Genomic DNA, 56,960 nt, shown 5'->3' on the forward strand with positions numbered 1-56,960 from the left:
TTTCGCGTGCATACAAATCATAACATTTGACTCTATTCAAAGCAAAAGAGGGACTTCGTATTAACGATGGATTCCTTGCGGCCGTTTGATGTAGGGCCGTCTGAAAAGGGCAGTATTCAAAGGTTTATGGTTCGGCATGTGTGCAAACTTATAGTGATTTGCTATTTACACGATAAAAATATATAAAGCACTGTTTCAAAACGAAATAACAGTTAATATCATCTGTCCCGTCCGTTTCGGGTAACCGAGTGGAAACAGGCCGTCTGACAAAGCGAATATCAAAAGCTATCCTTGAAAGCACGGCTGATTCAGGCGATAATCGGTACACCTTTTTTCATATTTCCAATCTTGTCCAAGGAAGGTCAAACCATGTCTCAACTGGCAAACGCAATCCGTTTCCTCTCAGTCGATGCCGTACAAAAAGCCAACTCAGGCCACCCGGGTGCGCCTATGGGTATGGCGGAAATGGCAGAAGTGTTGTGGACGAAGTTCCTCAATCATAATCCGGCCAACCCGAAATTCTACAACCGCGACCGTTTTGTCCTCTCCAATGGTCATGCTTCCATGATTCTTTACAGCCTGTTGCACCTGACCGGCTACAACGTTTCTATTGATGATCTGAAAAATTTCCGCCAACTGCACAGTAAAACCCCCGGCCATCCTGAATATGGCTACACCGACGGCGTGGAAACCACGACCGGTCCATTGGGACAAGGTATTGCCAACGCAGTGGGCATGGCTTTAGCCGAAAAAATCTTGGCTGCCGAATTTAATAAAGACGGTTTGAACATCGTTGACCACCACACCTACGTCTTCATGGGCGACGGTTGTATGATGGAAGGCGTATCGCACGAAGCCTGCTCGCTTGCCGGCACTTTAGGTTTGGGCAAACTGATTGTTTTATATGATGACAACAATATTTCCATTGACGGTAAAGTGGACGGTTGGTTTACCGAAAACATCCCGCAACGTTTTGAAAGCTACGGCTGGCAGGTGATTCCAAATGTAAACGGTCATGATACCGATGCCATTCAGACGGCCATTGAAGCCGCCCGCGCCGAAACCGGCAAACCTTCCCTGATTTGCTGCAAAACCTTAATCGGTAAAGGCAGTGCTAACAAAGAAGGCAGCCACAAAACCCACGGTGCGCCTTTGGGTGCGGACGAGATCGAAGCCACGCGCAAACATTTGGGTTGGGCTTATCCTGCGTTTGAAATCCCTCAAGAGATCTATGCTGCATGGGATGCAAAAGAAAAAGGCGCGAAACTTGAGGCCGAATGGAACGAACTCTTCGCTCAATATCAAGCCAAATATCCTGCCGAAGCCGCAGAATTTGTGCGTCGCATGGATAAAAAACTGCCTGAAAACTTCGATGCTTACGTTCAAGCCGCATTGAAAGAAGTGTGCGCCAAAGCAGAAACCATCGCCACCCGTAAAGCCAGCCAAAACAGCATCGAAATCTTGGCAAAAGAGCTGCCTGAATTGGTGGGCGGTTCTGCAGACTTGACCCCGTCCAACCTGACTGACTGGTCAAACAGCGTTTCCGTTACCCGCGAACACGGCGGCAACTATATTCACTACGGCGTTCGCGAGTTCGGCATGGGCGCAATCATGAACGGCCTTACCCTGCATGGCGGTGTTAAACCATTCGGCGCGACTTTCCTGATGTTCAGCGAATACGAGCGTAATGCTTTGCGTATGGCGTCGCTGATGAAAATCAACCCTGTATTTGTGTTCACTCACGATTCCATTGGTTTGGGCGAAGATGGTCCTACCCACCAACCTATCGAGCAAACTGCCACTCTGCGCCTAATTCCAAATATGGATGTATGGCGTCCATGCGATACCGTTGAATCTTTGGTGGCGTGGGCTGAAGCCGTTAAAGCTGCCGATCATCCGTCCAGCTTGATTTTCAGCCGTCAAAACCTGAAATTCCAAGCGCGTGATGAACAACAGCTGAACGACATCAAACGCGGTGGCTACGTCATCAGTGAAGCTCAAGGCAATGCACAAGCTGTTGTAATTGCTACCGGTTCTGAAGTTGAATTGGCTCTGGAAGCGCAAAAAGTATTGGCAGAACAAGGTATTGCCGTACGCGTTGTTTCCATGCCTTCTACCAATGTATTCGACCGTCAAGATGCCGCCTATAAAGCCGCTGTTCTGCCGGAAGGTTTGCCACGCGTAGCCATAGAAGCCGGACATGCCGACGGTTGGTATAAATACGTCGGTTTGAACGGCGCCGTGGTCGGTATCAACCGCTTCGGCGAGTCTGCACCTGCTGATTTGCTGTTCAAAGAATTCGGCTTTACCGTAGACAATGTGGTTGCCACTGTTAAATCTGTTTTGTAAATCAGATTTTTGATTGGGATAAAAAGGCCGTCTGAAATTTCAGACGGCCTTTTATTTTTCAGTCGGTTAAACAGTTTCTGTTTCAGGTTTGACCTTGCTTTTCTTAAACTTCAACACGGCTTTTTCTTTTGCTGCATCCCAGTCTATCAGCACAAAGCCACCTTCGGTGAGTTTGCCGAACAGAAGTTCGTCGGCGAGCGGTTTGCGGATTTTTTCCTGGATCAGGCGGTTCATCGGGCGTGCGCCCATTTGCGGGTCGAAACCTTTTTCCGCCAGATATTTGCGCAATGCCGGTGTGAATTCGGCTTCGACTTTTTTGTCGAGGAGCTGGTGTTCGAGCTGGAGCAGGAATTTGTCCACGACTTTGACGATAATGGGTTCGGACAAGGGCGCAAATGGGATAATCGCGTCCAAGCGGTTGCGGAACTCGGGCGTGAAGAGTTTGTTGATTGCCTGCATTTCGTCGCCGCGCTCGCGTTTGGCGGTAAAGCCGAGGTTGGGTCGGCTGAGGCTTTCCGCGCCTGCGTTGGTGGTCATAATCAGGATGACGTTGCGGAAGTCGGCACTCTTGCCGTTGTTGTCGGTCAGTTTGCCTGCGTCCATGACTTGCAGGAGGACGTTGAAAATGTCGGGGTGGGCTTTTTCGATTTCGTCCAAGAGCAACACGCAATGCGGCTGCTTGTTGACGGCTTCGGTCAAAAGGCCGCCTTGTTCAAAGCCGACGTAGCCTGGTGGTGCGCCGATGAGGCGCGATACGGCGTGGCGTTCCATGTATTCGGACATATCAAAGCGTTGCAGCGGTACGCCCATCGAGTAGGCAAGCTGTTTGGCGACTTCGGTTTTGCCGACGCCGGTTGGGCCGGAGAAGAGGAAACTGCCTATCGGTTTGTCGGGCAGGGCGAGGCCAGAGCGCGACATTTTGACGGCGGCAACCAGCGCGTCAATGGCGTTTTCCTGACCGTAAACCATGTTTTTCAAATCACGGCCGAGGAATTGCAACACTTGTTTGTCGTCGTGCGACACGGTTTTTTCGGGAATCCGCGCAACTTTGGCGATGACGGTTTCGATTTGCGCTTTGCCGATGACTTTTTTCTGTTTGGATTTGGGCAAAATCCGTTGCGCCGCGCCTGCTTCATCCATTACGTCGATGGCTTTGTCGGGCAGGAAACGTTCGTTGATGTAGCGGGCGGAAAGTTCGGCTGCGGCTTCAAGTGCGCCTTGCGTATAGCGGACTTGGTGGAAATCTTCAAACATCGGTTTCAAGCCGCGCAGGATTTGTACGGTTTCGGAAATGGTAGGCTCGACCACGTCAATTTTTTGGAAACGGCGGCTTAAGGCGTGGTCTTTGTCGAAAATGGTACGGTATTCGTCATAAGTGGTCGCACCGATGCAGCGCAGCGAGCCTTTTGCCAGCGCAGGTTTGAGCAGGTTAGACGCATCCATTGTGCCACCGCTGGTGCTGCCCGCGCCGATGATGGTGTGGATTTCGTCGATGAATAAAATGGCGTGCGGGATTTTTTCGAGCTGTTTCAAGACGGATTTGACCCGTGCTTCAAAGTCGCCGCGGTATTTCGTGCCCGCCAAAAGCGAACCCATATCCAGTGCGTATACTTCGGCTTCTTTCAGCACGTCGGGAATATCGCCGTTGACGATTTGGTGTGCTAAGCCTTCCGCCAGCGCGGTTTTGCCCACACCAGCCTCGCCGACCAAAAGCGGATTGTTTTTGCGGCGGCGGCACAGGATTTGTACCAGCCTTTCCATTTCGTGTTTGCGACCAATCAAAGGGTCGATACGGCCGGCTTTGACTTCGGCGTTGAGGTTGACGGTGTAGTCGGAAAGAGAGCCGGTTTTCTGTTCCGCTTCTTCGCCCTCGCGTCCCAGGCCGTCTGAATCATTGCAGTCTTCGTCATCAGGCGAGCCATGGGCAATGCAACGCAAGACTTCAAAGCGTGTAATGGATTGCAATTTGAGGAAATAAACGGCATGGCTTTCAGATTCGCTCATCATGGCAACCAAAATATCCAAAGGCTCTACTGCGGCTTTGCCGGCAGACTGGGTATGCACCATTGCCCGTTGGATGACGCGTTGGAAGCCCAATGTCGGCTGGGTTTCGACCGTATCCAGAAGATGATCGGGAATTTGCGGTGTATTTTCTGCAACGCTGGCCGCAAGCTGCTCGGACAGGACTTTCAAATCCGCACCACACAGTTTCAAGACGTTCGGCACAGCCGCATCTTCTTCTATCAACACCAAAAGCAGGTGTTCCAAGCTGATAAACTCATAACGGGCGTTGCGTGCTTCACGGTAGAGCAGTTGCAGGATGTGTTCCAATTCGGGTGAAAGCATGATTTAAACCTCTTCGACTATACATTTGAGCGGATGCCCTTCAGCTTTGGCACGTTCCATGACCTGATGTTGCTTGGTCTGCGCAATATCGCGCGTGTAGGTGCCGCACAGGCCTTTGCCTTCGTGGTGCACCAGCAACATGACGGCCACTGCCTGTTCCTGTGTAAGCATAAAGACTTCGGTCAGGATTTCGACGACAAATTCCATGGTGGTGTAATCGTCGTTCAATAAAAATACGCCGTAACGTTTCGGCGGCTGTGTGTTGATATCGCTGAGCAGGGTATCGGATTGGTGGTCGGTATTCGGATGGTTCATAAGCTTAGGTTTCAGTTTTCAGACGGCCTGTTTTAGAGTGTAAACAGTTTTCTGTTGTATTTCGGCAATTTTTTTCTATTTTCCCACTTTTTTGAAAACATAGCTTGACGTTTTGTCTTAACAAATGTAAAAAGACGGTTAAGCAGAAGTTGGCACTCGACCGCGTATGTGATACGTGGGAGAAACGCTGAACGTTTTAGTTTGCTGTATGCCTTGTTTTGCTGATTTTGTTAATTTTTAAGTATAGGAAGTTTCTAATGGCAACCGGTATCGTAAAATGGTTTAACGACGCTAAAGGTTTTGGTTTCATCACTCCTGATGAAGGTGGCGAAGATTTGTTCGCTCACTTCTCAGCGATCAACATGGATGGTTTCAAAACCCTGAAAGAAGGTCAACGCGTATCTTTCGACGTAACCACCGGCCCTAAAGGCAAACAAGCTGCTAACATTCAAGCTGCTTAATCAAATGCGCGGCGTAAGCCGTAAAATCATGGCGGGGTTTCCCGCCATTTTTTATGGGCGTTCGAGTTAAAAATTATGAATCAAAATTCATCTTATCAAAATGCTTTAAACCAGTTAGACGAGCTTATCCGTCATTTTCGTAGCGAAGGCGAGGTCAGCTGCGCCGTTGCCGAGCGTGAAGACCAAATCTTGATCCGCCTTGCCGATTTGAAACTGGATTTGCGCCCTGAAGATGAAAAAGCGATTGCTGATATCGACCGTTTTTACCGCCGCCATGTTTTAAGCGAATAAACGTTTCAAAACCGTTTGCCGTTTTATTTTTTAAGCATGCCTGATAAAATAGGCCGTCTGAAAAGTTTGTAAAGAATCAGCACAATGAGTATTGCCAATAATAAAAAAGCCTTTCACGATTTCTTTATCGAAGACCAAATCGAAGCCGGTATAGTATTGGAGGGATGGGAAGTCAAAGCCATCCGCGCTGCACGCGTGCAATTAAAAGAAAGCTATATCTACTGGAAAAAAGACGCATTCTATTTGGTGGGCTGCCACATTACCGCATTGCCCACTGCCTCGACACACGTCAAACCCGACCCTGTCCGTCCGCGTAAGTTGTTGTTGAAACAATCGGAAATCAACAAGTTAATCGGTAAAACCGAACGTGCCGGTTATACGATTGTGCCCTTAAACCTGCATTACACACGTGGTAGAATCAAAGTGGAAATCGGTTTGGCCAAGGGTAAGAAACAGCATGACAAACGCCAAAGCCTGAAAGAAGCGGATTGGAAGCGTGAGAAACAACGTTTGATGAAAAACGTACGTTGATTTTTTCAGACGGCCTTTTTGTAAAGGCCGTCTGAATATTTATTGTTTGAAAATTTTAAAAAGGAAAACAGATGAAAACCATGATTTTAGCAGCGGCTTCAGCCGTATTGTTGCTGGGCGCGTGTTCTACTACGGAACAAAGAGTATTGAAACCTGAAGAGCTGACCAGCATCAAACATGTCTGCATCATTCAGAATGCAAAAGTGCGTCCGCATGATTTGGACAAGGCTTTGTCCAAAGCTTTGGCAAAACGCGGCATTGGCAGCACGATTGTAACCGCAGACAACCGTGGCAAACTGTATGATTCTTCTTGCCCGTATAATCTGCGTTACAAAACCAAAGGCAATGACGAAATCTTGCGTAAAGGCGTATTTGTGTTGCGAAGCACGAAGTATGCGGTTTCTACTGTCAGCTACTCTTTAAATGATGAAAACCACTTCCGAACCAACCCTGATTTGGTGAAACAGGCTGAAGGCGTTGTGGCCAAATTGTTGGAAAAAAACAGCAAATAAAAGCCAGAATAAAAAACCGGCTTGCCGTGATATGGAGAATATCGGGCAAGCCGGTTTTATTTTCAGACGGCCTTAAATGGATTTGATTTTTTCCCAAAGGGTTTTGACTGTACCTTGATAGTAGGTTTCGGAAGTGCAATAGACTGTTTCTAAAGCACATTGTCCTTGTGAGCCGTATTTTTTGATACATTGGTTCAAGGCAATTTGATGCACAGTTTTGAAACGTGGGGAGGTAATGGCTACCACGTTTTGAGCAGTCAATTTGCCCATGGCTTTAGGATAGGCAACAGCGATACAGGTGTTGTGCAGAGGGACAACCGTTTTGCAGCCTGTTGCTTGGCCTGCACCGATGCCGGCTAAGGCATCTTGGCCTTTGCAGAATGTTTCGAGTTCGGCTGTCGCATCCAGTTGGGTGGCATTTTCTTTGGTGGTTTTGATTTGCAGCGCTTCATCGCTGTTGGCTGGGTTTTGCCACATGGCCAGGTAGCCGTAAGTATCGGCAGCCAGGGCGGCAGGAGTCAGTGCGCAAAGGATAAGTGTCATTAGTGTTTTTTTCATGTTCGTTCCCTGTTTGTTGGGTATTTGTCGTTATTATAAAGCAAAAGTACTTATTTGATATAAATTTGCTTTTAAAATGAATATTTAGTGTGGCAGATAGATTATAGGCCGTCTGAAATTTCAGACGGCCTTTTGATTATGTTTTAAAGAATAGGGCGTAGCTTAGAGGTTTATACACCGTGGCGGTCGAGCCAACGTTCGGCATCAAGCGCGGCTTGGCAGCCGGAAGCGGCGCTGGTGATGGCTTGACGGTAGGTATGGTCTTTGACGTCGCCTGCTGCCCATACGCCTTCGATATTGGTGGCGCCGACATTGTCGCCGGTACCGCCTTTGGTTTTCAAATAGCCGGTTTCGTCCATATCAAGTTGGCCTTTGAAGATGTCGGTGTTGGGTTTGTGGCCGATGGCGATGAAGACGCCTTTTACAGCGATTTCTTCAGTACTGCCGTCATTGTGTTTCAGGCGTGCACCGGTAACGCCGCTTTCGTCGCCCAAGATTTCATCAACCGAGCTGTTGAGCTTGAGGATGATTTTACCTTCTTCAACCCGTTGCATCAGTTTGTCCACCATGATTTTTTCGGCGCGGAAGCTGTCGCGGCGGTGAATCAGGGTAACGGTGTTGGCGATATTGGCAAGGTAGAGGGCTTCTTCTACAGCGGTATTGCCACCGCCGACTACGGCAACATCTTGTTTTTTATAGAAGAAGCCGTCGCAAGTTGCGCAGGCGGAAACGCCTTTGCCGGCAAAGGTTTCTTCGCTTGGCAAACCTAAATATTTGGCGGATGCGCCGGTGGCAACGATGAGTGCATCGCAGGTGTATTCGCCCATATCGCCTTTGAGGGTAAACGGACGGTTTTGCAAATCAACGGTGTGGATTTGGTCAAAAATCATTTCAGTGCCGAAGCGTTCGGCATGAGCTTGGAAACGGGCCATCAGTTCCGGACCTTGTACGCCTTCTGCGTCGGCAGGCCAGTTGTCCACTTCGGTGGTGGTCATCAGTTGTCCGCCTTGCTCAACGCCGGTAATGATCACAGGGTTGAGGTTGGCACGGGCGGCATAGACGGCGGCAGTATAGCCGGCAGGGCCGGAGCCGAGGATGATGAGTTTGTGATGGTTGCTCATGATGGTTTCCTTGCTGATAAATGTTTGAATTTTGTCGTGTCTACGCTTTCAGACGGCCTAAATTCTACTTGAATCTGCCGCCGTCTGAAATATGTTTGTCGTTTGGGTTTAGTGGCTGTCTTTCCACTGGTAGTATTTGGAACCGAGGTAGGAGCCGAGTTTGCGCAGGAACGGCTGGGTGATGATATTGCTGTGGCGCAGCTGCTCGAAAGGTTTCAGACGGCCGTCATCACCCATGATGGCTTCGGCAATCGCCAAACCGGCAATGCCGGTAATTGCCATGCCGTGTCCGGAATAGCCTTGAGCATAGAAAACGGTAGGGGCGAGGCGGCCGAAATGTGGAGCGAGGTTGCGCGTGATGTCGCATTCGCCGCCCCAGGAATGCTCGATTCTGACATCGGCAAGTTGCGGGAAAACTTTCAGCATGTCTTGGCGGACGAGTTCGGTCATGCGGTCTGGATCGTCGATAAATTCGTTGTCTTTGCCGCCGAAGAGCAGGCGGCCGTCGGCGCTGAGACGGTAGTAGTCGAGGACGTGGCGGTTGTCGCAGATGGCCATATTGTTGCGGATCAGGTCTTTGGCACGCTCGCCCAGAGGCTCGGTGGCGATGATAAAGGTGCTGACGGCAATGGCTTTTTGTTCCAATACTTTGAATTTCGGGTGCAAACCGGCATAAGTATTGACGGCATAAACGAGGTTTTTGCACTCAACGCTGCCATTAGGCGTGTGTACCAGCCAACCGTTATCGCATGGCTCGATACGCGTCATCGGGGATTGCTCAAAAAGTTGTGCGCCTGCATCGGCTGCCGCTTTGGCAATGCCTAGGGTGTAATTGAGCGGGTGCAAGTGGCCGGATAAAGGATCAAATTGCGCGCCTTGATACATATCGCTGGCAAGTTGTTGCTTCAGCGTGGCTTTATCCCAAAGCTGGTAATGGCTTGCGCCATAATGTTTTTGGGCGTGTTCGTGCCATTGTTGCAATTCTTCCCAATGCTGAGGACGGACGGCGACGGTCGCGTAGCCGCGTTGCCAATCGCATTGGATATTGTGTTTTTGAATGCGCGAGTCAACCAGTTCAACGGCTTGCAGGGATTGCTGCCAGAACCATTGGGCCTGTTCTAAGCCGACTTGTTTTTCGATCTCTTCCATGCCGCAGGCAAAATCGCTGATGACTTGTCCGCCGCTGCGGCCTGATGCGCCGAAACCGATACGTGCGGCTTCGAGCACGATGACTTCATGGCCGTTTTCGGTAAGCGGTAGGGCGGTGCATAAACCGGTCAAGCCGCCACCGATAACGCAGGTTTCAGTTTTCAGACGGCCTTCGAGCGTCGGATAAGACGGATGGGGATTGGCTGTGCTGACATAGTAGGAAGGAAGGTATTCTTTGAAGCTGGGATTGATCATGATTTGGGCTTTAGGTTGGTTTTAACTTCATTGAAAACAGGTTTTCAGACGGCCTGGAATATGGGCTTAAGTTTAGGCCGTCTGAAAGGATAAAATGCGGTTAATAAAACAGGCTGTTCCGACGCTTTATCGGACAGCCTGTCTGCATATTAGGCGGCTTTCTCGGCTGCCAGTTTTTCTTGGCGGTAGGCTTCGGCAGCCTCACGTTCCCGTTTGGTTGCCTGACGCATCATCCAGTAGTTGACGACAATCACCAGCGTACCGATGATACCGATCAGGATGGTTGCCAAAACGTTCATCTGAGGGTCAAGGCCGAGTTTGATTTTGGAGAAAATCACTTGCGGCAATGTCGATGAACCCGGGCCTGACAGGAAGGAGGTAATCACCAAATCGTCCAAAGACAGGGTAATGCCCAAGAGGAAGCCAGAAGCAATCGCAGGGGCAATCAACGGCAGGGTAATCACGAAGAAAATTTTCAGCGGACGGGCGCCCAAGTCCATAGCGGCTTCTTCCAAGGATTGATCCAATTCCACCAAGCGCGAGCGGATGACGACGGTAATGTACGCCATGCAAAGCGTGGTGTGGCCGAGGAAGATGGTGAAGAAACCGCGATCGAAGTAGAGCGATTGCAGCAATTCACTGCCTTGCAGGAACATTTGCACCTGAATAATCAGCAACAGCATGGACAAACCGGTAATCACATCAGGCATCACCATAGGCGCGGAAATCATACCGGCAAACAGGGTGCTGCCACGGAAGCGTTTAATCCGCGCCATGGCGTAGCCTGCCAATGTGCCGAGTGCCACGGCGGCAAGCGAGGAAATGATAGCGATACGCAATGATAGCCAGGCCGCTTCCAAGATTGTGTCGTTTTCCATTAATGCGCCGTACCATTTGATTGAGAAACCGCCCCAAACGGTAACCAGCTTGGATTCATTGAAAGAATAGATGACCAAAACCACCAGCGGAATATAGAGGAATGCCAGCGAGAGCAGGAGCATCAGTTTCAAGAACCAGGATAATTTGGTTTTTTGCATTATTTGCCTCCTTCTTCCAATTCGCGGTTTTCATAGTGTTGGAACAGGGCAATCGGTACAACCAACAGGGCAACCATGACGACGGCGACGGCAGAAGCCAGCGGCCAGTTGTTTTGGTCGAAGAATGCCTGCCACAATACTTTACCGATCATCAGGTTTTCAGAACCACCCACCAATTCAGGAATCACAAATTCACCGACGGCCGGAACGAAGACCAGCATAGAGCCTGCGATGATGCCGGTTTTGGATAAAGGCAGGGTAATGGTAAAGAAGGATTTGATCGGACCTGCGCCCAAGTCAGAAGCGGCTTCGAGCAGACGGTTGTCCAGTTTTACCAGTTGTGTGTACAGCGGCAAAATCATAAACGGCAGATAGGCGTAAACCATCACCAAATTCAGCGAAAAAGCATTGTAGAACAAGTCTAAAGGCTCGCTGATGATTCCGTATTTGATTAAGAAATTGTTGATGATGCCGTTGTGACCCAATAAGCCCATCCATGCGTAAACACGCAGCAGGAAAGAGGTCCAGAAAGGCAGCATGATTGCCAACAGCAGGCCGTTGCGCGCAGCCGGATTCGCGCGTGAAATGGCATAAGCGGTGGGATAACCGATCAACAGGCAGATGATGGTCGTCGTCAGCGCAGTCTTAATCGAAGACCAGTAGGTCATCAGATAGATATTGCTGTTTTCACTGTCGCCAAACGGATTGAGCGTATTCCAAAAGTTTTGGAAAATGTCGGCGTAGTTCTGATAGCTGATGGCAATGTTCAGACGGCCTAAGTCTTCATCAATCGTTGTCAGCGGCGTAAATGGCGGAATGGCAATTTCTTGTTCGGCAAAGCTGATTTTCAATACGATGGCGAACGGAATCAGAAACAGAATCAAAAGCCAAATATACGGCACGGCAATCACTGCACGCTGGCCGGGGCGGCGGAACAGTTTGTTTTTCAGTTTTTTAAGGTTCATTGCATTTCCCTCAAATTAACTGAACAGAGGTGTTGGTTGGTTTTCAGGCCAGCTGATGTAGACAGTCTCGTCCCAAGTCGGCGGTGTAATGTTGCGCACATACCAATAAGGTGCGGGAACTTGGCTTTTGACGACACGGCCGTTGGCAAGTTTGATGTGGTAAATCGCGAAGCTGCCCAAGTAGGCAATTTCTTTGACTGTACCTTGGGCCCAGTTGTGCGCGCCCAAGTGTTCCGGTTTTTCTTTATGCAAATCAATATCTTCAGGACGGATGCTGATCCAGATTTCATGGTCGTTTGGAACGCCCAAGCCGTGGTCGATGCGGACGTGGTTTTCCAAGCCGTCACATTTGACGATGGAGAAATCGGCGCGGTCGTCAATAACGACGCCGTCAAAAATATTGGTTTCGCCGATAAATTCAGCGGTAAAGCGGCTGTTAGGATAGTCGTACACGTCGCTAGGCGTGCCGACTTGGCGCAATTGGCCGTCGGACATAATGGCGATACGGGTCGCCATCGTCATCGCTTCTTCTTGGTCGTGGGTAACCATGATGCAGGTTACGCCGACTTGTTCCAGCGTGTTGACCAATTCCAGTTGGGTTTGTTGGCGCAGTTTTTTATCGAGTGCGCCCAAAGGTTCGTCAAGCAGCAGGATTTTAGGACGTTTCGCCAGGCTGCGTGCCAAAGCGATACGTTGTTGTTGGCCGCCGGAAAGTTGGTGCGGCTTGCGTTTGGCGTATTTGGTCATTTGCACCAGGCGCAGCATTTCTTCCACGCGGGCATCGATTTCGCCTTTAGGCATTTTGTCTTGTTTCAGACCGAAAGCGATATTTTGCTCAACGCTCATGTGCGGGAACAGGGCATAGCTTTGGAACATCATGTTGATTGGGCGCTCGTACGGAGCAAGCTTGGTAATGTCTTGGCCGTCGAGAATGATTTTGCCCTGATTTGGGCTTTCCATGCCTGCCAACATGCGCAGCAGCGTAGATTTGCCACTGCCTGAGCTGCCCAAAAGGGCAAAGATTTCATGTTGGTAAATGTCCAAGTCGATGTTATCGACAGCGTAATTGTCACCAAACTTTTTCACCAAGCCTTGGATTTGCAGATAAGGTTTGGCTGAAGACGCAGTGGTTGCGGTCATAATGGCAATACTCCAAAAAGAAAGACGAGTACCGGCAAAACGGATTTTCGAATGGGTGATAAAAAGCTGTTTGATTGCTGGCGGGAGCCGGACGGAGGCCGTCTGAAACTCTTGTAAAGCGCACGGGCAGCGTGGATAGAAAGCAGTTTAAGCCTAAGCTTTTGCTCTCGGCAAACTCGATATTATATTAGCCTAAGCCTCATAGGGGCAATATGAAATTGCTTGTATCGGCTGATTTGAAACAAATATGAAAGGAAAGGCAGGCAGGGGAACAGGATAGCGAAAATGGGTAACGTTGTTTTTCTGCACAAAGTGGCTTAATTGTTATTTATATGTCTTAAATAATTATTCAAAATAGAATAAAATACGCAAATTGCATTTATTTGCTAAAACCATAATGGATCACGTTTTATATCGGGAGAGGCGGGTTTGCTCAAAATTGAAACTAAATCCGCTATATAAATAAAAGGGAAAACATGAGTATCAAAGAATGGCCTGAAGGGGAACGGCCGCGCGAGAAGCTCTTGGCGCATGGTGCGGCGGCGTTGAGTGATGCGGAGTTGCTGGCGATTTTGTTGCGTGTCGGAACGCGCGGTATGAGCGCGGTCGATTTGGCTCGTTATTTGTTGAGCGAGTTTGGCAGTTTGGGGAAGCTGATGAGTGCGGATGCCAAAACACTCGCTGCTTATAAGGGCATGGGCTTGGCGAGCTATACTCAATTTGCAGTGGTCAAAGAAATCGGGCGGCGGATTTTGGGTGAGGATTTGCAGGAGCAGATGGTTCTGTCAAACCCGAAATCGGTTGCGGATTATCTGCGCCTGCATCTTGGGCATGAAAAAATCGAGGTCAGCGTTGCTTTGCTTCTCAACCGTCAAAATCAATTGATTGCGGTACGGGAATTGTCGCGTGGTACGGTGGCGGAAAACACGGTTTATATCCGTGAAATCGTCAAATTGGCATTGGATGAATACGCCGACAGTTTGATTTTGGCACACAATCATCCGGGTGGTTCGGGAAGGCCGTCTGAATCTGATGTGCAGTTTACAGAGCGTTTGAAACAGGCTTTAAGTTTGGTCGATATTACGCTGTTGGACCATTTTATCGTGACGGCAAAAGAAACCTGCTCTTTGCGCGAACAGGGCTATATGTAAGGATGAATGTTCAGACGGCCTCAGTAGGATTGGTTACCTTACTGAGGCCGTCTAAAGGATTATTGCGCTACTTCGTCGGATGAATCTTCCTTATAGACGATTTCTTCCGATTTTGGCTTTTCTTTGCTCTTTTCCTTCTCTTTTTCTTTATCCTTGTCTTTTTTACTGTCGGGAATGGCGGCATCAATCACTGCCCCCGTTCCTTTGACGACCAATTTTCCGGCAGTCAGGACGGTTGTGGCAGCCAAATCGACAGCCGCGCCTATAACGCAGCCGTTAAGCGTCAGACAAAGGGCAAGTGCCGGAAGCAGGCGTTTTGTGCATCTCAATGACTGCATCCGCAGTGTCCTTCATGATGATGGCCGCATCCGAGTGCTTCTTGCCAAGCATCATCATCGCCGTCAAATTCTTCAACTTCGTCAAATTCGCCGTTTTCTACCATGCTTACCAGCTCTTCCAGGCTTTCTGCGCCTTCTACCCAAAAGCAGGGAATATCGGGTGGTGTGTCGGGGGCAAGCAGGGCGGCTTGCTGGTCGTGCCAGGCAATCCAATAGCCGTTTTGCGTTTGTACGAATACGGCATCGGGATGAATGGTTTCGTTTTCGGTATTGACAAGCATTCTGGCAGCGATATCGGTTTGAAAAGGTAAGGTTTGCATGATGGTTTGAGAATGTGGGAAAAGAAAATATTGTAACACGGCAAAAACAAACGCACCGTCTGAGGCAGGCGGTGCGTTTGTGTCTCGGCAACTTGGGTGCGGTCAGTTTAGAAGTGTCAGCCGCACCGGGAATGTCATTCCGTCAAGATTATTTGTCGTTGTTAGCCAAAACGAAGCGGTAAATAGCCGCGCCAACTGCTGCGCCGGCAATAGGAGCCAACCAGAACAACCACAGTTGTTCAACAGCCCAGCCACCTTGGAACAAGGCAACGCCGGTAGAACGTGCAGGGTTAACGGAAGTATTGGTCACAGGAATGCTGATCAAGTGAATCAGGGTCAGACCCAGGCCGATGGCGATAGGGGCAAAGCCGGCCGGAGCCAATTTGTCGGTAGAACCCATGATGATAATCAGGAAGAATGCGGTCAGTACGAATTCGATCAGCAAAGCAGCCATCATGTCGTAACCGTTAGGAGAGTGCTCGCCGAAACCGTTGCTGGCAAAGCCGGAAGCAACAGCATCAAAACCGGTTTTACCGGAAGCAATCAGATACAGAACGCCCGCGGCGGCAATCGCACCGATAACTTGGGATACGATGTAAGGCAACAGGTCTTTACCGTTGAAACGGCCGCCGATGAAAAGGCCGACGGAAACGGCAGGATTGAAGTGGCCGCCGGAAATGTGGCCGACGGCGTAAGCCATGGTCAGTACGGTCAAGCCGAATGCCAAGGCGACACCGGCAAAACCAATGCCAAGTTCAGGGTAGGCTGCTGCCAAAACTGCGCTGCCGCAGCCGCCGAATACCAGCCAGAAAGTGCCGAAAAATTCTGCAAAATATTTTTTCATTTGTTTTTCCTCGTAAAGGGTGGGGGTGTTGCCGAAGGCATGAATCATAATAATATTGCTTCTAATCGAAAAACGGATTTACCTGTTTTTTCCGGTCTTGACAAAAGGCAGTCTGAAAATGGCGACAAATGGATAGGGACATATATTTGGCAGGTCGAATTTTGATTATTGGGACTGGATTTATTTGATAGCGAAGCAAATGCCGTTAATGCAAAAGCATTTGTTTTTGTAAGAAATGCCGTTTACAGATTACTTATTTGCTTGTTTATTTAATTGGAATCTCTGAACCCATTATCTGATTAAAAAAGGCCGTCTGAAAACTTTTCAGACGGCCTTTTATTGATGGAGATAAGTTAATCTAAATGCTCACTGCTTTGCGCCAAGATGGTGCGGTTGCCATTGTTTTCCGCCGGGGAAACAATACCGTCGGCTTCCATTTGATCAATCAGGCGGGCAGCGCGGTTGTAGCCGATGCGCAGTTGGCGTTGGATATTGGAAATGCTGGCCTTACGCGATTTCAAGACAACGGAAACGGCTTCGTCATACATGGGGTCGAGGTCGCTGTCGTTGCTGCGGCTGGTGCTGGTAAAGTCCTCGGTCGAACCGCTGCTTAAAATATCGTCGATATAGTCAGGCGTGCTGAATTGTTTCAAGTATTCCACTACGCGGTGTACTTCGTTGTCTGATGCGAATGCGCCGTGTACACGTTGCGGATAGCCGGTACCGGGTGGCAGGAACAGCATATCGCCTTGACCGAGCAAGTTTTCCGCACCCATTTGGTCAAGAATCGTGCGGCTGTCGATTTTGCTGGACACTTGGAAGGCAATGCGTGTCGGAATATTGGCTTTAATAAGTCCGGTAATGACATCCACGCTTGGGCGTTGGGTGGCAAGAATCAAATGGATGCCGGCTGCGCGTGCTTTTTGGGCAAGACGGGCAATCAGCTCTTCGATTTTCTTGCCTGCAGTCATCATCAGATCGGCAAACTCATCTACCACGACCACGATAAACGGCAGTTTCTCCAATGGTTCAGGATTTTCAGGCGTGAGGCTGAACGGGCTGCCGATTTTTTCGCCACGAGCGGCGGCTTCGGCAATTTTTTGGTTGAAGCCGGCAAGGTTGCGCACGCCCATAAAGCTCATCAGGCGGTAGCGTTTTTCCATTTCGTTGACGCACCAGTTCAGCGCGTTTGCGGCCAGCTTCATATCGGTTACGACAGGGGCGAGCAGGTGAGGAATGCCTTCGTAAATGCTTAATTCCAGCATTTTCGGGTCAATCATAATCATGCGCACGTCTTCAGGCGTTGCTTTGAAGAGCATGGACAGAATCATGGCATTCACACCCACGGATTTACCCGAACCGGTCGTACCGGCAACCAGCAGATGCGGCGCTTTGGCCAAGTCGGTGACGACAGGCTGGCCGGTGATGTCTTGGCCGAGTGCGAGGGTCAGTTTGGATTTGGACTCGGTAAATGCAGGCGAATTGAAGATTTCGCTCAGGCGGATCATTTGGCGTTTCGGATTAGGCAATTCCAAGCCCATGCAGGTTTTGCCTGGGATAGTTTCCACCACGCGGATGGAAGCCACGCCAAGCGAGCGCGCCAAGTCTTTTTCAAGGTTCAAAACGGCACTGCCGCGTACACCGACATCAGGCTCAATCTCATAACGCGTAATGACCGGGCCGGAATAGGAGTCCATCACTTTGACTTTAACTTTGAACTCGGCCAGTTTTTCTTCGATGGTAATGCTGTTTTCCAGCAACTGTTCTTCAGTTTGCGAGGCGCTTGGGTCAAACTGCGGCGGCAGGAGCAGGGCAGTGGTCGGCAGGTGTGCCTCGGTCAGGGTTGCCGAAGTTGGAATAGCTATGCTTGGTGTATCTTCTTGAACGCTTGGTTCTACGCTTCGAACAGGCGTTTCAATGACTGTCTGTGTATATTCAGACGGCCTTGCGATTGTTTCAACAGGTTCAACAGGTTCAATCGTTTCAACCGCTTGAATCGCTTCTGTTTCCGCTTGTACAGGCGCTTCCGGCTCACCATCGAATTCTGTTTCTTCTTCCGCAGATTCGCTGATTAAATAATCGCGGATACTGCGTTCAGGCTGATTGCTAACATGCGCATTGACTTGCGAATCAAAAATCGGCACTTGGATTTTATGTTCGAAAGCAGGCGGCTCGGGGATATCAATCGGTGCAATCGAGGTTTGGAAAACGGGCGGCTCGGGAATATCGGTTTTCGCCATCGGGACAACCGGTACGGCAGGCGGCTCGACTACGGTTGCGTTTGGCGCGGCAGGTCGGGAGATATAAGGGGATTTTTTAACAGGCGCAGCCGGTTTTGGACGGGACGGCGTTGCCGATACGGCAGGTTGTGGTGCAACAGCTTCCGTGGCAGCTTGTTTGCGCGCCCATCTTTCGGCGGCCGCTTCGGTATGGCGAACTTGACGGCGCAGGCTGGCAGGACGGCTGATTTGTCCCAAATTGGCCAGAATTTCGTCATTTTCGATGGTGCGCGGAGAGTAGTCGCGCAATGGGGCGACGGCCGCAGCTAGTTTGTGGCGGGCGGCGGTGCGGCGGGCAAGGTTGTCGTGAATATCTTCCGCTTGGATTTCAGAAGGGAATGCCTGCATGGAAGTATAGGGGAGGATGGCTTCTTTTTCGGCAGTTCTTAAGGCCGTCTGAACGGTTTCGATATGCGGCGCATTGGCTTCTGCCACGCGGACATTATTGGCACGCGCCAAGGCACGCTCGCGTGTGCGGCGCAAGATAGGGTCGTTGTAGTCGATGATTTCCATGCCGGTCATCGGCAGGGATGAAGCGCGCAATAATGGAGTTTCAACTTCGTCTTTGTAAATCGGCGCATTTTTTTCTGCCAAATGCTCGTTCCATTCTTCAACCGCTGCTTCGTGCAGGGAACGGGTGGCTTCTTCTAATGTGATTTCTTCAAAATTGCTGTTTTGCACCAAAGACGGGCTGTATTCGGGAGTTTCCATTTGTGCAAACGGCGTGATTTTAGGAATACGTTCCGGTTTGGCAGATTTACGGGTTTTAGGCGCAACTTTGATTTCTTCTTCGGTAGCTGCGATGTGTTCCGGCTCTTCGGCAAACGGCTCTGCTGCATGCTCTTCGTTTGTTTCGGCGCGTTGCGTTTTATTGTGTTCGAGCGCAGAAAGCAGGCGGATACGGGCGATTTTATGGTTGTCGGCAGTGTGCTTGTTCATACTGAACAAACGTTTCAGGCTGTCCAGTTGGTCGGAAAAACCGACCGGGCTGTCTTCTTCGTTTATTTCTTGTTCGTCGCCACTGAGTCGGGCCAATTCTTGGCGCCACTTTTGCTCTTGTTTCTGGCGCCACCAGAACAAGCCGGCTATGACAGCAAGCAGAATTAAAGCCAATATTGTCCAAAGCATGCGTCCATCCCCTTAATTAAACGGCAAAGTCCGTTATTCTAACGCTTTTTTCGGGTAAACAAAACCAGCCGAAACAAGCTTTAACGGCAAAGGCAGACAGGATTGTCAAAGCTATGGCTTGAGACGCGTATAATAGGCCGTCTGAACATTTTGCGGATGAGATGATGATTTTTCAAAACGGATGGTTTCCCGTTGGTGTCGTGATGGCGGCATGGCCTGTGTTGCTGGTGATTTTTGCTTTGTGTGCAAAGCAGGCATGGGTGTCGGTATCGCAGCATCGTTCCGCTTTTTTGGTGGCTGCCGTGATGTTGCCGCTGGCTTGGAGTTTGAATGCCTCCCCGGAAAGCGGACAACTAGCCGGCATGAGCTATCATTTGCTTGCCTTAAACTTGACAGCTTTAATGCTGGGCACTTCTGCCGCTTTCTGCCTTGGCGTATTGCTGTTTTTTCCGTATTTGTGGCTTTGGGGCGATTGGCATATGTTCCCCATCAATGCCTTGTCCGTATTGCTTCCGCCTTTATTGGTGAACTTGGGTTTCCGCCATTGGGTGTCGCGTTTGCCTGCCAATATATTTATCTTTATTTTTCTGAATGGTTTTTGGGCTGCGGCGGTCGGAATGGTGTTTACCGGCGTAATTTTGGTCGGTTTGTTAGACTGGGCGGATGTATTTGATACGACGGTATTATGGAAAACCGCCTTTCCTGTTTTCTTCTTAATCGCTTGGGCAGAGGCATTTTTGAGCGGTATTTCAACAGCTATTTTCATCGCGCTCAAGCCGCAATGGATTTGTACTTTCGATGACGACAGGTATTTGAAATCCGCGCCTAAGATTTGGCAATAAGATATGAAGGCATCCTTGCTGGGTTTTCAGACGGCCTCATGACCGGATGGCCTGTTTTTTGAATTGAATGTTTAACTTGTTATGTTTGCGTATATTTTTCCTATTGTTTGCGGTGCCGCTGTTGGGGCTGTATTGCGTTGGTTGTTTGGCTTAGTGCTGGTGTCTTCTGCGCCTTTTTCTATCGGTACATTGGCGGCAAACTGGCTGGGAGCGCTGCTAATCGGCGTATTGGCAGAACTCTTAACCGATCCGCAATGGCGTTTGCTTTGGATTACCGGCTTTCTCGGCAGCTTGACCACATTTTCAGGTTTTTCAGTGGAGATGGTGGGTTTGATGCAGGCGCAACGTTGGGGCATGGCTTTGATGGCGACCTGTCTGCATGTTTTCGGTTCGTTTGGTTTGACGGCGCTGGGGATTAAATTGGCTCAGATTTGGAAGTAAGTTGCTATTTTTTATTTGAAATATAAACTAAAGGCCGTCTGAAAATTTGTTTTCAGGCGGCCTTTGGCTTTATCAATTAGGGTTGTACATAGCTTTTTGTACGCGCTAAATCGGTAATCAACAGCGGATTGTCTTTGCGCATCATATCGATCAGCTCTTGGCAACGTTTGGTTGTTGGATCTTGCCAGAGCCAGTCAAGCTCGGGCTGGGTAAGGCCGACCATCTGCAGAAATTGAACTTCACCGTTTGGCGTTTTGATAGCGGGCAGCTTGGGGTCTGGTGCGAAGGCTACGCCGACGATGGCGGTTTCTGTATCCATTCGGATAGGGTCGTTAGTTGAAGTAAAGTGATAGGCTTCAAACCAGTTACCACTTTCAAAAACGTAACGGCCAAGATTATTCATTAGATTAATTGCCCAGTAAGGCTCGTGTTTGGTGTTGTAGTCAGAATCCGGATCCTGATCGTAAGGGGGAGTACGGAAGGTAAATTCAAATCCCCATTTACTGTAATCTGCACCGGCAAGTTCTGGATTAAAGTAAAGTTCGCTCATGCCGTAGGAAACAATGTGGCGATGGAAGGTTTGCTCTTCGCAATCATAAATACTACTGCCGTCTAATGGGTCATCACCACCTAGAATGTATTTGATAATAGAGCCGTAATGACGAGGTTTGATATCACCATAAAGTGCTTTAAGCACAGCATCGATGGCTTCCCAGCCGACGGCTTGATCTTCTTTAAAAGTTTGGCGGTATTCTTGTTCGTTCATTATCTGTTTCCGTGTCGTTGATAATTTGGTCGTAAATTAATTGGCGTGTTTCTTTTAGAATGTGTTGTTTCTAAAAATAAAGCGATTTAAATATGACATCTTATTTGCTTTTTTAATCAATGCCAATAGGTAAACAGACGGTTTCTTGACAATAGGTTTTGCCGGATTCGCTTAAATGTGCCGGTTTGTAGGCGGCAAAGGTGTAGGTCAGGTCTGCGCGGAATGTGTCGGGATCGGCTTCGGCGGTGTCGCAGTTGAGGCCGGTGGGGATATCGAGGGCGACCTTCAGGCCGTTTGAATGATTGAGTTGGCTGCAGAGGGCGGCGATTTCGGTTGGAAGTGCGCCACTGAAGCCTGTGCCGAATATGCCTTCGATAATGATGTCGTAACCTTTTTTCAGACGGCCTTCCAGTTCTTGTGCGGATATCAATTCAATATGGGGCAAACCGTTGAGGCGTTCGCGATTGGTTTGAGCTAAAGGGGAGAGGTTTTCTCCGAGTGAAAACAGAATATCGATGTGCCACCCTTGCGCCTGCATATATCTTGCCATGACTAAGCCGTCGCCGCCGTTGTTGCCTTTGCCGCAAACGATCAGGGCGCGTCCGGCTTGGGGATAACGCTGCATGAGGTCTTGGGCGGCAGAGCTGCCGGCGTTTTCCATCAGTTGGTCGAAGCTTGTGCCTTTATCGACGGCTGCTTGCTCGCGTTCGCGCATCTGGGCGGCGGTATAGACTTTCATGATCGGCTCTCTTTGCAGGAAGTTATTTGTCGGCGGTATTCATCAGGCGTAAGGCTTTCAGACGGCCTATTTCTTTTTGATATTCCGCCAGTCCGATAAATGTGCCGTCTCGGCTGTATACGCGGATGGGCTGTTCGGCAGAAATGTTTTCGGTAAACTGGGGGCGTTGGCCGTGTTTGAGCATGGTAACGGCGTAGTCGTTCAACTCAAGTTTGGGGAAATGTTGTACCAAAACATCGCAAGGCAGCAGCAGGGCATCGCGTTCGGCTTCGTCCAATTCTGCCAAGGCTTCGAGCGTGTGGCTTTGGGCAATGGTAAATCCGGCGGTTTCAGTACGGCGCAGGGCAGTCAGGTGAGCGAATGTGCCGATGTGTTTGGCGATGTCTTCGCTGAGGGTGCGGATGTAGGTACCCTTGCTGCAACGTACGTCTATCACGGCTTTGGGTGCATCAAATTCAGTGATATCAATGGAGTAAATGGTGATGTCGCGCGCTTTGCGTTCGATAACGATGCCTTTGCGTGCGTATTCGTACAGCGGCTTGCCTTCGTGCTTGAGGGCGGAAAACATCGGCGGCACTTGGCGGATATCGCCCGTTAAAGCTTGGCAGGCCGTCTGAAATTCGGACAATGAAATATCGGCGCGTGCGGTAGCAACGATTTCGCCTTCTGCATCGCCTGTGCTGCTGGCTTCGCCCAGTTTCAGCGTGGCCGTATAGGCTTTGTCGGCATCAATCAGATATTGGGCGAACTTGGTCGCTTCACCGAAGCAAACAGGCAAAAGCCCTGTGGCCAAAGGATCGAGTACGCCGGTATGCCCGGCTTTTTCGGCACGGAACAAGCGCCGTGCTTTTTGCAGGGCAGTGTTGCTGGAAAGGCCTTCAGGTTTGTCGAGGAGAAGGACGCCGTTGACCGGGCGTTTGGTGGGTTTATTGGTCATATTAATTAGGGAATATTAATGTTCAGGCCGTCTGAAAGGGTTCAGACGGCCTGCGTGTTTTAATCAATCAGTCTTCAACCGGTTTTTCCGCTGCCACTTGGTCAATCAGGCTGGAAATGCTCATGCCGCGTTCGAGTGATTCGTCGTATTTGAAGTGCAGCTCGGGCGTTTTGAAGAGTTTGATGCGTTTGGCCAATTCGCTGCGCAAATGACCTTTGGCGTGTTCCAAAGCTTCTTCGGTAATGTCGCGTGTGCTGTCGTCGAGGATGGTGTAGAACACGGTTGCGTGGCTGTAATCTCGGGTGACTTCGACTTCGTTGATGGTGATGAAGCCTGCGCGCGGGTCTTTCAGGCCGGTGCGGACGAGTTCGGCAAGCTCGCGCATGATTTGTTCTTTGACACGGTCTTGGCGGGCGTAGCCGCGTTGGGGTTTTCTCATGGTTTTCCTTGATGTATGGCAGGCTGTCGTTTTCAGACGGCCTGCGGTTTGGATTTTGAAAAGCTGCCTATTATAACGGAGCGCGGTTTATTGTGCTTGAACCGAGAAAGGCATATCGATTTTTTGCCATTGCGCGCTTTCGTAGTCCAGTGCATCGGCGATGAGGGGGTGTTGCTCCAGCCATTGGGCGTTGATGCGCAAGATGAAGCTGTGGTTGTTTTCATCAACCCGAAGCTGGGTTTGTGGCGGCAAATCAAGCGGCAAACGCGAGCGGCAGAAGAGGGCCGCTAGGCGCAGGGACAATACGGCACACCACATGATTTCGTTATCGCCGATAATATCCGCCATTTTCTTGAGGTCGCCGCGATGGCCGATAACCAGTTGCGCCAAAATGGTTTGCTCTTTGCGTGAGAAGCCCGGCATATCGGCGTTTTCGAGAATATAGGCGGAGTGTTTGTGATAACCGGTATGGGCGATATCCAAGCCGATTTCATGCAGACGGCCTGCGCGGCTGAGGTATTGGTTCCACAGGGCAAGCTCTTGAACGGTTACGTTTTTGGCGTGGCACAGGCTGTTCATGAAGGCTTGCGCGGTATCAGCAACGCGTTTGGCTTGGTTGAGGCTGACGTGGTAGCGTTTTTGGAACTCGGCCGTTGTCTGCTCGCGCATATCGACATTGAGGCTGCGGCCGATTAAGTCGTAGAACACGCCGTCGCGGAGGGCGGCTTCGGTAACGGTCATTTTGGTCAGCGAGAGTTCTTCAAAAGCGGCCATCATCACGGCCAATCCGCCCGCAAAAACTTCGACGCGTTCGGGTTTGAGGTTTTCAAATTTGGCTTTTTTAACCGAACCGGCTTCGATAATCCTATCGGCAAGATAACGCATGCCTTGGGCAGTAATGTCGGCTTCTTGTGGCAATTCGGTCGCCAAAACGTCGCGTATGGATTTTGCCGAACCGGACGTGCCGATGGCGAAATCCCAACCGGTACGCTTCATCAGTTTGCTGATGCGCTGGATTTCGATACGCGCGGCGGAAACGGCGGCTTGGAAATCTTTGGTGGTCACTTTGTTTTGGAAGAAGCGCATGCTGTACGTTACGCAGCCCAAAGGCAGGCTTTCTGTGATCAGCGGTTGCAAATCCGAGCCGATGACAAATTCGGTCGAGCCGCCACCAATGTCGATAACCAGCATTTTGTCGCCTTTGGGCGGCAGGGTATGCACTACGCCGGTGTAAATCAGACGCGCTTCTTCGCGGCCGGCAATGACTTCGATGGGGAAACCCAGCGCCGCTTCGGCACGGGGCAGAAATTGGGCGATGTTTTTGGCGACACGGAAAGTATTAGTGGCCACCACGCGCACGTTTTCAGGCTGGAATCCGCGCAGGCGTTCGCCAAATTTTGCCAAACATTCCAAGGCTTGTTCTTGAGAGGCTTCGCTCAGGTTTTTTTGTTCGTCCAAGCCGGCGGCAAAGCGAACCATTTGTTTGAACGAGTCGATGACTTTCAGCTGGCCGTTGTTGTTTTCACAAATTTGCAGGCGAAAACTGTTGGAACCCAAATCGACGGAGGCTAAAACGTTGGCGGGAGTGGTGGTCATAAAAAATACCGCTTGATTAGAAAAACCTAAATGTTACTTGAGGCTGTATCACTTGACAATAAAAGGAATACAGCTCTTTGATTCTGCTCATAGATGTATTTTATAATGCTGATTTTAAGCAAATATATCAAAGGCCGTCTGAACTTTTCAGACGGCCTAAAAAGAGAAAACACATGAAATCGGAAAACCAAGATTCCTTATTTTTATCGCGCCGCCGCCTATTGCAAGTCGGCGGAGCCATGCTTTTGACGCCTGCGACCGCATGGGCGGGGGCGCAACGTGAAGAAACGCTGGCCGATGATGTGGCTTCCGTGATGCGCAGTTCGATTAATAGTGCTAGCCCTGCGCGGCTGGTGTTTGCCGATTCGAGGGAAGGGGAGCGTTGGTTGGCAGCGATGTCTTCCCGATTGGCACGCTTTATTCCCGATGAGGGCGAGCGCCGCCGTCTGTTGGTCAATATTCAATATGAAAGCAGTCGTGCCGGACTCAATACTCAAGTGATTTTGGGTTTGATTGAAGTGGAAAGCGCGTTTCGCCAATATGCCATCAGCGGCGTGGGTGCACGCGGTTTGATGCAGGTGATGCCGTTTTGGAAAAACTATATCGGCAATCCGTCGCACAACCTTTTCGACATTCGCACCAATCTGCGCTACGGCTGTACCATTCTGCGCCATTACAACAATATCGAAAAAGGCAATATTGTCCGCGCTTTGGCAAGGTTTAATGGCAGCTTGGGCAGTAACAAATATCCGAATGCCGTATTGGGCGCGTGGCGGAATAGATGGCAGTGGGGTTGAGCGGCTTACGATTTGCCCCATGCAATTCCTTTGAATCCTGTATAATCAGAAAATCTGTTAATTCACACTTTCAGACGGTCTTTTGCAAACTTAAGGCCGTCTGAAACATTATTTATGGCAAGAGATAACCGCATTCAAATGTTTCCGCACGAATGGCGTGCCAGTACCACACTTTCCGGCGTTTACGCACTGCGTATGTTGGGGATGTTTTTGGTATTGCCCGTTTTGGCGATGTATGCCGCTTCGTTGCCCGGCGCAGAAAACAATAAAGCGCTGGTCGGTATGGCGATGGGTATTTACGGGCTGACACAGGCTTTGCTGCAGCTGCCTTTGGGCATGGCTTCCGATAAGTTCGGCCGTAAAAAAGTGATTTATGCCGGCTTGATTGTGTTTGCGGCGGGTAGTTTTTTGGCCGCAGTTGCCGACAGCCTGCAGATGTTGGTTGCCGCGCGTGCCATTCAAGGTGCGGGTGCCGTCAGTGCGGCGGTAACGGCTTTGCTGGCGGATTTGACCCGTAACGAAGTGCGGACTCGTGCGATGGCGATGATCGGCCTGAGTATCGGCTTGACCTTCTCCGTCAGCCTAGTGCTTGCGCCGATGATTGCCAGCTTTATCGGCGTATCCGGCCTGTTTGCGCTGACCGGTATTCTGACTGTAATCAGTATCGGCGTGGTTGCCTGGATGACCCCTGATCCGGAAGTGTCAAAAATGCACGAAGACACGCAGGCGCAGCCTTCGCGTATGGGCGAGGTATTGAAAAACCGCCAACTGCTCAATCTCGACTTCGGTATTTTTGCCTTGCATGCGGCACAAATGGCTTTATTTACCGCATTGCCGTTTGCCATGACGCAGTTGGGTTTGGAAAAAATCCATCACTGGCAAGTCTATCTGCCGTCAACCATTACCGGCCTGATTATTATGGTGCCGCTGATTATCGTCGGCGAAACGCGTAACAAGCTCAAACAAGTGTTTATCCTTGGTATCATCTGCATTGCTGCGGCACAAATCGGTTTGCTGTTTGGCATGCACTCGGTATGGTTAATTACCGCTTATCTGATTGTTTATTTTATTGGTTTCAATGTATTGGAAGCCAGCCTGCCGTCTATGGTGTCGAAAATCGCTCCGTCCGATTTGAAAGGCACGGCGATGGGCGTGTATAACACCATGCAGTCGGTCGGCTTGTTTGTCGGCGGCGCAACCGGTGGTTTATTGTTCCAAAAATATGGTTTTGCAGGCGTATTTGCCTTTTGTAGCGTACTGATGTTGCTGTGGCTGGTATTGGCAGTCATTTCGCCGGCACCGAAGCCTGTCAAAAACCTCAGCTATCCGCTTAACGCCGAATGGCAACAAAATCCGGATTTGCTCTACCAAAAATTGACCGAAATTGAAGGCGTTGAAAGCATCAGCTTTAGCGCAGACAAGCAAACCATTTATATCAAGGCCTTGCAAAAAGGATTCGACCAAGAGGCCGCCGAAAAAATCATCACAGGAGTGTAAAATGTCATTGAATAAAGTTATCCTCATCGGCCGCCTCGGCCGTGACCCGGAAGTCCGCTATATGCCCAACGGCGAGGCCGTCTGTAACTTCAGCGTTGCCACCAGCGAAACTTGGAACGACCGTAACGGCCAGCGCGTAGAACGTACTGAATGGCACAACATTACCATGTACCGCAAGCTCGCCGAGATCGCCGGTCAATACCTGCGTAAAGGCAGCCAAGTGTACCTGGAAGGCCGTATCCAAAGCCGTAAATACCAAGGCAAAGACGGCATCGAGCGCACCGCTTACGACATTATCGCCAACGAAATGAAAATGCTTGGCGGCCGCAACGACAACAGCGGCGGCGCACCATACGATGACGGCTACAACCAAGGCGCTCATTCAAGCCAAGGCAGTTACCAACAAGCGCCACAACAGCAATACCAATCTGCTCCGGCTCAAGAACCCCCAGCAGCCCCAGCCCGTCGTCCCGCTCCGGCACAACCGACCGCTCCGGTTGATGATATCGACGACGATATTCCATTCTAATCATTGAGTAATATAAAAGGCCGTCTGAAAAATATACTTTCAGACGGCCTTTAAAATGATTTCAAAGAAAATCCTACATTTGCACCGAGCCGTTGACGGTCAGGCTGATCTCTTCCGAACCTGGGGAGGCTGGTACGCCATCTTCTATTCCTGCCGCTACTTCTGCGGCGGGGATTGCACGCAGCATTTTGGCGCGTGCAAAATTGCCGCCGACTTGACGGTTGCCGATGTGACCCAGGTTGAGTTTAACGATTTTGTAGCTGGAGAAGCCGAGTGTTTGGGCGAGGTTTTGGGCGCGATCTTTGAAGCGCAGGATGACGGCCTTGCTCAGTTGGTCGACGGTTTCTTCGCGTTTTTCTTTGGATACGGAAAACGAGGAGCTTTCCAAAATGGCGATATTGATGCTGTCGGCAATCAGGCGGTTGAGTGCTTCAAAGTCTTTGCTTTCTACTTTGAAGTAGGCGTGTTCTTCCCAGCCGGTTTGGGTGCGTTTGCCGTTGGTGTATTGATAGCGCGGGGATGCGTTGCGCTCCATCAGCTCGGCTTTAAGTTTGCTGTTTTGGGAGATTTTGTTGAACTGGTTGAATTTCTTCATGAAAGCTTGGTTGGCGGCTTGACGGTCTTTGCCTTCTGCGTTGATGCTGAAATGCGCGGTCATGGTATCTCGCGGCACTTCCATGTTGGCGGATTCGGAAAATTCAACGATGTTGTAATTGAGGCTTTCTGCTGCAACGGGCAGGGAGACGGCTAGTAGTAGGGCGGTAAGGGCTGGGCGGAGCATTTTGGTTTTCCTTGTAATGCGGATTTCAAAAAAGTAATTTAGCATGAAAGATGGAAATGTTGGCTTTGGCAAGCGTAAGGATTTGTATGGGGTGAAGCCGTCTGAAAAGAAGTTACTTTGTATCCATCAGGCCGACTTCATGGGGATTGAGGCGGGCTTTTTCTTCTTGGCCTAAGCCGACCAATTTCCGTAATCGGGTCATGTAGGCATTGACGTCAAGGCCCCGTCCGTAGCGTTGCGCTTCCCAGATGGTTTCTGCCAAGGCTTCCATCATATCGTGTTCGGCTTTGACCCAGTCGCCGTTGTAACGGGCGCAAAGTTGGTGGTGGATGGCACGGATGCCCGGGGGCTGGTCGATGGCGCTTTGCTCTTGCAGGGAAAGGTGTAGCGACATATGCAGGAATGGGTTGCTTTCGCCGTCTTCGGGCAGCCATTCTTTATCTAAATATTGTTCGATGTCTTCGAGATAGTGTCCGTATTCGGGATGGGCTTCGATAATGCGCAATGCTTTTTGTTGCAGGCCGTCCAATTGGAGCGGTGCGAGTCTGTGTTGCCAGACGTGGGCAAAGAATCGGCGGACATCGTGGGTGTTTACGTCATACATGATGAGTGTGATTTGATTTTGGGATATGTGATTATATAGCGATTGCGATGAAAAAGGCCGTCTGAAAAATATGTTTTCAGACGGCCTTTGTTTTGCAGGGTTTAGCGGCGGTCGATGATTCGGTAATACACTTCGCCGTCTTGGACATAGCCCAATTCGACGCGGGCAATTTCGGCGATGGCCTCTTGTCCGTGTGCCAAGTCTTCAACTTCCGCATTGAGGAAATTGTTGCGCAAAGTGAGCGTTTGGTTTTTTTCCTCCTGACGGACGAGCTGCTCCTGCAATTCTTCCGTATGCCCGACGCTGCCTTTACCAAACCAAAGGCTGTACTGACAGCACAAAAGTGCGAAGGTTAAAACAAAAGTCACCCACTTCATACAATCAATATCCTATATTCTGCTTATTTGCCCAATTGGTAGAATGCGGCTTTGCCAGGGTAGTAAGCGGCTTCGGCCAATTCTTCTTCGATGCGCAACAATTGGTTATATTTCGCCATGCGGTCAGAACGGGACAGGGAGCCGGTTTTGATTTGCATACAGTTGGTAGCAACTGCCAAGTCGGCAATGGTGCTGTCTTCGGTTTCACCGGAACGGTGGCTCATTACGCTGGTGTAGCGGTTGCGTTTGGCCAAGTCAACGGCTTTCAGGGTTTCGCTCAATGTACCGATTTGGTTGACTTTGACCAGCAATGCGTTTGCCACGCCTTTTTCGATGCCTTCAGCCAAGATTTTTGGATTGGTTACGAACAAGTCGTCGCCGACCAATTGAACTTTGCCGCCCAATTTTTCGGTCAGCAGTTTCCAGCCTTCCCAGTCGTTTTCGTCCATACCGTCTTCGATGGAAACAATTGGGAATTCGTTAACCAGGCCTTCCAAGTATTCGGCAAATTCTGCGCTGGTGTAAGAGCGGCCTTCGGCTTCCAAGTGGTATTTGCCGTCTTTGTAGAACTCGCTGGATGCGCAGTCCAGGGCGAACAATACGTCTTCGCCTGCTTTGTAGCCTGCGGCTTCGGTTGCTTCTACGATCAGTTGCAGGGCTTCTTTGTGGCTGTTCAGGTTAGGTGCGAAACCGCCTTCGTCGCCCACGGTAGTTGGGAAGCCTTTGGCATCACACAGTTTTTTCAGTGCGTGGAAAATTTCGGCGCCGCAACGCAGAGCTTCGCGGAAAGATTTTGCGCCGACAGGCATGATCATGAATTCTTGGATGTTCAGGCTGTTGTTGGCATGTTCGCCGCCGTTGATTACGTTCATCATCGGAACAGGCAGAGCCATTGGGCCTGCGCCGCCCAAGTAACGGTACAGCGGCAGGCCTGAATCTTCAGCGGCTGCGCGTGCTACGGCCATGGAAACGGCCAAAGTGGCGTTGGCACCTAAGTTGCCTTTGTTTTCAGTACCGTCCAATTCGATCATGATTTGGTCGATATAAGATTGTTCGTTGGCATCGATACCGATGAGGGCTTGCGCGATTTGGTTATTGACGTGGTCAACGGCTTTCAATACGCCTTTGCCCAAGTAACGGGATTTGTCGCCGTCACGCAGTTCCAAAGCTTCTTTTTGGCCGGTTGATGCGCCGCTTGGTACGGCTGCGCGTCCCATAACGCCGGATTCCAACAATACGTCACACTCTACAGTAGGGTTGCCGCGAGAGTCTAAGATTTCGCGTGCAAAAATATCAACGATTGCGCTCATGAATATCTCCAAATAGGATGGTAAAAGAAAAGTAGCTTTGTTACGCTTCAGACGGCCTTGAGGATGATTGCCAAAGTCTGATGAATGCAGACATTATACCGTCTTTGCCAGGTATGGCATCGGAGTCAGTATGAAACCGACTGTAAGTTTGTTTCACGTCAATATCGCTCAAACAAACATAAGCCGTATAGTGTAACATTTTTTACCCTTTTTAGGGTGAAAAGCTGATTAAATAAGGCATAAGGCCGTCTGAAAACCAGATTAGCCCTCGCCCAAAATCATCGAGCCTACACCGTCATCGGTCAGCACTTCCAAGAGCAGGGCGTTGGGAACGCGGCCGTCTATGATATGCGTAGCTTTGACGCCGCTTTTGGCGGCTTCGACGGCAGAGGCAATTTTAGGCAGCATGCCGCCGTACAGCGTACCGTCTTCAATCAGTTCGTCAATGCGGCTTGGCGTCAGGGTAGTCAATAATTTGCCTTCTTTATCCAGTACGCCGGGGATATTGGTCATCATCAGCAGTTTTTCGGCTTGAAGTTTTTCCGCCAGTTTACCGGCAACCAAGTCGGCATTGATGTTGAACGCTTCGCCGTTTTGGCCTACGCCGATGGGTGCAATGACAGGAATGCAGCCGCGCTCAACCAAGCCTTCCACCAAACGGGTATCGATGTCGGCCACTGTGCCGACTTGGCCGATGTCCACGCCTTTTTGTTCAGGCGTGTCGATCAGGAGTTTTTCCGCTTTGATGAAGTGGTTGTCCCGGCCGGTAATGCCGACGGCGCGACCGCCGAAGGTGGTAATCATGGAAACGATTTCTTTATTGACGTGTCCGCCCAAAACCATTTCCACGATGTCCATGGTTTCGCTGTCGGTCACGCGCATGCCTTGAACAAATTCTCCTTTTTTGCCGACTTTTTCCAACATTTCATTGATTTGCGGGCCGCCGCCGTGAACGATGACGGGATGCAGGCCGATCAGTTTGAGCAGGACGACATCGCGTGCGAAGCCCTCCTTTAAGGCCGACTCGGTCATGGCGTTGCCGCCGTATTTGATGACGATGATGGAGCCGGAAAAACGGCGGATATAAGGTAAAGATTCGGCAAGGACGCGAGCTTTGATCGCAGAGGAGACAGATTGTTGCTGAGTCATGGTTTCAACCTTGTTTCATGATTTCGGCCTTTATCTTAATCCCAAAGGCCGTCTGAAACAATATTTCCAAGCGCTTGAAATCCTGTTAAATCAGTTAAATGGTTGAAACCAGCCTCATGCAAACGGTAAAATGACGGTTTGCTTCGGCCTCTTTGCCGATTACTAAGGATACCCATGATGAAAATCAGCACCCAATTCGATGCCGGTTCGGTCGTTGTCAAAGATTTGAGCAACCCTGCCGATATCCGTCTCGCCCTGCGTCCCGACAATGCTTCGGAGTTTGCCCAATGGTTTTACTTCCGTTTGCAGGGTGCGGCCTATCAAAACTGCGTGATGCATTTTGAAAATGCGGAGGACGCTGCGTATCCTTTGGGCTGGGAGGACTATCAGGCTTGCGCTTCTTACGACCGCCAAAATTGGTTCCGCGTGCCAACCAGCTACGAAAACGGCGTGTTGACCATCAACCATACACCTTTGTCCAACAGCGTTTACTACGCCTATTTCGAGCCTTATTCCAACGAGCAGCATTTGAACCTTTTGGGCGATGCGCAGGGTAGCGGTTTGTGCCGTATCGACGACTTGGGCAGCACTGTTCAAGGCCGTGATATTAATCTTTTGACCATCGGCAACCAAGTCGAAAGCGACATGAAAGTCTGGATTATCGCCCGTCAACATCCGGGCGAAACCATGGCAGAATGGTTTGTCGAAGGTTTGCTGGGCCGCCTGCTTGATCCGCAAGATCCGACCGCGCGCATGCTGCTTGACCGTGCGACTTTCTACATCGTGCCAAACATGAATCCGGACGGTTCGGTATTGGGCAATTTGCGCACCAATGCCGCCGGCGCCAACCTCAACCGCGAATGGGAAAACCCGACTTTGGAGCGAAGCCCCGAAGTTTTTACCGTCCGCGAAAAAATGATGGAAACCGGCGTGGATTTGTTCTTGGATATTCACGGCGATGAAGGTCTGCCGTTTGTCTTTGTGGCCGGTACCGAAGGCGTGCCGAACTACAACGAGCGCATCGAAGCCTTGGAAGACCAATTCAAACTCGCGTTGCTCAATGCCAGCCCCGATTTCCAAGACGATTACGGCTATGACAAAGATGCGCCGGGTCAGGCGAACATGACTTTGGCGACCAACTGGGTCGGCAATCATTTCAACTGCCTTGCCTATACTTTGGAAATGCCGTTTAAAGACAATGCCAATCTGCCGGACGACGATTTCGGCTGGAACGGCCAACGCTCGCTGCGCTTGGGTGAGGCCATGTTGTCTGCTATTTTGAATGTGGTTAGCGATTTGCGTTAAACCGTCCGACACTGCATACAGGCCGTCTGAAAGTTCAGGCTTTCAGACGGCCTTTGAGATAAGGAACACACATTATGATGATACATCCCCAGTTTGATCCGGTGCTGATCAGCATCGGCCCGCTTGCCATCCGCTGGTATGCCTTGAGCTATATTGTCGGCTTTATCCTGTTTACGATTTTGGGCCGCCGCCGTATCGCGCAGGGCAATTCTGTGTTTACCAAAGAAACACTCGACGATTTCCTGACTTGGGGTATCTTGGGCGTCATCTTGGGCGGCCGTATCGGCTACGTTTTGTTTTATAAATTTTCCGACTATTTGGTCAACCCGTTGGATATTTTCAAAGTGTGGGAAGGCGGCATGTCGTTTCACGGCGGCTTCTTGGGTGTGGTCGTTGCCATGTGGCTGTTTGGCCGCAAGCACAACATCAGTATCTTGAAATTGATGGATACCGTTGCGCCGCTCGTGCCGCTGGGCTTGGCTTCCGGCCGTATCGGCAACTTTATCAACGGCGAACTTTGGGGACGCGTGACCGAACTCAATGCTTTCTGGGCGATGGGTTTTCCGCAAGCGCGTTACGAAGATGCGGAAGCCGCGGCGCACAATCCTTTGTGGGCAGAATGGCTGCAACAATACGGCATGCTGCCGCGCCATCCGTCTCAGCTTTACCAGTTTGCCCTTGAAGGCATTTGCCTGTTTGTCATTGTTTGGATTTTCTCGAAAAAACCACGTCCGGCCGGACAAACGGCAGCATTGTTCTTGGGCGGTTACGGATTGTTCCGCTTCATCGCCGAATTTGCCCGTCAGCCTGACGACTATCTCGGCCTGTTGACTTTGGGCTTGTCCATGGGTCAATGGTTGAGCGTGCCGATGATTGTATTGGGCGTGATTGGTTTCGTTTGGTTTGGCCGTAAAAACAATGTTGCCAAAGCGTAAATGAAACAAGAATAAAGGCCGTCTGAAAAGGTTTTCAGACGGCCTTTTTATGGCTTCAAGCAAACGGATTTTGGGTTTAACCGAAAAAGCCCATTTTGACTTGAATGAGTTTTTCCAACTCCGGCAGGACGCGGCGGCGTGAGACGAAGAAGATAATGTGGTCGCCGTCTTGGAGGATGGTTTCGGTGTGGTGTCCCATGATGACTTCGCCGGTTGCGCCGCGGACGATGGCGGCGATGTAGCAGTCGCTCGGCCATTTGATGCCGCTGATGCGGCGGCCGACGATGGCAGAAGTGTTTTTGTCGCCGTGTACCACCACTTCGATGGCTTCGGCCGTGCCGCGGCGCAGAGGGTGGACGGCAACGATGTCGCCGCGGCGGATGTGGGCGAGGATGGAGCCGATGGTAATCAAATGGGGGGAAACGACGATATCGATTTTGTTGCCTTCGAGCAAATCGACGTAGCTTGAGCGGTTGACGATGGTAATCACGCGTTTGGCACCAAGGTTTTTCGCCAACAGGCTGGACATGATGTTGTTTTCGTCGTCGTTGGTCAGCGCGCAGAAGACGTCGATTTCGTCGATGTATTCTTCGTCCAGCAGGGTTTCGTCGGTGGCGGAACCTTGCAGGACGAGGGTGTTGTCCAGATTTTCGGCCAGCCATTCGGCACGGTGGGGTTTGTATTCGATGATTTTGATGTCGTATTTGGACTCGAGCTGTTTGGCGAGGCGGTAGCCGATGTTGCCTCCGCCGGCGATCATGATGCGGCGGGTGCGCGCTTCTTTCGGACGCAATTCGCGCATGATGGCTTCCACGCTGTTGATGTCGGCGGCAAACAGGACTTCATCGCCTTCGATGATGACGGTTTGCGGGGTGGGGACGATCAGGCGGTTGTTGCGGTAGATGGCGCAGATTTGGCAGTCCACGCCTTCGAGCAGGTGTTGGTTGATGTCGGCAATTTCACGGCCGATCAGCAAACCGCCTTTGCGGGCTTGAACAATCACCATGCGCACTTTATCGTTGGCAAAACTGAGTACCTGCAATGAGCTGGTGTAGTTGAGCAGGCCGACGAGTTGTTCGGTAACCAGTTGTTCGGGGCTGATGGTTTCGGTAATGCCGAAGATGTTGAGGCTGCCTTCTTCGGGGTTGTCGCTGCCGGCAACCGGATATTCGAGGTATTCGCTTGAGCGCACGCGTGCGATGCGGCTGGGGATGTTGAATAGGTCGGCGGCGATTTTGGAGGCGACAATGTTGGTTTCGTCGCTGCGTGTCAGGGCAAGCAGGAGGTCGGAGTCTGCCGCGCCTGCCTGTTCGAGGGTAAAGGGCGATGCGCCGTTGCCGACGATGGTTTGGACATCGAGGCGGCTGCTGATGCGGTTGAGCGCTTTTTCGTCGATGTCGATGATGGTAACGTCGTTGCTGGGAACGGAGGCAAGGTTTTGGGCGACGGTCGAGCCGACTTGGCCGCTGCCGAGGATGAGTATTTTCACGGTAATTGAGTGTGTTCGGTAAAAATGAAATTGTAACAAAAGGCCGTCTGAAATTGGAGTTTTCAGACGGCCTGAGTTTTAAATAAGCCAGAAGGTTACCAGTAGCCCAAAACTTTCCACCACAAGATACCGACAGTGCCGAAAATCAGGATTTCGAGCACGCTCATGATGAAGCCGGCTTTCCACCATTCGGTCATGGTTACATAGTTGGAGCAGTAAATGACAGGTGCAGAACCGGTAGCGTAGTGGGTCAGCGACATCATGATGCCGGTAGCGGCTGCCATAATCAGGGCAAACAGCATCGGTGGTGCGCCCAAGGCCAAGCCTGCGCCGTAGAATGCGCCGAACATGGCGGTAACGTGTGCCGTACCGCTGGCGAAAACGTAGTGGGCGTAGAGGTAGGCCAGCATCAACAGGGCACAACCGGCTTCCCAACCCAAACCCATGTGGGCGATACCGCCTTGCATGGAGTCGGACAACCAACTGATGAGGCCCAGTTTGTTGAGGAAGTTTGCCATCATCACCAAGGCAGCAAACCAAACAATGGTATCCCACGCGCTTTTTTCTTTCAGCGCGTCGTCCCAAGTCAGTACGCCGGTCAACAGGCACAGGCTCAAGCCGAGGAAGGTGGTGGCAGTAGCGTCCACTTTCACGCCAAACAGCATCTCAGGAATACCCGCCCACAACAGCAGCAGAACCAGGAAAATACCGAGCATGATTTTTTCTTCACGCTTCATCGGTCCCATTTGGGTCAAATGCTCTTTTGCCAATGCAGTGGCGTTAGGGGTTTGTTTGATTTCAGGCGGATACAGGAAATACAGCACCAGCGGCATCAGTAGCATAGCAAGCAGGCCGGGTACGATCATTGCCAAGAACCAAGTACCCCAAGAGAGTTGGATTTGTGAATTGGTGGCTTTGGCAACCAATTCGACCACCAGTGGATTAGGTGCGGTGGCGGTGATAAAAATCAGACAGGTAATTACATTGGAGTGGAAGTTGACCAGTGAAAGGTATTTACCGATTTTGCCTTCCGTACCCTTTTCAGGGTCGGAGTCGAAGCTCAAGGCAATGGATTTCATAATCGGATGTACGATGGCACCGCCGCGCGCGGTATTACTCGGCGTTACCGGACCGATGACCAAGTCGGCAAGCGCTAAGCTGTAACCTACGCCCAGCGTGCGTTTGCCGAAGAGGGAAATCAAGAGGTAGCCGATACGCATACCCAAGCCGGTTTTCAACAGGCCACGCGAGATGATGATGGCGATACCGATCATCCAGATGAGTGAGTTGTTGAGGCTGCTCAAAGCGTCTTTGGTTGCGTCGGCGGCTTTTTCATTGGTCACGCCGGTCAGTGCAACCAAGGTAATGCCCAAAATCGCCATGGCGCCGATAGGCATGGCTTTGCCGATGATGCCGGCAATGATGCCGACAAACAATGCCAAAAGATGCCATGCGTCAGGCGATACGCCTTGAGGAACGGGGATAACGAACCAGATAAGCAGCGTCAGCACAAGTGCGACCGCAGCAGGAATTGGCTTGAAGCCCATTTTGAATCTCCTAATTTGAGGATTAAAGTATTGGGAAATCTGTTTTCAGACGGCCTGAGTGTCGCTTAAGCCTGTCTGAACGTATTTTGGTAGGTTCGGAAGGTATTTTTCTTATTGGGTTTCTCTTCCATCTTGGAAAGAAGAGAATGGGAGTCGGGTATCGTTTTTCAGACGGCCTTTATAGTAACAGGCCGTCTGAAAACAACGCCGTTTTACTCCTGTTCTTGCGGCAGGCCGTACTCTTCGGGGAAGGTACGCAGCGAGCTTTGCAACACGGTAACTGCGCCGTCAATCAAACCGCAACGGCCGCTTCGTGGCAACAGTTGGCACAGGCTTTGCAGGGCGCGCAGGTCGTCGGAAGTGCCGATACCGGTGTCCACGCGGTTGAGCAGGCGGGAAAGCTGGAATGTGCCGCCTTTGCAAGGCGGGCATTGACCGCATGAGTTGGAAGCGAAAAATTCCACATACTCGGCCACTTTGCGCACCACGCTGGTGCCTTCGGAAATCACAATCATCGCGCCGGTACCGAGGCTGGATTTGCGTTCGCGTACGGACACGAAGTCCAAAGGCACATCCAAATCTTTTACGGTCAAAAGCGTGTTTGACGGGCCGCCGGTAAATACGGCTTTAAACGTACGGCCTTCGAGCATACCGCCGCCGTGATCGTAAATCAGCGATTGCAAGGTCGTGCCCATTGGCAGTTCGTACAGGCCCGGATTCAATACGTCGCCGGAGAGAGAGTAGAGTTTTGTACCGGCCGCATCGCCCAAACCCAAAGATTTGTACCATTCCGCGCCTTTGGCAAGGATTTGCGGAATATTGGCGAAGGTTTCGGTATTGTTGATAAGGGTCGGCTCACCGTTGACACCGCTTTCGGCGGGGAAAGGCGGCTTGCGGCGGGGGAAGGGGAAACCGCCCTCCAGCCATGAAATTACGGCAGTTTCTTCGCCGCCGATATAACGGCCTGAAGTTTCAACCAGTTGCAAGTCCAAAGGTTTACCCAAGTAGTTTTCGATGCGGATAAACAAATCGCTGTTTTTCCATTGCTCGATGGCCGGTGTGATGGAAGCGATGGATTCGGTTTGATGAGGGTTGACGTACAAAATTGCTTTATTGGCACGGCAGGCAACGGCGGCAATCAGGACGCCTTCGATGACTTGGTGCGGCGTATTTGCCAGCAGTACGCGGTCTTTAAATGTACCCGGTTCGTCTTCGTTGGCATTACAGACGACGTATTTGTCGCCATTTTTGCTTTGGGCGGCAACGGCGGCCTCCCATTTGCGCCAAGTCGGGAAACCTGCACCGCCCATACCGCAAAGATTGGCATCTTGCAGTTTGGAAACAATGCTTTGAGGATCGGCAAGCGCAGCCAGCAGGCCTTCGCCGCCGCCGACTTTGCGCCACGCGGCTAAATCTGCGCCGACTTGGCGGGAAGGATGCAGTAAGTTTTGATTGGCTTGATTCATGATTGTTGCTCCTGCAAACCGGCGTGTTCGCGCAAATCGAATTTGCCGTAGTCGGGATATAAAACGGGGGCTTTGATGTCGCTGGTCAGGCCGGCCCGGGTCATTTCGCGTTGCAGGTCGTGGACGTGTCCGACACCGCCGCGTACTTTTTTCAGCGGCAGGCCGCAATTTGCCGCGGCTTTACCGGCACGGCGACCGAAGCTGATGATGTCCAAAAGTGCATTGCCCATCAGACGGTTGCGGCCGTGAATGCCGCTGGTTACTTCGCCGGCGCAATAGAGGCCTTCGACGCAGGTCGCGCCGTTGCCGTTGATTTCGATACCGCCGTTTTGATAGTGCAGGGTCGGATGAATCATGACCGGCTCAACAGCAGGGTCGATGCCGCATTTGTGGGCAACATGGCCGAGTGTTACTAGACGGTTCAATACGTCAGGGTCGTTAGCAATCAGGCGCGGGGTGTCGAGGAACACGCCGACTTGACCATCGCGTACCACGCCGCGGCCTTCGCGGCATTCGCGCAGAATCGCAGCGGCAACAACGTCGCGCGGTTGCAATTCGTCAACGAAACGTTCGCCCAAACCGTTGACCAGCTTGGTGCCTGCGGAGCGCACGGCTTCGGAAATCAGCGCGCCTGCCAAGTGCGGAGGGTGGGCAACACCGGTCGGGTGGTATTGGAAAGAATCGACATCGCGCAGTTTGGCACCGATACGGTAAGCCATTACCAGGCCGTCTGCAGTCGCGCCATAGTGGTTGGAAGTGGCAAAACCCTGCAAATGCAGGCGTCCGCTGCCGCCGGTTGCCAATACCACGGCTTTGGCGTGAACCAACACCAAAGAGCGTTTTTCCAAATCGTACAAAATCGCGCCGACGCAGCGGCCGTGTTCGTCCGACAATAATTCGATGGCGGGGTGGCGGTTGAGCTGGGTGATGTTTTCGTCGAGTTCGACAGCCTCGCGCAGTACGCGCATCATTTCGAGGCCGGTAAAGTCGCGGTAGCTCAGGATGCGCGGTACGGTCGTACCGCCTGCGCGTTTGCGGCTCAACATGCCGTTGCTGTCCGCGCCTTTGGCAAGGTCGAAGGTCATGCCCAAGCCAATCAGCCAGCGGATGGCGGACGGCGCATCGGTAACCATTTGTGCCACCAATTCTTTTTTGCCGACGTTGTGGCCGCCTTTGATGGTGTCGTCAAAGTGTTGTTGCAGGCTGTCTTCTGCGCCGACCGCTGCTTGAATGCCGCCTTCGGCCATCACGGTATTGCTGTCGCCGATACGCAGTTTGTTCGCCATGATGACGCGTGCGCCGGCTTCAGTCGCAGACAATGCCGCTGCCGCGCCCGCACCGCCGCCGCCAATAACCAGCACGTCAGTGTTCAAATGTTCCGCGCCCGACAAATCATAGTCGTCAATCAGTGGATGACTGATCAGCAGTTTCGCCAAATCAGGATGGCAGTAATCGCCTTGGTTTGGACCGATAGGTAGTTTCACACGCGCATTTGCCTGATAGTCAGGGTGAAATTGGCTCAGTAATTCGTTCTTTTCAGGTAAATCGCCACGCAGCTCCAATGAGGACGCACGCAGGTTGGCAAGGGCGGTTTCGTAGTCTATGCCTTGGATTTTGTTAACCATTACACTGACTCCTCTTCAAATTCGACTTTCATTTTGCCGCTGTCGATTTCGCGTAGGCGGCGCATCAAATCCACAGGGCGCAACGTACGCGCCGCTTTCATACGGCGGGCGAACAGGCCCAAGTGGTTCGGACGGATGTGTTCTGGGCAGGAGAGGGTGCAGAGGTTGCACATCACGCATTGGTCAAAGGTCAGCGCAGCTGCGCCGAAATCGCCGGAAACTACCTGCGCTACGCCGTTTTCTACTTGCAAACCTTTAGGACAGGCGCGATTGCAGCCGCCGCAATGACGGCAGTTTTGCGCTTCTGGGAAGGCTTTGGCGGTATCGTCCAACCAGTTCCAGCCGTCACCAATTTCCCCGACGTCGTAATATTGGATATGCTCGGGAATAAAGTAGTCCAAGAAGCTGATATGCATGCCTTCTTCAACTTTAGTCTCGCATGCCAGTGCGGTGGTTACTTCGCGCTCGCCTTCTTTACGAATCATGCAGCGGCAGGAACCGCATACGCCTTGACCCATACAGCCGACATTGGCAGTAATCGCATTGCCTGAACGGGCATAGGCTTGGATGATTGACGAGTCGGCGGAAGCTTTGACTTCATGGCCGTCTATGGTCAGGGTTAACAAATTTTCACTCATGGTTTGTTCCTGTGAAATTGGAAGTTGGAATAGTGGGTAATTTGATTAATTGTATTTTTATTACATTTATTGCGTATGAGGAAAATATCCAAGTGATTTACTCGGAAATTCTTTTAAAATCAATGTTTATCTTTATGAGTCGAAGTGTATCAGAATTTAGTGGTTTTGATGATAGGGGTAACCTAAGGTTTTATAGAAGGAGGATTGCAAACAAAATATGCCTATTATTTAGACAAATTTATTACAACAACTTGATTTTAAAAGTAAAATAAAATTACTTTTTTATTATAAATTTTAAAATATTCGTATATTTACTAGTAAAAATCATTATTATATGTTAGACAATTTTACATAGATTGTTGTATATATTGAATAATATTCTTATAGGTAAGTAAGTGAAAAGATTGTTATAAAATTTCAGAAAATTAAATGAGTTTGATATCAGTCAAGAAGATTGAGGGAGAAAATGACACAGATTTTACAATTGTGTATCGTATTGGAAAATAAGAAAGGCCGTCTGAAATTTAGGTAGTTTCCTTTTAAATACAAGCTACTAAATTTCTTTCTCAGATACTTAAAGCAAACATTTTCAGACGGACTTGTAATTAGAATATCATTTAAAAATAATGTAATTTTATTTCTGTGTAAGTGAATGGTCAGTGGATATATATTATCAATAACCAAGTGATTTAATACGATATTAAATTCTATTTAAATCAATAAGGTATGAAAATGATATTGTCTGAATTATTCATTTGAAAGCACTATTACACTATTGAAGGCCGTCTGAAAAAATCGGTCTCTTAAAAAATAAACAAACCCTTCCTACCATGACTCCCGAAAAGGAACACAATCATGACCGTCATCAAGCAAGAAGACTTTATCCAAAGTATTTTCGATGCTTTCCAATTCATCAGCTACTACCATCCTAAAGACTACATTCAGGCTTTGTATAAGGCTTATCAAAAAGAAGAAAACCCTGCCGCCAAAGATGCGATGGCGCAGATTTTGGTCAATAGCCGTATGTGTGCTGAAGGCCATCGTCCGATTTGTCAGGATACCGGTATTGCGACCGTATTCTTGAAAGTGGGCATGGATGTACAGTGGGATGCCGAGATGAGCGTACAGGAAATGGTTAACGAAGGCGTACGCCGTGCATACACCTATCCTGACAACAAACTGCGCGCCTCTGTATTGGCCGATCCGGCTGGTAAACGTCAAAATACCAAAGACAACACCCCTGCCGTTGTACATATGGAAATCGTAAAGGGCGACAAAGTCGAAGTCACTTGCGCAGCCAAAGGCGGCGGTTCTGAAAACAAAACCAAAGTTGCCATGCTCAACCCTTCAGACAATATCGTTGATTGGGTATTGAAAACCGTTCCTCAAATGGGTGCCGGCTGGTGTCCTCCGGGCATTTTGGGTATCGGCATCGGCGGTACGCCTGAAAAAGCAGTGTTGATGGCCAAAGAAAGCCTGATGAGCCATATCGATATTCAGGAACTCAAAGAAAAAGCCGATTCCGGTGCAGAATTGTCTACAACCGAAGCCCTACGCTTGGAACTCTACAAAAAAGTAAATGCCTTGGGCATCGGCGCACAAGGTTTGGGCGGTTTGAGCACCGTGCTGGATGTCAAAATCCTTGACTACCCAACCCACGCGGCTTCCAAACCGATTGCCATGATTCCAAACTGCGCGGCTACCCGCCACATCGAATTTGAATTGGACGGCTCAGGCCCGGCCAAACTGGAAGCCCCATCTTTGGAAGACTGGCCGGATTTGACTTACAGCCCGGACAACGGCAAACGTGTCGATGTCAACAATCTGACCAAAGAAGAAGTGGCAACATGGAAAACCGGCGACGTGTTGTTGCTGAACGGTAAAATCCTGACCGGACGCGATGCCGCGCACAAACGTTTGGTTGATATGCTCAACAAAGGCGAAGAATTGCCGGTAGATTTCACCAACAAACTGATTTACTACGTTGGCCCGGTTGATCCAGTCCGTGACGAAGTTGTTGGCCCGGCCGGTCCGACTACTTCCACCCGTATGGATAAGTTTACCCGCCAAATGCTGGAACAAACCGGCCTCCTGGGTATGATCGGTAAATCCGAACGCGGTGCAGCAACTTGCCAAGCCATTGCCGATAATAAAGCCGTTTACCTGATGGCTGTCGGCGGCGCGGCATATCTGGTTGCCAAAGCCATTAAAGCATCTAAAGTCTTGGCGTTCCCAGAATTGGGTATGGAAGCGATTTACGAATTTGAAGTCAAAGACATGCCTGTGACCGTTGCGGTGGATAGCAACGGTGAATCGGTTCACGCCATTGCGCCAAAACAATGGCAGGCCAAAATCGGTATTATTCCGGTTGAAGCTTGATATTTGCCTGGATAATCAAAGGCCGTCTGAATGATTTTAGACGGCCTTTTTTTGTTTACAAATAATTTAAATGTTTTCAAACGAGTAAATTTCCCTTTCTAAAAAGCACTTGTCAAAATCAGCGTTTGAAACTAGAATTCACAGCTTATCGAGTCGGAGTGTGGCGCAGTCTGGTAGCGCACTTGCATGGGGTGCAAGGGGTCGAAGGTTCGAATCCTTTCACTCCGACCAAAAAATTGGAAAGAGTCGTTTTAAAAACGGCTCTTTTTTCGTTTGGATGATTTATCTGAATAATGTGTCCGAATGGATTTTAAAACTTAATACCAATGCCGTCTGAAACAAAACCTGCTTTCTCAAAGCAGGTTTTGTTGTTTCTAAAGCAGGGCTATTCGGCACTATCTTTCAGCGTGTCTTTATAAGTATAAAGATAAGACGCGCCGACAAAGGATGCACCACCGACGACATTGCCCAAGAATACGGGAATCATGTTAAAGAAAAATTGCCCCCATGTGATGTTTGCGCCTGCCAGAATACCCGCTGGGATAACGAACATATTGGCGACAAGGTGTTGGAAGCCGTTTAATACGAAAATCATGACGGGGAACCAAATGGCCAGCATTCGTCCGGTTGTGTTTTTAGCGGCAAAATGCAGCCACGCGCCCATGCAGACCATCCAGTTACATGCTACTGCCGATACAAAAGCGCGGCCGAAATCCATATGGACTTTTGCCTCCGCCACAGCAATGGTTTTTTCTGCCATGCTGCCTTCAATCATACCGACATAGTACCCAAGGAAAAAAGCCATTGCCAGTGTGCCCACCAAATTGCCCATGCAGACGATAACCCAGTTGCGCAGCAGCATTTTGGAGGAAATCCGTCCGGCCAATCTGCCTAAAGACATGATCATCATATTGCTGGTTACATTTTGCTTCTGTATGAAAAAAGGCCGTCTGAACATTGAGGTTTCAGACGGCCTTGTTTTGATTTTTAAACTTACAAATGTGCCAGCTTTGCATTGCCTTCGCGAGGAATAGGGCGCGGATTGCCTTGTGCATCGATAGCGACGTAAGTGAACACGGCTTCGGTGACCAGTTGGCGGTCTTCCGTTACCATATCGTTCATCAAAGTCTTAACCCATACCTCGATTTTCAGTTGCAAAGAAGTATTGCCTACGCGGACACAATGACCGTAGCAGCACACGACGTTGCCGACCTTTACCGGTCTGATGAAATTCATTTCTTGAACGGCTACGGTTACAATTCGTCCCTGTGCGATTTCTGCCGCCAAAATACCGCCGCCTAGATCCATTTGCGACATAATCCAGCCGCCGAAGATATCCTGATTAGGGTTGGTATCGCGCGGCATGGCTACCGTACGCAATAAAAGTTGTCCTTCGGGTGCCGCATGTGTTTGTTTGTTGTCAGTCATAAATAATCCTGTCAAAAAAGTGCTATTTTACGCCATTTGTGGCGATAAACCTATGTAGGCCGTCTGAAAAATCAGCAGGTAAAGTGTTACAATCAACCTATTCATCAGACAAAGGAGAAAGCTCATGCATCCGATTCAAGAACCACGAAATAGCGGCCTTTTGCGCGTATCCGACATTCACGAAATCTACTGGGAAGAGTCAGGCAATCCTGATGGCCACCCCGTGATTTTCCTGCATGGCGGCCCCGGAGCAGGCGCATCACCGGCCTGTCGCGGCTTTTTCAACCCAGAGCATTTCCGCATCGTCATCATTGATCAACGCGGTTGCGGACGCTCTAAACCGTATGCCTGTATTGAAGACAACACCACATGGGATTTGGTTGCCGATATTGAAAAAGTACGCGAAATGCTCGGCATTCAAAAATGGCTGGTTTTCGGCGGCTCATGGGGCAGCACCTTGTCGCTGACTTATGCCGAAACCCATCCCGATCGCGTCAGCGGCTTAGTTTTGCGCGGTATTTTCCTGTGCAGGCCGTCTGAAATGGCATGGTTGAACGAAGCAGGTGGCGTAAGCCAAATTTATCCGGCTCAATGGCAAAAATTCATTGCCCCCGTAGCCGAAAACAAACGCCAAGCCCTAATTAAAGCCTACCATGAAATGCTGTTCAGCGAAGATGAAGCTACGCGCCTCAAAGCAGCTAAATCATGGGCAGATTGGGAAAGCTACCTTATTCGGTTTGAACCTAAAGACGTAGATGAAGACCCGCAAGCCTCCCTTGCCATCGCAAGAATGGAAAACCATTACTTCGTGAACGAAGGTTGGTTGCAGGGCGATAAAGCTATCTTGGCAAACATCGACAAAATCCGCCATATCCCAACCATCATCGTCCAAGGCCGCTACGACCTATGCACCCCGATGCAAAGCGCGTGGGAACTCTCGCAAGCCTTCCCAGAAGCGGAATTGAGAATCGTCCAAGCAGGCCACTCTTCTTTTGATCCTTCGCTTTCCGAGGCTTTAGTGAAAGCAGTGGAGGATATTAGAAGTAAGTTATAAAGGTAATAAATGACAATGCCGTCTGAAAAAGTTTCAGACGGCATTTTTTCTATTTACATATTAAATTTAATATCATATTATCATTGCATGATATCAGTTTGAATTTTTTAGAATTTCAATATGAAACCCTTAATTTACTACGCCCATTCCGCGCAAGATAAACTCGGTAATCTCTTACCTTATGAACGTTGGCAAACCTTGCAAAGCCATTTGGTCAATGTTGGGGAAATAGCGGCGGAGTTTGCTCGGGTATTCGGGGCGCAGGAAATTGCCTACCAGACGGGACAGCTTCATGACTTAGGGAAATATTCGGAACCCTTTAATCACCGATTGCATGGTGGCCCATCAGTCGATCATGCTACTGCCGGAGCCAAAGTTGCCATCGAGCGTTGGGGAAATGTTATCGGCAAGCTGATGGCGTTTTGCATTGCGGGGCATCATGCCGGGCTGGCAAATGGAAATGGCGAAGGCGATAACCGCCGCACGTTAAAACAGCGTTTGGCGTTGCAGTTCGGCGCAGATATTCCCACCCTCGATAACCTATGGCAACAAGAAATCAAGCTCCCTCAAAACCTGTCCGCCCCACCACTCAAAGCCGATGCGCATCATCCTTTTTTCTCCTACGCCTTCTTTACCCGAATGCTCTATTCCTGTTTAGTGGATGCCGATTATCTCGATACCGAAGCCTTTTATTTAAACCTAGAAAACAACGCCGTCGAGCGCGGCGGTTATCCCGATTTAAACGCCTTACAACACAATTTCAATCAATTTATCAACGCTTTCCGACGACGTGTCGCCCAAGCTTCAGAGCAAACCGAAGCTGAAAAACGCAATGCCGCCTTAAACCGCCTGCGCAGCGAAATTCTCGATCATGCCGTAGAACAAGCGGCACAACCGCAAGGGCTGTTCACGCTCACCGTGCCGACCGGCGGCGGCAAAACTTTCACTTCCATGGCATTTGCGCTGGAATACGCCAAACGGCACGGTATGCGGCGCGTGATTTACGTCATCCCGTTCACCAGCATCATCGAACAAAATGCCGCTGAATTCCGCAAAGCCTTTGGCGAATTGGGCGAACAAGCCGTGTTGGAACACCACAGCACCTTCGACGATGGCAAACTGCAAAATGAGGCCACCAAAGACAAATTGCGACTTGCCTCGGAAAACTGGGACGCGCCGATTGTCGTGACCACTGCCGTGCAATTCTTTGAATCCCTCTTTGCCGACCGCTCCTCGCGCTGCCGCAAGCTGCACAACATCGCAGGCTCCGTCATCATCCTCGACGAAGCGCAAATGCTGCCGCTCAATCTGTTGCTGCCTATCATGCAAGCCATCAAAGAATTGGCGCAAAACTACCGCTGCAGCGTCGTCATGTGCACCGCCACCCAGCCAGCCGTGCAAGCCGAAAACGGCTTCTATCGCGGCTTTGAAAACGTGCGCGAAATAGCCCCAAAACCGACCGCACTTTTCGACAAACTGCGCCGCACCAGCGTGCAACACATTGGCACACAAACCGACGCCGACCTGCTCGCCAAACTTGGCGAACACCCGCAAATGCTCGTCATCGTCAATAACCGCCGCCACGCCCGCAGCCTCTACGACCAAGCCAAATACCTTGAGGGCACATTCCACCTGACTACCTTAATGTGCGCCAAACACCGTAGCCAAAAGCTCGATGAAATCCGAGGCCGTCTGAAAAACGGCAAACCCTGCCGCGTTATCGCCACCTCCTTAATCGAAGCCGGCGTTGATGTGGATTTTCCGCTGGTGATGCGCGCTGAGGCAGGCTTGGACAGCGTCGCCCAAGCCGCCGGACGCTGCAACCGCGAAGGCAAAAGGCCGTCTGAAAACAGTTTTGTCTGGATATTCGCGCCCGAAGAACAATGGAAAGCCCCTCCAGAACTTGCAGCCCAAGCAGCCGTCATGCGTCTGACCGCCGACAGCTTTTCAGACGATCTCTTATCTACCCAAGCCGTCGCCGCCTACTTCGCCGAGCTTTATCAATTAAAAGGCAGCGAACTGGACAATAAAAAAATCCTGAAAATGCACAACGATGCAGGGCAAAGCCTCGATTTCCCATTCCAAACCATCGCCGACAAGTTCCGCATGATCGAAAGCCATATGCAGCCGCTGATTATTCCGTTCGATGTTGATGCCGAAAACCTCATTAGCAGCCTGCACCACGCCGACCACATTGGCGGACTGCTACGCAAATTGCAACCCTACACCGTCCAAATCCCCGAAAAAGCCCTCGCCGCTTTGTATAAAGCGGGACGTATCGAACCGATTAACGAGAAAAACTTCGGCAAACAGTTTTATACGCTGATTGGACTTGATTTGTATGATGATGTGGCGGGGCTTTCTTGGGAGGATACAGCGTTTTTGAAGGGAGAGAGTTTGGTGTTTTGATTAACTTAACAGCTTTAGAAAAAAAATATTGCATTCTCCTAAAAGTAGGAAGATAATTGACTCGTAATGAAAATTACGAGTGATTGGTGGAGATAAGATAATGACTGAGAAATTTGATTTAAGTGAAGCAAAAGTTGAAAAAGTAATTGTTCATAAAATAGGGAATCAGTTCAGAGATGAAGGTATGCAGTTATCAGATGCTGAACTAGAAAGCCACTCAGCGTTAGATGAACTTTTATTAAAACATTTTCTTCTTCCTGTTTTAAGGAGTGAAAATGAATATACTCTAACTCATGAATCTAATATCAATCTTAATTTAGTTAAGCATTATACATCGCTGATATTTGAAGATAATGAAAATTTCTTTAATGCTTCTTTGGCTATAGCAAAACATTTATATATTTGCTCATCTCACCCAAATATTGGCGGAGGAGAATTTATTGAAATATTATTTACTGGAATAAAATATGCTGAACAATATATTCAGGCTATTGGCTTATTTAGAATTGAGACCAAAAACAGTTATTTAGATATTGAAAATCACAATGGAATCATTGAGATTATTAAACGAGATGGTATTGCTATCGATTCTATTCAAAAAGGCGCTGTAATTTTATCTATTGAAGATATTACTTTTATTATTGATAGCTTAGGAAAGAAAACCAAATATTGGTTAGAGTCATTTATAAAAGCAACTCCTAAAAATACTCCTAAAAAATATACACAAATAATCGGTGGCATTAGTGCTGCAATTTCCAAGAAAATTACGAATCCAGAAAATATTTTGAAATTTTCAGAATCTTTAGCAAATGAAGATTCATTCTCAATTAATCAGTTAAAAAAAATATCTAGTAATTTTCTTCGTGAAGAAGATATTAATTCTATTGTAGATGGATTTGGTATTAAACATGGGGTTGATTTAGATGTGGATTTTTCAGTTGATAAATCAAGACTATCAAAATATATCAAAGTAATATCAAAGAAAATTCCGTTATTAGATGGCATAGAAATTGTGATTTCAAATCCTAATACAAAAATTATGTCATTTGAAGTTCAAAAGACTGATTTTGGTTATAAAGCAATCGTTGATATTAAAGAAGGAAAATAATATGGCAGGTGAAATTTCAAAAAAATCTGGTGATATTGGTGAGAAGATTGCTGAAAAATTGTTAGAGAAAATAGGGTGGAAAGAACAAATTCATAATATTTCGATTGCATGCTCTGATGATAATCATGTAAATAGTTCAGGAAATCAAAAGAAAAGTCATGGAGAGGATATAATATATTTATATGATACTCCATTTCATGATGATACGACGGTTATAGCTCATATTTCTGTTAAACATAAAATGGAAGGATATGGAACTAGTGAGTCTGCTGTTACTAGCGAATTCAGGAGTCATATTAAAGGGCTTGAGGAAATTATTGCATGTGCAAAGTATGATGAAGAATTCAATTCATTGATTGGGCTGACTACCATCAAAAAGAATCGAAAAGATATTGGGATACTGATTTGGTTACATAGTAATAAAAATGAAATTGATCGAAGCATTTTGCCTATTATTGCAAAGTCTAGACCAGATTTAAAGGGCGATACCCCCTATTATATTATAGATAGCGCTAGAGCAAGCTTTCTTTTAAAAGTAATAAATGATTTAGAAAAACGATCTAATAAAGGAGAGTATCAATTTTATTATCCTAAGATCGGAACTTCTATTTCAGTTGAATCAGATAGAAAAGGTCATTTTTTACCTATAGAGTTAATTGTTTCAGATATTATACCAGTTATTGTTTCAGCAGATAGTCAAAATCAATTTTACTTATATAGTAGGGAAAGTTTCAGCGATATAGCGTATAAAAATCTTATGGCCTATGCTTTAAATTTTTCTGCTGGCTTAGTTGCAAAAATTTATATTGGATTTCCTGATTACAATTCGGTCATCAATAAAGATATGGCTAAAATGATTCGTTCTTTATTTAAAGATAGAAGAGAAGAGATCATTCCTTTTTCTTACAATAGTTCAATTTTAGATTTGCTTCAGGAGTAAACAATGGAAAATAAATTAGATCTAAAAGGTTTGATTCCATCTGGAAATGAATTACGAGTTCTTCTCAATAGCAAACATATTTCTGAAGGTGAAATAAATAATACCTTAAAAAATAAAGGTGTATTTTGTGGGAATGGTGATAAAATTTTTTCTGTTCCCCTTCTTGTCGCTACACTGTTAACATCAAATGAATACTCTAATATTATTGATAAATCAATTGCAAGAAATTTAAAGCCTAAAAGTAAAATTTCAAAATTAGAGTTGTCTAATGAAGATGCAAATTGGAAAGAACCTTTAAAAAATTTATTTTCTTCTGATTTTGATATTTTTCAAGATATTCCTAATATTGAAATAAATACTAAACCAAAACTTACATTTATTGGAGCTAATAAAGCTAAAATTCAATACGAGATAAAGAGAAAAGATTTTAGTAAAGATTTTTTGAATAGAGAGCTTGATTTTTCTGGAGAAATTATTATTGAAAAGCAAAATGATGGAATTAGCTTAGAATCTATTTATACTCATACATCTAGTGAGACCGAACTCATAAACCGTAGGCTTGGTATTGCGATCGCGAAAGAACTAAGACAATCAGGTGTTACTAACAGTGATGTAGAAGAGAGAATTACTTTTGATAGTTTTAAAGATATAGAAAGAGTTAAGTTTTTCAAAAGATTAACAGGTGGATTAGGAGAATATTTAAAATTAGATAATGTGAATGAAATAGTTATTAGTAGGGAAGGTTCGAAAACCCTACTACCTAATGATCCTAAAGTCTCTTGGATGAATAACACAGTTACATTAATGAAAATTGATGGAAATAGGCTACATGATATCTTTTTAATGTCAGATGAAATATATTATAAGTATTACTATATTCATAATATGCTTGTAACCTATAAGTATTCTGGTGCTTCAAACTCAGGAACCTTGAAAATATGTTTTTTCTTTAGTTCGTCGTCAAGAAAAAAATTATCATTTGATAAAGATGCTGAACTTACTTTTGTGATAGCAGGATCTAACTATGAAAATCAGCCAACTGCTTCGAGCAGAAAGAATATTGAAAATGATATATCAGAGAAAATTAGAACAATGATTAAAACTGAATATCAGAAGATATTAAGTGAAAGAACATAACTAAATTATAATCTTCTATTTTTTAACATTTAAATATGGTTTATCGAAAATAATTTATAGTATCGTATTCTTAAAATACGTGTATTGAAACTAAAGCTGATAGGTTATCAGTATTAAAAAAATCAGCCGCCTTCGGGCGGCTGTGTGTTAAGGAGTTTGTATGGCAAACCAAATCCGCCTACACATTTGGGGCGATTATGCCTGTTTTACCCGTCCGGAGATGAAGGTGGAGCGGGTGTCTTATGATGTCATCACACCGTCGGCGGCGCGCGGGATTTTGGCGGCGGTGCATTGGAAGCCGGCGATTCGGTGGGTGATAGACAAGATTTATGTGTTGAAGCCGATTCGGTTTGAGTCGGTGCGGCGCAATGAGTTAGGTGGCAAGATTTCGGCGGGCAAGGTCAGCGGCGCGATGAAGCGTAAGAGCGTTGCCGATTTATATACGCTGATTGAAGACGACCGCCAGCAGCGCGCGGCGACGGTGCTCAAAGACGTGGCTTATGTGATTGAAGCTCATGCGGTGCTGACGGCAAAAGCGGGGGCGGATGAGACTGTTACCAAGCATATTGAGATGTTCAAACGCCGTGCGAAAAAAGGGCAATGCTTTCAGCAGCCTTGTTTGGGCGTGCGTGAATTCCCTGCCGATTTTGCGTTGATTGACGAGGGCGAGTCGCTGCCGCCGTCGGCATTATTGGAAAGCGAGGCAAGCCGCGATTTGGGCTGGATGCTGCACGATATTGATTTTGACCACGGCAACACACCACATTTTTTCCGCGCACAAATGAAAGACGGCGTGATTGATGTGCCGCCGTTTTACGCCGAGGAGGTGAAAGCATGATTCTTGCGTCCCTTGCCCGCTATTACCGCCGTTTGGCAGCGGAAACCGATGAAATGGGCAACCCGAAAGTGCCGCCTTATGGCTTTAGCGAGGAAAAAATCGGCTGGATTTTGGTATTGGACAAAGAAGGCCGTCTGAAAACCGTTGTGCCGAATCTGACAGCTGATAAAAAGCCGCAACCGAAGCTGATGAGCGTGCCTCAATCCTTCAAACGCCCAGGTACTACACCCAAGCCATTTTTTCTGTGGGATAAAACTTCTTATGCGCTTGGCGTTGAAGCTAATAAAAACAAAGCCGAAGCGAAAGAAAAACCGTTTACGTCGTCTGAAAAAACCTTTGATGCCTTTAAGCAATACCATCTCGATTTACTGCAAAACAGCGAAGATGAAGGCTTGCAAGCCTTGTGCCGTTTTCTGCAAAACTGGCAGCCTGCACATTTTGCTACCGAAAATCTGCCTGCCGAAATGCTCGATGCCAACATCGCATTTTCTCTTGAAAAACCGACCACACTTATCCATAAACGTGAAGCTGCGCAAACCTTGTGGGCAGGCTGCCTGAAAAGTGACGAAGCGCTTGAGGGCTTGTGCCTGATTAGCGGCGACACTGCCCCGATTGCGCGGCTGCATCCGGCGATTAAAGGCGTATTTGGCGGGCAAAGCTCCGGCGGTTCGATTATCTCGTTTAACAAAGAAGCCTTTGCCTCTTTTGGCAAGGAGCAAGGCGCAAATGCGCCCGTTTCCGAACAATCCGCCTTTGCCTACACCACCGCGCTGAACTATCTGTTGCGCCGCGAAAATAATCACTGCCTGACCATCGGCGACGCCAGCACGGTTTTTTGGGCGGAAGCGGACGATAGCGCTACGGCGCAGGCTGCCGAAGGCTTTTTCGCGCACGTGTTCACGCCGCCGGATGATGAACAAGAAAGCGCCAAAGTTTTCAACGTATTGAAACAAATAAGTAACAAAGGTCGCCCGCTGCAAGAAATTGCGCCCGAACTCTCTCCCAATACCCGTTTTTATATCTTAGGGCTTGCCCCTAATGCCGCGCGGATTTCTGTTCGGTTTTGGCTGGATACGACCTTTGGGCAGTTGGCGGAAAATTTGGCGCAGCATTGGCAAGATTTAGCCATTGAGCCTTGCGCATGGAAAACGCCGCCGTCTATTTGGCGACTCTTATTGCAAACTGCCGTGCTAGGCAAAAGCGAAAATATCTCACCCGTTTTAGCAGGAGAAATGACTCGCGCCGTGATTTGCGGCACGCCGTACCCTTTGAGTTTACTGTCGCAACTGATTACCCGAATCCGTGCCGACGGCGACGTGAACGGCCTGCGCGTGGCAATGATGAAAGCCGTATTGGAGCGGCGTTTTAGAAAAAGTTTTATCGAAGAAGGAGTTCCTATGAGTTTGAACAATGAAAGTCCGAATCGCGCCTATCTTTTAGGGCGGCTGTTTGCCGTGTTGGAGCGCATTCAATATCAGGCGTTGGGCGAATTAAACGCCGGTATCGCCGACCGCTATTACGGCTCTGCATCTGCCGTGCCGTTTTCGGTTTTTCCGCGCCTTTTGTCGGGTGCAAAACACCATTTATCGCGCTTGCGTAAAGACAAAGCCGGCATGGCGGTGAATTTGGATAAAGATTTGGGCAAAATCATTGCCAAACTGCCCGAAACCTTTCCGCGCCATTTGAGCATTGACGAGCAAGGCCGCTTCGCCATCGGCTATTACCATCAAAAACAAAGCTATTTTGCTAAAAAAGAAACCGCTGAAACCATTGAAAACTAAGGAGCCAGAAAATGTCTGCCATTCAAAACCGCTATGAATTTGTTTACTTTTTTGATGTTACCAACGGCAACCCCAACGGCGATCCCGATGCGGGCAATATGCCGCGCCTTGATCCCGAATCCAGTAAAGGCTTGGTAACCGATGTCTGCCTGAAACGAAAAATCCGTAATTTTGTCGAAATCAGCAGCGAAAACGAAGCCGGTTACGAAATCTACGTGAAAGAAAAAAGCGTGTTAAACCTGCAAAACAAACGCGCTTATGAAGCACTAGGCATTGAATCTGAACCCAAAAAACTGCCCAAAGACGAAGCCAAAGCCCGCGACATTACCGCGTGGATGTGCAAAAACTTCTTCGATATCCGCACCTTCGGCGCCGTGATGACCACCGAAGTCAACAGCGGACAAGTGCGCGGCCCTGTACAACTGGCGTTCGCCCAATCCATCGACCCGATTGTGCCGCTGGAAGTTTCCATCACCCGCATGGCGGTAACCAACGAAAAAGACTTGGAAAAAGAACGCACCATGGGGCGCAAATACATCGTCCCTTACGCGCTCTACCGCGTGCACGGCTTTATCTCCGCCAACCTTGCCGCCAAAACCGGTTTTTCAGACGACGACTTAGCCAAACTCTGGCAAGCCCTGACGCTGATGTTTGAACACGACCGCTCCGCCGCTCGTGGTGAAATGGCGGCGCGCAAACTGATTGTTTTTAAACACGACAGTGCACTCGGCAGCCAGCCTGCACATAAACTGTTTGACGCCGTGAAAGTCGAACGCGTGAACGGCGAATCAGGTACGCCAGCGAGCGGTTTTGGCGATTACAAAATCAGCGTGCTTTCAGACGGCTTAAATGGCGTGAGTGTGGAAGAGTTGCTTTAAAAAACGTTCAAAAAAATGACCGCACTTTTAACCAAAACCCAAGGGGAAAATCAGGACACTAGCCTGATTCCCCTTTCTGCCTTGCAACACTATGCCTTCTGCCCGCGTCAATGTGCGTTGATTCACAACGAGCAGGCGTGGGCGGAGAATTATTTGACCGCGCAGGGCAAGGCGTTGCATGAGCGGGTGGATTCGGGCGAGCCGGAAACGCGCAAGGGCGTACGCTTTGAGCGGACGGTGCATGTGTCGGCGGAGAAACTGGGCATCAGCGGCGTATTGGATTTGGTGGAAGTGGATACGAAAACAGGCCGTCTGAAACCCGTGGAATACAAACGCGGCAAGCCAAAACCCGACCCGATGGATGAAATCCAGCTTTGCGCCCAAGGCTTGTGCCTAGAAGAAATGACGGGGCAAACCGTCTCTGAGGGCGCATTGTGGTATATGCAAACCCGCCACCGCGTCCCTGTCGCGTTTTCAGATGACCTACGCGCCCAAACACTCGCCACCATCGCTGCCGTGCGTGAACTTCTAAACAGCGGACAAACCCCGCCACCCGACTACGGCAAACGCTGCAAAGCCTGCTCGCTGGTGGAGATTTGCCAGCCGGAGTTATTGGGGAAACGGGATAGGAGCGTGGGGTATGTGGAGAGGTTGTTTGGGGAGTAATATTTTATTTGAAAAAAAATTATTACGTTAATTAACTTGAATCTTCTAAATTAATCGCAATTTCTGAAGACGAGTAATCATGCTCAATTGTAATTACACATTTTAAGGAGTCGTAAATGACAAGAAATATAGAACATCAATTTAGCAATCTATCTGATGTTGGTGAAAAACTAGAGTTAGAAAATCCTACTGTAGAGAATGTCGTAGATATTTTAGTGGATATTGGACATGATGACCGAGTTTATACTTTTCATGATGACTTTCTCGGGTTAAAAAGCGGTTTGCCACAAGACTTATTGTCGAAACATATCGACGAGCTTGAAGAAGGTGATTTTGCAGATAGATATTCAGATGAAATTGATGAAATACTGGATAATGCAAATATAATATTTTATCACCTTGAACGAGAGCTTAGTGAAGATGATTTAGAGGAAATACGAGAAGAAAGAGAAAGACTGGGTTTAGAAGACGATTAGTATACTTGTTGTTATAGAATAGATTCAATACATACAGGTTGGGTTATGCTGTTTTACCCAACCTGCTAACCTCAGGGCATATTTAATATTATTTAATTCTGAATAATATTCTATTGAAGTTTCAAGATATCCAAGATATCTAAGGAAAAACATGACACAAAAAAATGATTTTAAAAATGCTAATTTTTATGGGAATACACAAATAGTTAATGGTGATGTTCATAATGTACATACTCAAGATGCACCAGATTTAATAAATGAAAAGAAAATAGCTACATACACCCCAGAACCAATTTGGAGAAGTCCCATTACGATGGCTTGGCTGACATGGGCTAGTTTTCTGATTTCTTTAGCAGGGCTATTACCTATTTATAATTGTATAGTTAAACCCATATTATATTTAGTAAATGGTAAAACTATAATACAAAGTGAAATAAATAATACTTATATATTTATTTTAATAGCTATTGCTGTATTATTTCTTATCACCATTACATTACGCAGAATTACTAAGTATCAAACTAGATACCCATTAGTTTTTAATTATGCTATTAGCGGTATGGGGCATCGTTTAAGTCTAGAGAAAATTAGTATTTCTCAATGTCCACAGTGCGGTGGAGAAATGAAATATTATAATAAGCCAATCGAGTGGGAGAATATACGTTATTCTGATGGTAGCAAGAAAAGAAGGGTAACAAGAACTACGCCAGCATTAGAGTGTAAAAGAAATTGTGAGCATTGGTATAAAGTTGATCCGGCAGAAGATAAAATCTAATTTTTAGCTAGCCCCCCCGTTTAACCCCAAAAGCACGGTCAAAACCTAAGGAGTTTTCCCATGCGCAAACTGCAAAACACGCTGTATATCACCACCCAAGGCAGCTATCTGCATAAGGAGCGGGAGACGCTGGTGGTGGCGCAGGAGCGTAAGAAGGTGGCGCAGTTGCCGGTGCATTCTATTGGGCATATT

At 48.8% G+C, this 56,960-nt stretch carries 54 protein-coding genes, 1 tRNA gene and 1 pseudogene (1 of these 56 only partly in view); 27 read left to right on the forward strand and 29 right to left on the reverse strand.

Annotated elements, in window-relative coordinates; translation table 11 throughout:
- Positions 1-369 precede the first annotated feature (369 nt).
- On the forward strand, positions 370-2,349 hold the full coding sequence (gene tkt, locus ACTHUR_RS01635) for a transketolase (RefSeq protein ID WP_039862482.1): 1,980 nt from the start codon (positions 370-372) through the stop codon (positions 2,347-2,349).
- 66 nt (positions 2,350-2,415) lie between these two features.
- Here tkt and clpA read toward each other — a convergent pair whose 3' ends face one another.
- Both clpA and clpS read right to left on the reverse strand, forming a co-directional pair.
- A complete protein-coding gene (clpA, locus tag ACTHUR_RS01640; protein WP_004520800.1) occupies positions 2,416-4,695 on the reverse strand; it encodes an ATP-dependent Clp protease ATP-binding subunit ClpA in 2,280 nt (759 codons plus the stop codon).
- A gap of 3 nt (positions 4,696-4,698) precedes the next feature.
- On the reverse strand, positions 4,699-5,010 hold the full coding sequence (clpS, locus tag ACTHUR_RS01645) for an ATP-dependent Clp protease adapter ClpS (protein WP_004520799.1): 312 nt from the start codon (positions 5,008-5,010) through the stop codon (positions 4,699-4,701).
- Positions 5,011-5,267: 257 nt separating this feature from the next.
- Between clpS and ACTHUR_RS01650 the strand changes: the two genes are divergently transcribed.
- The 4 genes from ACTHUR_RS01650 to ACTHUR_RS01665 all read left to right on the forward strand — a co-directional run bounded on the left by ACTHUR_RS01650 (position 5,268) and on the right by ACTHUR_RS01665 (position 6,805).
- Positions 5,268-5,471, forward strand: a complete 204-nt coding sequence (locus ACTHUR_RS01650) for a cold-shock protein (RefSeq protein WP_003682902.1) — start codon at positions 5,268-5,270, stop codon at positions 5,469-5,471.
- 75 nt (positions 5,472-5,546) lie between these two features.
- The gene (locus ACTHUR_RS01655) at positions 5,547-5,762 is read left to right on the forward strand and encodes a hypothetical protein (protein WP_003679564.1); all 216 of its coding nucleotides are present in this window, start codon (positions 5,547-5,549) and stop codon (positions 5,760-5,762) included.
- Positions 5,763-5,846: 84 nt separating this feature from the next.
- Complete coding sequence (gene smpB / locus ACTHUR_RS01660) at positions 5,847-6,293, forward strand: SsrA-binding protein SmpB (protein ID WP_003679566.1); 447 nt, start codon at positions 5,847-5,849, stop codon at positions 6,291-6,293.
- 71 nt (positions 6,294-6,364) lie between these two features.
- Positions 6,365-6,805 (forward strand): hypothetical protein, encoded by a 441-nt coding sequence (locus ACTHUR_RS01665; RefSeq protein ID WP_004520797.1) that lies wholly within the window; start codon positions 6,365-6,367, stop codon positions 6,803-6,805.
- Between the two features lie 72 nt (positions 6,806-6,877).
- Here the strand turns inward: ACTHUR_RS01665 and ACTHUR_RS01670 are convergent, their stop codons facing one another.
- The 6 genes from ACTHUR_RS01670 to ACTHUR_RS01695 form a co-directional block, all read right to left on the reverse strand.
- On the reverse strand, positions 6,878-7,363 hold the full coding sequence (locus ACTHUR_RS01670; RefSeq protein ID WP_004520796.1) for a DUF4189 domain-containing protein: 486 nt from the start codon (positions 7,361-7,363) through the stop codon (positions 6,878-6,880).
- A gap of 170 nt (positions 7,364-7,533) precedes the next feature.
- Positions 7,534-8,484 (reverse strand): thioredoxin-disulfide reductase, encoded by a 951-nt coding sequence (gene trxB, locus ACTHUR_RS01675; RefSeq protein WP_049329772.1) that lies wholly within the window; start codon positions 8,482-8,484, stop codon positions 7,534-7,536.
- A 108-nt stretch (positions 8,485-8,592) separates the two neighbouring features.
- Positions 8,593-9,888 carry an NAD(P)/FAD-dependent oxidoreductase gene (locus tag ACTHUR_RS01680; protein WP_440361129.1) on the reverse strand — a complete coding sequence of 432 codons (1,296 nt, stop codon included), beginning with the start codon at positions 9,886-9,888 and terminating at the stop codon, positions 8,593-8,595.
- A gap of 149 nt (positions 9,889-10,037) precedes the next feature.
- Positions 10,038-10,925: an ABC transporter permease subunit gene (locus ACTHUR_RS01685; RefSeq protein ID WP_440361128.1), complete on the reverse strand. Its 888-nt coding sequence runs from the start codon at positions 10,923-10,925 to the stop codon at positions 10,038-10,040.
- A complete protein-coding gene (locus ACTHUR_RS01690; protein ID WP_003746146.1) occupies positions 10,925-11,890 on the reverse strand; it encodes an ABC transporter permease subunit in 966 nt (321 codons plus the stop codon). Before ACTHUR_RS01690 ends, ACTHUR_RS01685 begins: the two co-directional genes overlap by 1 nt.
- Positions 11,891-11,905: 15 nt before the next feature.
- The gene (locus ACTHUR_RS01695; RefSeq protein ID WP_003746147.1) at positions 11,906-13,030 is read right to left on the reverse strand and encodes an ABC transporter ATP-binding protein; all 1,125 of its coding nucleotides are present in this window, start codon (positions 13,028-13,030) and stop codon (positions 11,906-11,908) included.
- Positions 13,031-13,506: 476 nt separating this feature from the next.
- On the opposite strand from ACTHUR_RS01695, the gene radC reads away from it, so the two are divergent.
- Complete coding sequence (gene radC / locus ACTHUR_RS01700; protein WP_039862480.1) at positions 13,507-14,181, forward strand: RadC family protein; 675 nt, start codon at positions 13,507-13,509, stop codon at positions 14,179-14,181.
- Positions 14,182-14,240: 59 nt separating this feature from the next.
- Here radC and ACTHUR_RS01705 read toward each other — a convergent pair whose 3' ends face one another.
- From ACTHUR_RS01705 to ACTHUR_RS01720, 4 genes are all read right to left on the reverse strand, one after another.
- Positions 14,241-14,519, reverse strand: coding sequence for an NF038104 family lipoprotein (locus tag ACTHUR_RS01705; protein ID WP_004520788.1), 279 nt, complete (start codon positions 14,517-14,519; stop codon positions 14,241-14,243).
- Complete coding sequence (locus ACTHUR_RS01710) at positions 14,507-14,839, reverse strand: hypothetical protein (RefSeq protein ID WP_004520787.1); 333 nt, start codon at positions 14,837-14,839, stop codon at positions 14,507-14,509. Before ACTHUR_RS01710 ends, ACTHUR_RS01705 begins: the two co-directional genes overlap by 13 nt.
- A 148-nt stretch (positions 14,840-14,987) precedes the next feature.
- Positions 14,988-15,731, reverse strand: coding sequence for an aquaporin Z (aqpZ, locus tag ACTHUR_RS01715; protein ID WP_004520785.1), 744 nt, complete (start codon positions 15,729-15,731; stop codon positions 14,988-14,990).
- Positions 15,732-16,036: 305 nt separating this feature from the next.
- On the reverse strand, positions 16,037-19,090 hold the full coding sequence (locus tag ACTHUR_RS01720; protein ID WP_004520784.1) for a DNA translocase FtsK: 3,054 nt from the start codon (positions 19,088-19,090) through the stop codon (positions 16,037-16,039).
- Positions 19,091-19,254: 164 nt separating this feature from the next.
- Between ACTHUR_RS01720 and ACTHUR_RS01725 the strand changes: the two genes are divergently transcribed.
- Entirely contained in the window at positions 19,255-19,932 is a 678-nt protein-coding gene (locus ACTHUR_RS01725) for an energy-coupling factor ABC transporter permease (RefSeq protein WP_049335881.1), read from the forward strand.
- Positions 19,933-20,013: 81 nt separating this feature from the next.
- Positions 20,014-20,373, forward strand: a complete 360-nt coding sequence (locus ACTHUR_RS01730; protein WP_003679592.1) for a CrcB family protein — start codon at positions 20,014-20,016, stop codon at positions 20,371-20,373.
- 76 nt (positions 20,374-20,449) lie between these two features.
- On the opposite strand, the gene ACTHUR_RS01735 is transcribed toward ACTHUR_RS01730, so the two are convergent.
- The 5 genes from ACTHUR_RS01735 to ppx form a co-directional block, all read right to left on the reverse strand.
- Positions 20,450-21,139 (reverse strand): suppressor of fused domain protein, encoded by a 690-nt coding sequence (locus ACTHUR_RS01735; RefSeq protein WP_070695375.1) that lies wholly within the window; start codon positions 21,137-21,139, stop codon positions 20,450-20,452.
- A 112-nt stretch (positions 21,140-21,251) separates the two neighbouring features.
- Entirely contained in the window at positions 21,252-21,878 is a 627-nt protein-coding gene (locus ACTHUR_RS01740; protein ID WP_070695376.1) for an NAD(P)H-hydrate epimerase, read from the reverse strand.
- Positions 21,879-21,900: 22 nt separating this feature from the next.
- Positions 21,901-22,815 carry a tRNA pseudouridine(55) synthase TruB gene (truB, locus tag ACTHUR_RS01745; protein ID WP_070695377.1) on the reverse strand — a complete coding sequence of 305 codons (915 nt, stop codon included), beginning with the start codon at positions 22,813-22,815 and terminating at the stop codon, positions 21,901-21,903.
- 67 nt (positions 22,816-22,882) lie between these two features.
- Positions 22,883-23,254 carry a 30S ribosome-binding factor RbfA gene (gene rbfA, locus ACTHUR_RS01750; protein WP_070695378.1) on the reverse strand — a complete coding sequence of 124 codons (372 nt, stop codon included), beginning with the start codon at positions 23,252-23,254 and terminating at the stop codon, positions 22,883-22,885.
- Between the two features lie 87 nt (positions 23,255-23,341).
- Entirely contained in the window at positions 23,342-24,850 is a 1,509-nt protein-coding gene (ppx, locus tag ACTHUR_RS01755) for an exopolyphosphatase (RefSeq protein ID WP_070695379.1), read from the reverse strand.
- 173 nt (positions 24,851-25,023) lie between these two features.
- Between ppx and ACTHUR_RS01760 the strand changes: the two genes are divergently transcribed.
- The 3 genes from ACTHUR_RS01760 to ACTHUR_RS01770 all read left to right on the forward strand — a co-directional run bounded on the left by ACTHUR_RS01760 (position 25,024) and on the right by ACTHUR_RS01770 (position 27,673).
- Positions 25,024-25,647 (forward strand): lytic transglycosylase domain-containing protein, encoded by a 624-nt coding sequence (locus ACTHUR_RS01760; protein WP_039863563.1) that lies wholly within the window; start codon positions 25,024-25,026, stop codon positions 25,645-25,647.
- 114 nt (positions 25,648-25,761) lie between these two features.
- The gene (locus tag ACTHUR_RS01765; protein WP_004520777.1) at positions 25,762-27,144 is read left to right on the forward strand and encodes an MFS transporter; all 1,383 of its coding nucleotides are present in this window, start codon (positions 25,762-25,764) and stop codon (positions 27,142-27,144) included.
- A 1-nt stretch (position 27,145) separates the two neighbouring features.
- Entirely contained in the window at positions 27,146-27,673 is a 528-nt protein-coding gene (locus tag ACTHUR_RS01770; RefSeq protein ID WP_004520776.1) for a single-stranded DNA-binding protein, read from the forward strand.
- Positions 27,674-27,746: 73 nt separating this feature from the next.
- Here ACTHUR_RS01770 and ACTHUR_RS01775 read toward each other — a convergent pair whose 3' ends face one another.
- The 5 genes from ACTHUR_RS01775 to argB all read right to left on the reverse strand — a co-directional run bounded on the left by ACTHUR_RS01775 (position 27,747) and on the right by argB (position 31,894).
- A complete protein-coding gene (locus tag ACTHUR_RS01775; protein WP_039862478.1) occupies positions 27,747-28,454 on the reverse strand; it encodes an SIMPL domain-containing protein in 708 nt (235 codons plus the stop codon).
- Positions 28,455-28,566: 112 nt separating this feature from the next.
- Complete coding sequence (locus ACTHUR_RS01780; protein WP_049335876.1) at positions 28,567-29,058, reverse strand: DUF1841 family protein; 492 nt, start codon at positions 29,056-29,058, stop codon at positions 28,567-28,569.
- A 101-nt stretch (positions 29,059-29,159) separates the two neighbouring features.
- Positions 29,160-29,435 carry a cell division protein FtsB gene (ftsB, locus tag ACTHUR_RS01785; protein WP_003679613.1) on the reverse strand — a complete coding sequence of 92 codons (276 nt, stop codon included), beginning with the start codon at positions 29,433-29,435 and terminating at the stop codon, positions 29,160-29,162.
- A 23-nt stretch (positions 29,436-29,458) separates the two neighbouring features.
- The gene (gene eno / locus ACTHUR_RS01790) at positions 29,459-30,745 is read right to left on the reverse strand and encodes a phosphopyruvate hydratase (RefSeq protein ID WP_004520772.1); all 1,287 of its coding nucleotides are present in this window, start codon (positions 30,743-30,745) and stop codon (positions 29,459-29,461) included.
- A gap of 261 nt (positions 30,746-31,006) precedes the next feature.
- Entirely contained in the window at positions 31,007-31,894 is an 888-nt protein-coding gene (gene argB, locus ACTHUR_RS01795) for an acetylglutamate kinase (protein WP_070695380.1), read from the reverse strand.
- A gap of 174 nt (positions 31,895-32,068) precedes the next feature.
- Between argB and ACTHUR_RS01800 the strand changes: the two genes are divergently transcribed.
- A complete protein-coding gene (locus ACTHUR_RS01800) occupies positions 32,069-33,199 on the forward strand; it encodes a M14 family metallopeptidase (protein ID WP_070695381.1) in 1,131 nt (376 codons plus the stop codon).
- 74 nt (positions 33,200-33,273) lie between these two features.
- Positions 33,274-34,134: a prolipoprotein diacylglyceryl transferase gene (gene lgt / locus ACTHUR_RS01805; RefSeq protein ID WP_070695382.1), complete on the forward strand. Its 861-nt coding sequence runs from the start codon at positions 33,274-33,276 to the stop codon at positions 34,132-34,134.
- 76 nt (positions 34,135-34,210) lie between these two features.
- Here lgt and trkA read toward each other — a convergent pair whose 3' ends face one another.
- From trkA to ACTHUR_RS01830, 5 genes are all read right to left on the reverse strand, one after another.
- Positions 34,211-35,623: a Trk system potassium transporter TrkA gene (gene trkA / locus ACTHUR_RS01810; RefSeq protein ID WP_049323440.1), complete on the reverse strand. Its 1,413-nt coding sequence runs from the start codon at positions 35,621-35,623 to the stop codon at positions 34,211-34,213.
- Between the two features lie 95 nt (positions 35,624-35,718).
- Positions 35,719-37,170 carry a DASS family sodium-coupled anion symporter gene (locus tag ACTHUR_RS01815; RefSeq protein ID WP_049335870.1) on the reverse strand — a complete coding sequence of 484 codons (1,452 nt, stop codon included), beginning with the start codon at positions 37,168-37,170 and terminating at the stop codon, positions 35,719-35,721.
- Positions 37,171-37,382: 212 nt separating this feature from the next.
- Positions 37,383-38,636 (reverse strand): complex I 51 kDa subunit family protein, encoded by a 1,254-nt coding sequence (locus tag ACTHUR_RS01820; RefSeq protein ID WP_049335869.1) that lies wholly within the window; start codon positions 38,634-38,636, stop codon positions 37,383-37,385.
- The gene (locus tag ACTHUR_RS01825; protein ID WP_440361127.1) at positions 38,633-40,261 is read right to left on the reverse strand and encodes an FAD-binding protein; all 1,629 of its coding nucleotides are present in this window, start codon (positions 40,259-40,261) and stop codon (positions 38,633-38,635) included. The genes ACTHUR_RS01820 and ACTHUR_RS01825 overlap by 4 nt, the downstream gene beginning before the upstream one ends.
- Positions 40,261-40,899, reverse strand: a complete 639-nt coding sequence (locus tag ACTHUR_RS01830; RefSeq protein WP_004520763.1) for a 2Fe-2S iron-sulfur cluster-binding protein — start codon at positions 40,897-40,899, stop codon at positions 40,261-40,263. Before ACTHUR_RS01830 ends, ACTHUR_RS01825 begins: the two co-directional genes overlap by 1 nt.
- A gap of 855 nt (positions 40,900-41,754) precedes the next feature.
- Here ACTHUR_RS01830 and ACTHUR_RS01835 point away from each other — a divergent pair.
- A complete protein-coding gene (locus ACTHUR_RS01835) occupies positions 41,755-43,278 on the forward strand; it encodes a fumarate hydratase (RefSeq protein ID WP_003746217.1) in 1,524 nt (507 codons plus the stop codon).
- A 154-nt stretch (positions 43,279-43,432) separates the two neighbouring features.
- Positions 43,433-43,509 (forward strand) — tRNA-Pro (locus ACTHUR_RS01840).
- A gap of 154 nt (positions 43,510-43,663) precedes the next feature.
- Here ACTHUR_RS01840 and ACTHUR_RS01845 read toward each other — a convergent pair.
- Both ACTHUR_RS01845 and yciA read right to left on the reverse strand, forming a co-directional pair.
- Positions 43,664-44,200: pseudogene (locus ACTHUR_RS01845) on the reverse strand (formate/nitrite transporter family protein); the annotation flags it as partial.
- A gap of 71 nt (positions 44,201-44,271) precedes the next feature.
- A complete protein-coding gene (gene yciA, locus ACTHUR_RS01850) occupies positions 44,272-44,706 on the reverse strand; it encodes an acyl-CoA thioester hydrolase YciA (protein ID WP_004520760.1) in 435 nt (144 codons plus the stop codon).
- A 124-nt stretch (positions 44,707-44,830) separates the two neighbouring features.
- Here yciA and pip point away from each other — a divergent pair, with 124 nt between their 5' ends.
- The 12 genes from pip to cas1c form a co-directional block, all read left to right on the forward strand.
- On the forward strand, positions 44,831-45,760 hold the full coding sequence (gene pip, locus ACTHUR_RS01855) for a prolyl aminopeptidase (RefSeq protein ID WP_004520759.1): 930 nt from the start codon (positions 44,831-44,833) through the stop codon (positions 45,758-45,760).
- Positions 45,761-45,880: 120 nt separating this feature from the next.
- Positions 45,881-48,169: a CRISPR-associated helicase/endonuclease Cas3 gene (locus tag ACTHUR_RS01860; RefSeq protein ID WP_070695383.1), complete on the forward strand. Its 2,289-nt coding sequence runs from the start codon at positions 45,881-45,883 to the stop codon at positions 48,167-48,169.
- Positions 48,170-48,248: 79 nt separating this feature from the next.
- Complete coding sequence (locus tag ACTHUR_RS01865; protein ID WP_070625752.1) at positions 48,249-49,277, forward strand: nucleoid-associated protein; 1,029 nt, start codon at positions 48,249-48,251, stop codon at positions 49,275-49,277.
- A 1-nt stretch (position 49,278) separates the two neighbouring features.
- Positions 49,279-50,217, forward strand: a complete 939-nt coding sequence (gene gapS4a / locus ACTHUR_RS01870) for a GapS4a family protein (RefSeq protein WP_070625750.1) — start codon at positions 49,279-49,281, stop codon at positions 50,215-50,217.
- 3 nt (positions 50,218-50,220) lie between these two features.
- Positions 50,221-51,354 (forward strand): GapS4b family protein, encoded by a 1,134-nt coding sequence (gene gapS4b / locus ACTHUR_RS01875; RefSeq protein WP_070695385.1) that lies wholly within the window; start codon positions 50,221-50,223, stop codon positions 51,352-51,354.
- 160 nt (positions 51,355-51,514) lie between these two features.
- Positions 51,515-52,192 carry a type I-C CRISPR-associated protein Cas5c gene (cas5c, locus tag ACTHUR_RS01880; RefSeq protein WP_070625746.1) on the forward strand — a complete coding sequence of 226 codons (678 nt, stop codon included), beginning with the start codon at positions 51,515-51,517 and terminating at the stop codon, positions 52,190-52,192.
- The gene (gene cas8c, locus ACTHUR_RS01885) at positions 52,189-53,973 is read left to right on the forward strand and encodes a type I-C CRISPR-associated protein Cas8c/Csd1 (protein WP_150540506.1); all 1,785 of its coding nucleotides are present in this window, start codon (positions 52,189-52,191) and stop codon (positions 53,971-53,973) included. The genes cas5c and cas8c overlap by 4 nt, the downstream gene beginning before the upstream one ends.
- A gap of 11 nt (positions 53,974-53,984) precedes the next feature.
- Positions 53,985-54,851, forward strand: coding sequence for a type I-C CRISPR-associated protein Cas7/Csd2 (gene cas7c, locus ACTHUR_RS01890; protein WP_070625742.1), 867 nt, complete (start codon positions 53,985-53,987; stop codon positions 54,849-54,851).
- A 15-nt stretch (positions 54,852-54,866) separates the two neighbouring features.
- A complete protein-coding gene (gene cas4, locus ACTHUR_RS01895; RefSeq protein WP_070625740.1) occupies positions 54,867-55,517 on the forward strand; it encodes a CRISPR-associated protein Cas4 in 651 nt (216 codons plus the stop codon).
- A gap of 116 nt (positions 55,518-55,633) precedes the next feature.
- A complete protein-coding gene (locus tag ACTHUR_RS01900; protein WP_070625737.1) occupies positions 55,634-55,993 on the forward strand; it encodes a hypothetical protein in 360 nt (119 codons plus the stop codon).
- A 151-nt stretch (positions 55,994-56,144) separates the two neighbouring features.
- Entirely contained in the window at positions 56,145-56,768 is a 624-nt protein-coding gene (locus ACTHUR_RS01905) for a hypothetical protein (RefSeq protein WP_070625733.1), read from the forward strand.
- A gap of 60 nt (positions 56,769-56,828) precedes the next feature.
- Positions 56,829-56,960, forward strand: partial view of a type I-C CRISPR-associated endonuclease Cas1c gene (gene cas1c, locus ACTHUR_RS01910; protein ID WP_070625731.1) — the 5' portion only. It continues 882 nt past the right edge of the window; the window shows 132 of its 1,014 coding nt (coding positions 1-132); its start codon is at positions 56,829-56,831; its stop codon lies beyond the right edge, outside the window.

The sequence above is a fragment of the Neisseria sp. P0021.S007 genome (assembly GCF_051956855.1).

Excerpts from the sequence above, each read along its gene's own strand:
- ACTHUR_RS01770 (WP_004520776.1), top strand. The coding sequence starts at position 27,146 with ATGTCATTGAATAAAGTTATCCTCATCGGCCGCCTCGGCCGTGACCCG.
- cas4 (WP_070625740.1), top strand. The coding sequence starts at position 54,867 with ATGACCGCACTTTTAACCAAAACCCAAGGGGAAAATCAGGACACTAGC.
- ACTHUR_RS01665 (WP_004520797.1), top strand. The coding sequence starts at position 6,365 with ATGAAAACCATGATTTTAGCAGCGGCTTCAGCCGTATTGTTGCTGGGC.
- argB (WP_070695380.1), bottom strand. The coding sequence starts at position 31,894 with ATGACTCAGCAACAATCTGTCTCCTCTGCGATCAAAGCTCGCGTCCTT.
- clpA (WP_004520800.1), bottom strand. The coding sequence starts at position 4,695 with ATGCTTTCACCCGAATTGGAACACATCCTGCAACTGCTCTACCGTGAA.
- ACTHUR_RS01815 (WP_049335870.1), bottom strand. The coding sequence starts at position 37,170 with ATGGGCTTCAAGCCAATTCCTGCTGCGGTCGCACTTGTGCTGACGCTG.
- ppx (WP_070695379.1), bottom strand. The coding sequence starts at position 24,850 with ATGACCACCACTCCCGCCAACGTTTTAGCCTCCGTCGATTTGGGTTCC.
- ACTHUR_RS01820 (WP_049335869.1), bottom strand. The coding sequence starts at position 38,636 with ATGAATCAAGCCAATCAAAACTTACTGCATCCTTCCCGCCAAGTCGGC.
- aqpZ (WP_004520785.1), bottom strand. The coding sequence starts at position 15,731 with ATGATTCATGCCTTCGGCAACACCCCCACCCTTTACGAGGAAAAACAA.
- gapS4a (WP_070625750.1), top strand. The coding sequence starts at position 49,279 with ATGGCAGGTGAAATTTCAAAAAAATCTGGTGATATTGGTGAGAAGATT.
- ACTHUR_RS01825 (WP_440361127.1), bottom strand. The coding sequence starts at position 40,261 with ATGGTTAACAAAATCCAAGGCATAGACTACGAAACCGCCCTTGCCAAC.
- ACTHUR_RS01760 (WP_039863563.1), top strand. The coding sequence starts at position 25,024 with ATGAAATCGGAAAACCAAGATTCCTTATTTTTATCGCGCCGCCGCCTA.
- ACTHUR_RS01765 (WP_004520777.1), top strand. The coding sequence starts at position 25,762 with ATGGCAAGAGATAACCGCATTCAAATGTTTCCGCACGAATGGCGTGCC.
- gapS4b (WP_070695385.1), top strand. The coding sequence starts at position 50,221 with ATGGAAAATAAATTAGATCTAAAAGGTTTGATTCCATCTGGAAATGAA.
- ACTHUR_RS01900 (WP_070625737.1), top strand. The coding sequence starts at position 55,634 with ATGACAAGAAATATAGAACATCAATTTAGCAATCTATCTGATGTTGGT.
- ACTHUR_RS01740 (WP_070695376.1), bottom strand. The coding sequence starts at position 21,878 with ATGAAAGTCTATACCGCCGCCCAGATGCGCGAACGCGAGCAAGCAGCC.
- ACTHUR_RS01735 (WP_070695375.1), bottom strand. The coding sequence starts at position 21,139 with ATGAACGAACAAGAATACCGCCAAACTTTTAAAGAAGATCAAGCCGTC.
- ACTHUR_RS01720 (WP_004520784.1), bottom strand. The coding sequence starts at position 19,090 with ATGCTTTGGACAATATTGGCTTTAATTCTGCTTGCTGTCATAGCCGGC.
- ACTHUR_RS01835 (WP_003746217.1), top strand. The coding sequence starts at position 41,755 with ATGACCGTCATCAAGCAAGAAGACTTTATCCAAAGTATTTTCGATGCT.
- ACTHUR_RS01670 (WP_004520796.1), bottom strand. The coding sequence starts at position 7,363 with ATGAAAAAAACACTAATGACACTTATCCTTTGCGCACTGACTCCTGCC.
- radC (WP_039862480.1), top strand. The coding sequence starts at position 13,507 with ATGAGTATCAAAGAATGGCCTGAAGGGGAACGGCCGCGCGAGAAGCTC.
- cas7c (WP_070625742.1), top strand. The coding sequence starts at position 53,985 with ATGTCTGCCATTCAAAACCGCTATGAATTTGTTTACTTTTTTGATGTT.
- trxB (WP_049329772.1), bottom strand. The coding sequence starts at position 8,484 with ATGAGCAACCATCACAAACTCATCATCCTCGGCTCCGGCCCTGCCGGC.
- cas5c (WP_070625746.1), top strand. The coding sequence starts at position 51,515 with ATGGCAAACCAAATCCGCCTACACATTTGGGGCGATTATGCCTGTTTT.
- ACTHUR_RS01680 (WP_440361129.1), bottom strand. The coding sequence starts at position 9,888 with ATGATCAATCCCAGCTTCAAAGAATACCTTCCTTCCTACTATGTCAGC.
- pip (WP_004520759.1), top strand. The coding sequence starts at position 44,831 with ATGCATCCGATTCAAGAACCACGAAATAGCGGCCTTTTGCGCGTATCC.
- ACTHUR_RS01695 (WP_003746147.1), bottom strand. The coding sequence starts at position 13,030 with ATGACCGCAACCACTGCGTCTTCAGCCAAACCTTATCTGCAAATCCAA.
- ACTHUR_RS01655 (WP_003679564.1), top strand. The coding sequence starts at position 5,547 with ATGAATCAAAATTCATCTTATCAAAATGCTTTAAACCAGTTAGACGAG.
- clpS (WP_004520799.1), bottom strand. The coding sequence starts at position 5,010 with ATGAACCATCCGAATACCGACCACCAATCCGATACCCTGCTCAGCGAT.
- ACTHUR_RS01685 (WP_440361128.1), bottom strand. The coding sequence starts at position 10,925 with ATGCAAAAAACCAAATTATCCTGGTTCTTGAAACTGATGCTCCTGCTC.
- ACTHUR_RS01830 (WP_004520763.1), bottom strand. The coding sequence starts at position 40,899 with ATGAGTGAAAATTTGTTAACCCTGACCATAGACGGCCATGAAGTCAAA.
- ACTHUR_RS01905 (WP_070625733.1), top strand. The coding sequence starts at position 56,145 with ATGACACAAAAAAATGATTTTAAAAATGCTAATTTTTATGGGAATACA.
- smpB (WP_003679566.1), top strand. The coding sequence starts at position 5,847 with ATGAGTATTGCCAATAATAAAAAAGCCTTTCACGATTTCTTTATCGAA.
- tkt (WP_039862482.1), top strand. The coding sequence starts at position 370 with ATGTCTCAACTGGCAAACGCAATCCGTTTCCTCTCAGTCGATGCCGTA.
- ACTHUR_RS01725 (WP_049335881.1), top strand. The coding sequence starts at position 19,255 with ATGATTTTTCAAAACGGATGGTTTCCCGTTGGTGTCGTGATGGCGGCA.
- ftsB (WP_003679613.1), bottom strand. The coding sequence starts at position 29,435 with ATGAAGTGGGTGACTTTTGTTTTAACCTTCGCACTTTTGTGCTGTCAG.
- ACTHUR_RS01780 (WP_049335876.1), bottom strand. The coding sequence starts at position 29,058 with ATGTATGACGTAAACACCCACGATGTCCGCCGATTCTTTGCCCACGTC.
- ACTHUR_RS01775 (WP_039862478.1), bottom strand. The coding sequence starts at position 28,454 with ATGCTCCGCCCAGCCCTTACCGCCCTACTACTAGCCGTCTCCCTGCCC.
- ACTHUR_RS01710 (WP_004520787.1), bottom strand. The coding sequence starts at position 14,839 with ATGCAAACCTTACCTTTTCAAACCGATATCGCTGCCAGAATGCTTGTC.
- ACTHUR_RS01690 (WP_003746146.1), bottom strand. The coding sequence starts at position 11,890 with ATGAACCTTAAAAAACTGAAAAACAAACTGTTCCGCCGCCCCGGCCAG.
- ACTHUR_RS01860 (WP_070695383.1), top strand. The coding sequence starts at position 45,881 with ATGAAACCCTTAATTTACTACGCCCATTCCGCGCAAGATAAACTCGGT.
- lgt (WP_070695382.1), top strand. The coding sequence starts at position 33,274 with ATGATGATACATCCCCAGTTTGATCCGGTGCTGATCAGCATCGGCCCG.
- ACTHUR_RS01705 (WP_004520788.1), bottom strand. The coding sequence starts at position 14,519 with ATGCAGTCATTGAGATGCACAAAACGCCTGCTTCCGGCACTTGCCCTT.
- ACTHUR_RS01800 (WP_070695381.1), top strand. The coding sequence starts at position 32,069 with ATGATGAAAATCAGCACCCAATTCGATGCCGGTTCGGTCGTTGTCAAA.
- truB (WP_070695377.1), bottom strand. The coding sequence starts at position 22,815 with ATGACCAATAAACCCACCAAACGCCCGGTCAACGGCGTCCTTCTCCTC.
- eno (WP_004520772.1), bottom strand. The coding sequence starts at position 30,745 with ATGAGCGCAATCGTTGATATTTTTGCACGCGAAATCTTAGACTCTCGC.
- yciA (WP_004520760.1), bottom strand. The coding sequence starts at position 44,706 with ATGACTGACAACAAACAAACACATGCGGCACCCGAAGGACAACTTTTA.
- ACTHUR_RS01730 (WP_003679592.1), top strand. The coding sequence starts at position 20,014 with ATGTTTGCGTATATTTTTCCTATTGTTTGCGGTGCCGCTGTTGGGGCT.
- rbfA (WP_070695378.1), bottom strand. The coding sequence starts at position 23,254 with ATGAGAAAACCCCAACGCGGCTACGCCCGCCAAGACCGTGTCAAAGAA.
- ACTHUR_RS01650 (WP_003682902.1), top strand. The coding sequence starts at position 5,268 with ATGGCAACCGGTATCGTAAAATGGTTTAACGACGCTAAAGGTTTTGGT.
- cas8c (WP_150540506.1), top strand. The coding sequence starts at position 52,189 with ATGATTCTTGCGTCCCTTGCCCGCTATTACCGCCGTTTGGCAGCGGAA.